Here is a 55,907-nt window from a genome sequence, read left to right as displayed (position 1 = left end):
GGGTTGTCCAGCAACTCCTGGCTAGCCAGACGGAAGTCCTTGTGCAGATTGAAATCAAACTGTCCCACCAGTACCAATTTGCCTACGCTGCCATCCACTTTGACTACCGGTTTCATCATGTGCCCTCTCTTGTTGTTCCCGCGCTTTCAGCCTGCCGGCAAGGCAGGCTCATCTCAAACCATGCGCCGCCATCCGGCTTGTCGCCGCCGGCAACACTGCCGCCTAGCTCATCCATCACCTTCTTGACAATGGACAAGCCCAAACCCGTACCGCCGGCTCGGGTCGTGTAGAACGGCTCAAACAGTTTCTCAACCGGCGCTCCCTGCAAACCGCAACCATCATCTTCCACCCTGAAATGAACCCTGCCGGCGTCGCTGCTCACGGCAAGCCCGACACGGCCTTGCGGCGGAGAAAAATACAAGGCGTTCTCCAGCAAGCTCAACAAAGCGCCCTGAACCGCTTTGCGATCTCCCAATACCGTTATGGCAGATGAAAGTTCGACATGACAATCCCAGCGCATGCCTTTTTCATGACATTGCGGTAAAAACGTTGCTGTCATTTCCTCCACCAACTGCCCCACATCCAACACTTCCAACTCGCCAACCTGCCCGCGCACAAAGCTCAGCATGTTTTGAATCAGCCCTTCCAACGCCTTGAGGCGGGCCAGGCTCTTGTCGACGAACTTGGCTCTTTCCTCGGGTCGCAAACCCTCTTGCCGCAGGTTGGCCGTATAAAGCATGGCTGTCGCAAGCGGCGTCCGTAGCTGGTGCGCCAGCGACGCCGCCATGCCGCCCATGGCCGCCAGTTTTTGTTGGTGTGCCAGTTCGACAGTCAATTGATGCAAGCGACTGACATCATGCAGCAGCACAATACGGCCACCGGATGCGGGCAAGTCCTGATACTGCACGGAAAGCAACAACCGCTCCCCTCCATCAGCCGCCGTCGGGAAATAAGTACCATCCGCCTCAGCCGGCTCCCACCCGGCCATGACATCCCGCCAGAGAGCTGTCGGGGCAACCGGCCCCAGCAAGGTCTCCGCTGCCGGATTCTGCGACGACACGACCCCATGCGCATCCAACTGCAAAACACCGGCTGGCAAGGCTTCCAGCAGCATCCCCAGCCTTTCGGCCAACTCAGCGTTGGCGTCACGTTGCTTTCGCAATTGGTTGTTAGCCTCATCCAGCTGGGCATTGAGCACATTCACCTGCGCTTCCAGCAAGCGATAGGCCTCGATGAGCTGGCTGGAGACGGTATTGAACTGCTCGAAAGCCGCCTCAAGCTGCGCCTGATCTTTCAGGTTTGATGTAGTTCTACTCATGCCTGGCGACTTATTTGTAAAATTCACTTAAACAGTATGATAATGAGGAAGCTTGGGCCAAGCCAACTTGAGACTGATCTGTACCAAAACAGCGCGAAAGAAAGCTGGGCAAAATGAATAATTGGCGTATACAACGGGAGTAATACGCCACAACAACGATGTAGCGGAGGTTTCTTGTGTCAGAACTTCTAAAAAAAATCGACGCCAGAACCAAACTGGCCGGGACAAACAAGCTGGAGATTCTGCTGTTCTCGCTGGGGCATGATCAGCGTACCGGGCGGAAAGAGATCTTTGGCATCAACGTGTTCAAGGTGCGCGAAGTAATGCGCACCCCGGAAATCACGTCGGCTCCGGAAATGCCGTCCTCCGTGGAAGGCATGGTCAGTTTGCGCGGCGCGCTGGTTCCGGTCATCGATCTGGCCAAGTACGCGGGCATCGTCACCAGCAACAAACCTGAAATCATGATTGTGACCGAGTACAACGGTCATACCCAAGGCTTCCTGGTCGAAGCCGTTGACACCATCCTCCGCCTTGACTGGTCCGCCATGCGCGTGCCGCCGGACATGATCACCAACCGCATGGCCGGCTTGGTCACTGCCGTTACCGAGCTGGACAACGGTACCCTGGTGATGATGATGGACGTGGAAAAGGTGTTGGCCGAAACCTCACTCACCGACGACTCCCACGAGTTCCTCAACATCGAGCCGGTCAAGGAAGAGCGCATGATCTACTTCACGGACGACTCCGCCGTCGCCCGCAAGCAGATCGAACGCACTCTTGACGCCATGCAAGTCAAATACAGCTATGCCATCAACGGCATGCGCGCTTGGGAAGACCTGCAAAAAATGGCGGCGCAAGCCGACTTGGCGGGCCGACAGCTCAACCAGACCCTGCATCTGATTCTGACCGACGTGGAAATGCCCGAAATGGATGGCTACATGCTCACCAAGATGGTCAAGAGCGACCCGCGCTTCGCAGGCATTCCCGTGCTGATGCACTCCTCCCTGTCCGGCTCCTCAAACCAGAAGCTCGGTCAGTCCGTGGGCGTTGACGAATACGTATCCAAGTTTGAAGCACAAAAACTCGCCATGAAACTGCGGGAAATGCTGAAGCTTGAAAAGAAATAAGCCCCAAGAATCAGGGAGAGGGACCAAGACATGTCTGCAACCGATGCATCCTTGCTCGCCAGTGTAGATGCGCGCACCAAGCTGGCAGGCTCCAACAAGATGGAAATCCTGCTGTTTTCGCTTGGCACACGCGAAACCTTCGGCATCAATGTTTTCAAGGTAAGGGAAGTCTCCCAGACGCCGGCCATCACCAAAACGCCCAACATGCCTTTCGGTGTGGAAGGCGTGCTGTCCTTGCGCGGCAATATCATCCCGGTGATTTCGCTTGCCCGATTCGTGGGCTCGGAGCAGTCCGGTCGAAAATTCGACACCATGATCGTGACTGAATTCAACAAGAGCACGCAGGCGTTTCTGGTTGACTCCGTTGATCGCATCATCCGTGTTGATTGGGATCGCGTTCGCGCTCCGGAAAACATGATGAGCACCGGCGCCAATCAGAACCTGATCACCGCCATTACCGAACTGGAAGACGGAAAGCTGGTTTCCATTCTTGATGTAGAACAGATCCTGGCCACCGTTGTTGGTGAGCCGCGCATGCCGGATATTCCAGGAGCGCAACTGGAAAGCGACCAGTACATTTTCTTTGTGGACGACTCCGTGGTCGCCCGCAAGGAAATCACCAGTGTACTGGAAAAAATGGGCCTCAAATTCCAGCAGGCCACCAATGGCCGCGAAGCATGGGACCGCCTGCAGGTGCTCGCCAGTCGTAGTTTCGGAGAAGACGAATGCCTGCACGACTACCTTAAGCTGATTCTGGTTGATGCTGAAATGCCCGAGATGGATGGTTATGTCTTGACCAAACTCATCAAATCCGATGTCCGCTTCAGAGGCATCCCGGTTATCATGCATTCCTCGCTCTCTTCCAATGCGAACAAAGCCATGGGTTCCAGCGTTGGGGTTGACGCGTACGTCGCCAAATTCGATCCGGCGATCCTGGCGGAAACTTTGATTCCTTTCCTGCAAAGGTAGCCGTTACAATCAGCCCCTTCAGGACACCGAACACTCAGGACACACCTAGATGGCAGACAAGAATATGCGCTTCTTGGTTGTGGACGACTTCTCCACGATGAGAAGGATTGTCCGCAACCTGTTGAAAGAACTGGGTTTCACCAATGTCGACGAAGCCGAAGACGGACAAGTGGCACTGCACAAGCTGAAAACCCAGCATTTCGACTTTATCGTTTCCGACTGGAACATGCCCAACATGACTGGCATCGAGCTGCTGAGAGCGGTTCGCGCGGATCAGCAAATCAAGCACTTGCCTTTCATGATGATCACCGCCGAAGCCAAACGAGAAAACATCATTGAAGCAGCCATGGCCGGCGCCAGCGGCTACATCGTCAAGCCGTTCACGGCCGCCACTCTGGAAGAAAAACTCAACAAAATCTTCCAGACCCTGAACAAATAGGCGGATCAACACGAGCCATACTGCATAAAGTCAGCATTGAGGAGAAGCTATCGTGCCGGATCACATCTTGGAGAGCGGAGACTCGCCGGAACTCGAAGCCCTGTTTGACAGCATCGCCACCCAGCAGGCCGTGGAGCCCGAAGCGGCTCAGCCTGCGGACAGCAATAGCGCGGCACCGTCTCTGCCTGAAGACGTCAGCCCCGCAGTCATGTATGAACAAATCGGCCAACTTACGCGTCGCCTGCACGACATGCTGCGCGACATGGGTTACGACAAGTCGCTGGAAAAAGTGGCCGAAGCCATCCCCGACGCCAAGGACAGGCTTGGCTATATCGCCACGCTGACTGAAAACGCTGCGGAACGCGTCTTGAACGCCACCGATCTGGCCAAGCCCTTGCAAGATGCCATGGAGGCCTCGGCCAAAGGATTGGGCGACCGCTGGAATCAGCTCTACGCCAATCAGCTTTCGGTTGAAGAATTCAAAAAACTGGCGGACGACACCCGACAGTACCTGGCCAATGTTCCCCAGCAAACGCAAGCTACCAACACCCAGTTGCTGGAAATCGTCATGGCGCAGGACTTCCAGGACCTCACCGGCCAGGTCATCAAGAAAATGATGGGAATGGTCAAGTTGCTGGAAACCGAACTGGTTACCTTCCTGATCGAATTCTCACCCGGCACGAAAAAAGCGGAAATCGATCCGCTGCTCAATGGCCCGGTGGTCAATCCTGAAGGTCGCGGCGATGTCGTCACCAGCCAGCAACAGGTGGACGACCTGCTGGAAAGCTTGGGTTTCTGAACAATAAGCAGTCAATGCAGTACGGGATAGCGGGGTGATGAGATGAGCGAATTTGCCGGCATGGAAGAATTGCTGCAGGACTTTTTGATGGAGTCCACCGACCTGTTGTCCGACGTCGACAACAAACTGGTGGAGCTGGAGAAACGCCCTGAAGACAAAGCCTTGTTGAATGACATTTTCCGGGGCTTCCACACCATCAAGGGCGGCGCGGGCTTCCTGAATGTAGGGCCGATGGTCACGCTATGCCATCGCACCGAAAACCTTTTCGACAAGTTGCGCAATGGCGAACTTCATATCACCTCCGAAGTCATGGACGTGATTCTGGACGCCACCGCCGTTGTCCGCGATATGTTTGGCACGCTCAGCCAGGGCTTGATGGCCGCGGATGCCGACCCGGCACTACTGGCTGCACTAGATGCCGTACTGGCAGGCGAAACGCTGGACAAGCCAACGGCAGCGCCAGCCACGCCGGCAGCTGCCGCACCTCAAGCTGCGGCTGAACCCGCCAAGCAGGACGGCCCCGATTGGCACGCCCTTCATCGAGCTGTTTCATCTGTTTCCCAGCCCTCCGTCCCGACAGCCCCGGCCTCTGCGCCTGCCGCGCCGCAAGTCGTCGCAGCGCCGGTGCCGGCGGCCGCTCCCGTCGTCGAAGCCGCACCGGCTCCACGCCCAGTGGCAAAGCCAGCCGTTACCAACAAGCCAACCAGCCAGAGTTCAGGCAACAGTAGCGGTCCGCAAGAAAACACCATCCGTATCGACACGGTGCGCTTGGACATGGTGCTCAACCTGTCCGGCGAAATCGGCCTGACCAAAAACCGCCTCACCACGCTCCGCACGGAAATCCTGCAAGGCAATCGCGACGGCAACACCTTGCGTTCTCTGGACGAAGCTATCAGCCAGCTGGATTTGCTGGTGGGCGACCTGCAGAACGCGGTCATGAAGACTCGCATGCAGCCGATCGGCCGCCTGTTCCAGAAATATCCTCGTTTGGCGCGCGACCTCGCCCGCCAACTGGGCAAAGAAGTAGAACTGGTGTTGTCCGGCGAAGAAACCGAACTCGACAAAACCATGATCGAGGACCTGAACGATCCGCTCGTTCACTTGGTGCGCAACGCAGTGGATCACGGCGTTGAATCGCCCGAAGATCGCATTGCTTCCGGCAAGAAGCCACAATCGCTCATTCAGCTGACTGCCGAACAGGTAGGCGATCACATCCTCATTGAGATCACCGACGACGGCAAAGGCATGAATCCGGACGCTCTGCGTCGCAAGGCGATCGAGAAGGGCCTGATCGACCAGGAGACGGCCAATGGCCTGGACGAGAAGCAGTGCCTGCAACTGATCTTCATGCCGGGCTTCTCCACCAAGGACCAAATTTCCAGCGTGTCCGGCCGTGGCGTAGGCATGGATGTGGTACGCACCAATATCCAGAAGTTGAATGGCCGCATCGACATCAACTCCATTCCCGGCGAAGGCACCCGCATCAGCATCTCCTTGCCGCTGACGCTGGCCATTCTGCCTGTTCTGGTGGTTCGCGCCTGCAATCAGCCGTTTGCCGTCCCGCTTGCCATGGTGCGTGAAATCATCACCATCGATCCAAATGCCGTGCAAGAAGTATCCGGCAAACCCACCATCGTGGTGCGCGACGAAATCCTGCCGCTCAAAACGCTGGCTGGGCTGCTTGGCTGGGCGCCGACGCAGAAACCCTATTTCGGCGTACTGATGCAATCCGCCGAGAAATCCTTCATCCTGGCCATCGATTCCTTCGTTGGCCGTGATGACGTGGTAATCAAACCCTTGCAGAATATCCGCCCGAAAGGCGTGGCCGGCGCCACGCTATCCGGCGACGGCTCCGTAGTCCTGGTGCTCGACATGGAAGACCTGCTATCCGCAAGCGATGGCACTTCCGGCAACGTCAAGACTTCGGAGCTGATTTCCATATAAGAAACATAATCAGGCGGGTGAATGACTTCTCTGAGTGCCTTCATTGGCAGACAACCGGTTCTGAACCGCAACCAGCAGCTCATTGGATATGAGCTGCTTTTTCGTGCAAGCGACGAAGCCAATGCCGTTGGCCCCCACAGCGAACTGCAAGCCGATACGCAGGTACTCGTCAATACATTGAACAACATGGGGACCAGCTGGCTCATCGGCAACAAGCTGGCCTTCATCAATGTGGGCGAAGCCATGCTGACCAGCGACTTCCTCGAACTGCTCCCTCCGCGGCGAGTAATTCTGGATATCGCGCCGCGCATCAGTCCGAGCAATGAGTTGCTGTCGCGGGCGAGGCATCTGCGCTCGCTCGGCTTTGGCATTGCGCTGGACGACTTCTCCTTTGACGCGCAATCGGCTGCGTTCCTTGAGTTTGCCAACTACGTAAAACTGGACATCCAGAATCATGATGCCAACGCATTCCAGGTTCTGGCTGCCCGGTTGCGCAGCTACCCTGTAATCCGCATAGCGGAGCGGGTGGAAAGCCATGAGCAATACCACCTGTGCAAAGAACTGGGGCTGGACGGTTTCCAGGGCTACTATTTCGCCAAGCCGGAAACCTTATCCGCGCGCGTGATCCATCCCACGTTCAGCAATGCGCTTGAGCTGCTGAACTTGCTGCGCATGGACGCGGATCTCCGTCAGGTTGAGCAAATCCTGAAACGCGACGTTGCCCTGTCTTACAAGCTGCTGCGTTACGTCAACTCCGCCGCCGCCGGCCTGAACACCACCATCAGTTCCTTCAGTCACGCAGTAACGGTATTGGGTTACCAGAAGCTCTACCGCTGGCTCACCTTGCTGCTGGTGACCGGCTCTGATGATGGTCATGTACCGCCCGCGCTGCAGAAAACCGCGGTGACGCGCGGGCGTTTCATGGAGCTACTGGGGCAAGAGTTGCACCTTCCCCACGACACCTGCGACAACCTCTTCGTTACCGGCATGTTCAGCCTGCTCGATGTCCTGTTCGACATGCCCATGGCTAACATCATGGAGCATATCCAGCTGCCGCAAAGCCTGATCGACGCCCTGCTCCACCACAATGGAGAAATGGGTTTGCTGCTCAAGCTGGCCACCACCTGCGAGCACGACGAGCTGGATGGCGTGCAAGCACTGGCGGAAAAAGCCGGGCTTAGCCCAGATCAGCTCAACCAGGCCCATCTGGCCGCCCTCGCCTGGGTGGAGGATCTCGGCTTATAATGCAGGGTTCCATTTCCGCCCCGATGTGCCACCACCATGATGCTTGCTCTCGATACATCCAGTAACTACCTGTCAATTGCCCTGCAAACCGGGGACGACATACTGGACTATCACCAGCTTGCAGGTCAAAAACACGCGGAGCAAACGCTGCCGGCCATTGGTCGATTGTTGGCCGAAGCCGGCATGTCCCTGACCAGCCTTGATGCGATCGTATTCGGCCAGGGCCCCGGCTCTTTCACTGGCCTTCGCATCGGCTGCGGACTGGCACAAGGGCTGGCCTTTTCGGCCGACCTGCCGCTGATTGCCATCCCTACGCTGGATGCCATTGCAGTCCAAGCGCCGGAAGGGGAGATGCTGGTTTGCGTGGATGCCCGCATGCAGCAAGTTTACTGGGCGCACTACCGCCGCCAGGACAAGCAGCTGGAACGCCTGTCAGACATCCACTTGTCCGATCCTCACGAAATCAGCCTTCCACCCGGCGTGGACTGTGCCGTTGGAGACGCGCTAGCCAACTACCCGCAATTACTGCCGCAGCGAGCAGGAATCCAGATCCTGGCAGATGTGCCGCCGCACGCACGCGCCTACCTTGGCCTGGCGCAAAGCGGCCGATATCCTCGCCGCCACCCGCGCGAAGCTGAACTGCTCTACATCCGCAACAAGGTAGCGCTCACCTCCGCCGAGCAACAGGCCCGCAAAGCATGAGCAGCGTCGTTCAACTGACAGAGCGCATCAACCCTGACTGGCTCAGTCAGCAAGAGAGTCTTGCTACGCCGCACTTCTGGAGCTCACAGCAGTATGGCGACTCCCTTGCCGCCGGGCACTGGTTCTATGCGCTGCACGAAGCTGCCGAGACAGGCATCGCCATCATCATGCCGGTGGCAGGCGAAGCGGAATTGCTGAACATTTTCATCGCCAAGGACAAGCAGAGCCAGGGGCTTGGCAAAGCTCTCCTGCAGGGCACAATGCACGCATTGCGTCTGCGCGGCATCAGCCGGCTGCTTCTGGAAGTGCGTGAAAGCAATCAGCCCGCACACAAGCTTTATTCCAGCCTGGGTTTTACCGAATGCGGGCGACGCAAGCGTTACTACCCGGCAGGTCAAGGTGAAAGGGAAGACGCCATTCTGATGGAGGCCAACTTATGAGCCGGACGGACTTCCTGCGCCAGCAAATGGGTCTGGGGCCAATCTGGCAGCCCCGCGGTGAATGGTTTGCCGACCACCCCGCCCTGCGCCAGACGCAGCAGCAGTTTGAAGAACAAGGCGATGTGGCGGACGCCCCCGTAACAACCCCGCTTGTCGCAACAGCAGACCCAAAGCGGGAGACCGCCGCATCCCAGCCTTCGGCCAACCTCGCTCCACCCGTAGAGGCTGCCACGCCCGCCCCTGTCCCGCCGGCAAGCGAACTGGACTGGGAAGCACTGCAACAGGCCGTTGCCGCTTGCGAGAAGTGCGGGCTATGCAAAACCCGCACCCAGACAGTATTTGGTCGCGGCAACCCCAAGGCGCGCTGGCTATTGATTGGTGAAGCGCCAGGCGAACATGAGGACAGACAAGGACAGCCTTTCGTAGGCAAGGCCGGGCAACTATTGGACAACCTGCTCGCCGCCACCGGTTTGGATCGCGATACGGATGTCTACATCGCCAACGTGCTCAAGTGCCGCCCACCCGGCAATCGCAACCCCACACCGGATGAAATACTGGCCTGCGAGGGCTACCTGCATCAGCAGATTGCCCACATTCAGCCCACACTGATTCTGGCGCTGGGCCGTTTCGCCGTGCAAACACTGCTGCAAACAGACCGCCCCATCGGCCAACTACGCGGCAAACTGCACGACTATCGCGGCACGCCGCTGATCGCCACCTATCACCCCGCCTACCTGCTGCGCACCCTGCCGGACAAAGCAAAAGCCTGGCAAGACATGGTGTTCGCCAAGCGGCAGTTCGCCGCCATTTCGCGCTGAACCTCTCAATGAACAAGGCCGGCATTGCCGGCCTTGTTGCTTCACGCGGTTGCCTGCGCCACTTGCCCGACTTGCCGCCACATCACACCTTGCAGCCAGCGCGCGTAAATATCGCGCGCCACGGCATGGCTGGCCGGCATGCCGGCATCAAGCGAGGCATCAATGGCCGCAGCGCTCATCACACTGGGCACATCATGCGCTTCGATATCCTGATAGCCCACTTTCAGCCACTGGCGAATCATCGGCGCTTTCACTTCACTGTGAAACTGCATGCCCAGATGAATGCCGTCATATTCGAAGGCCTGCCGCGCGCACCAGGCGCTGCTCAACAGCAGGCGAGCGCCCTCCGGCATCTCGAAGGTATCGCTGTGCCACTCGAACATGCGGATTGACCTGCGCCCGCCAAACCACTCGGCTGCGATGTTTTGATCACAAGCCTGCAAATCGGTCCAGCCTATTTCCGGCACTTCCGTCTTGCGCACCACCGCGCCAAGCGCCTTGGCCAGCAACTGCCCACCAAGGCAGTGACCTATGACCGGTACGCGCATGCGCACTGCTTCGGCCAACAGCGCAATCTCCGGACTGATCCACCAGTGGACATCAGCATCATTCACGCTCATCGGCCCGCCAAAGCTGGCTATGCCCGAGAAAGCACTGACATCCGGCGGCAACGGATCATCAGCGTAGACATGGAAAACCACCGAAGGGATGCCTTGCTCATTGAGGCAGTCAAGAAAGAATTCGGGACCATCCAGCGAAACATGCTGGATGATGGCAATCGGCTTCATACTGTATTCCTGAAGATGCTCGCCCTCTCAGACACGGAGAGCAATCAGGCTCCACTATACCAAGCACAATCAAAAAATGATCAAATCCATGAAAAAAGCCCCGACAACGGGGCTGGATTGCGGTCGCCACGCAACAGCATCAGGCAAGAAAAAACCCTTCTCCGTGCACCAGAGAAGGGTTCTTTACCGGACCTTGAAGGATCGCAAGCTTACTTGAGCTTGGTTTCCTTGTAGATCACGTGCTTACGAGCGACGGGATCAAATTTTTTGATCTCCATCTTTTCCGGCATAGTGCGCTTGTTCTTCGTAGTGGTATAGAAGTGGCCAGTGCCGGCGGTGGATTCAAGCTTGATTTTATCGCGCATGGTATTACCTATCAGTCGCTATCGGTTGACCGCTCAGATCTCGCCACGAGCGCGCAGATCTGCCAGCACTACGTCGATACCCACCTTGTCGATGGTACGCAGAGCTGCGTTGGATACGCGCAGACGTACCCAGCGGTTTTCGCTTTCTACCCAGAACTTGCGATACTGCAGGTTCGGCAGAAAACGACGTTTCGTTTTGTTGTTGGCGTGGGAAACGTTGTTCCCGGTCATCGGACGCTTGCCGGTGACTTTGCAAACACGCGCCATGTTAACACTCCCAAAACCGGTAAAAGCTGGCTTTATATCATGGATTAAGCCAGAGATTCAAGCATGATGCGCCGAACCCACGGGGAACGGTGCATCTCTTCTGAAACAGTCGGCGCAAATTGTAACGGATTTACCACAACATGGCGAGTAGAACTTGAACTGGATCAAGCCGACTGTTGCATTCCTTGTTGCAACATTGGGCACCGATGGCGATTCAAATCCGCCGCGTTTCAGGTTAAAATCCTGAATTCCCATAGAGCCGTAATCTCATGACCAAGTTTATCTTCGTAACCGGCGGTGTGGTGTCCTCTCTGGGTAAGGGCATTGCCGCTGCGTCCATTGCCGCCATCCTTGAGTCTCGCGGGCTGAAAGTCACCATGCTTAAGCTCGACCCCTACATCAACGTCGATCCGGGCACCATGAGCCCTTTCCAACACGGCGAAGTGTTCGTGACTGAAGACGGCGCGGAGACCGACCTCGACCTGGGCCACTACGAGCGCTTCATCAAAGCCAGGATGAAGAAGAGCAACAACTTCACCACCGGCCAGGTATACGAATCCGTGATCACCAAGGAACGCCGTGGCGACTACCTTGGCGGCACCGTGCAGGTCATCCCGCACATCACCGACGAAATCAAGCTGAAAGTGCGCGAAGGCGCCGGCGAAGCCGATGTGGCCATCGTTGAAATCGGCGGCACCGTGGGCGACATCGAGTCCCTGCCCTTCCTGGAAGCCATCCGCCAGATGCGCTCCAACCTGGGCCGCAAGAACACGCTGTACGTGCATCTGTCCTACGTTCCCTTCATCGCCACAGCCGGCGAAATCAAGACCAAGCCGACCCAGCACTCGGTGAAGGAACTGCGCGAGATCGGCATCCAGCCGGACGTGCTGCTGTGCCGCATGGACCGCGAGCTGCCGGAAGACGAAAAACGCAAGATTGCCCTCTTCTGCAATGTGGAAGAAAACGCAGTGATCGGCTGTTACGATTCCGACTCCATCTACAAGGTGCCGGCGATGCTGCATGAGCAAGGCATCGACGACATCATCGCCGAACAGCTGCAACTGGATCTGCCCAAGGCGGACCTGTCGGCCTGGGATCGCATCATCGACGCTATCGAGCACCCGGAAAGCGAAGTCAACATCGCCATGGTGGGCAAGTACGTCGATCTGACCGAATCCTACAAATCCCTGTCCGAAGCGCTGAAGCACGCCGGCGTGCACACCCGCAGCCGCGTCAACATCATTTACGTCGACTCTGAAGAAATCGATCGCGACGGCGCCGACTCCCTCAAGGACATGGACGCCATCCTGGTTCCTGGCGGCTTCGGCAAACGTGGCGTTGAAGGCAAGATCAAGGCTGTACGTTTCGCGCGCGAAAACAACATTCCCTACCTCGGCATCTGCCTGGGCATGCAGATTGCGCTGATCGAATACGCTCGCGACGTTGCCGGCCTGGCGGGCGCCAACTCCACCGAGTTCGACCTGGAAACCGACTACCCGGTCGTAGCCCTGATCGACGAGTGGGTGAACCACGACGGCAAGGTTGAAAAGCGCGACGAAAACTCCAACCTCGGCGGCACCATGCGCCTGGGCGGCCAGCACTGCGATCTGGTGGACGGCTCGCTCGCCGCGCGCGTGTACGGCTCCACCGACATCGTCGAGCGCCATCGCCACCGCTACGAAGTCAACAACTACTACATTCCGCGCCTGGAAGCTGCCGGCCTGACCATTTCCGGTCGCTCCGCTGGCCACGAAAAGCTGGTGGAAACCATCGAGCTGAAAAACCACCGCTGGTTCTTCGCCTGCCAGTTCCACCCGGAATTCACCTCCACCCCGCGTGATGGCCATCCGCTGTTTACCGCCTACGTCAAGGCGGCGATCGAGCACAAGGCCGACAAGCAAGGTAAACAAGCATGAAACTGTGCGGATTCGACGTTGGCCTGAACCAGCCCCTGTTCCTGATCGCCGGTCCCTGCGTGATTGAAAGCCAGCAAATGGCGCTCGACACCGCCGGCCAGCTCAAGGAAATCACCAGCGCGCTGGGCATCAACTTCATCTACAAATCCAGCTACGACAAGGCCAACCGTTCCTCCGGCTCGTCCTTCCGCGGCTTTGGCATCGATGAAGGCCTGCGCATTCTGGACGAAGTGAAAAAGCAGATCGGCGTGCCGGTGCTGACCGACGTGCACAATGAGCAGGAAATCACCCAGGTGGCCAGCGTAGTGGACGTGCTGCAAACGCCGGCCTTTCTCTGCCGCCAGACCGATTTCATCCGCGCCGTCGCCCAGTGCGGCAAGCCGGTGAACATCAAGAAGGGTCAGTTCCTCGCGCCGGGCGACATGAAAAACGTCATCGACAAGGCCCGCGCCGCCGCGCGCGAAGCCGGCCTGCCGGACGACAACTTCATGTCCTGCGAACGCGGCGTATCGTTCGGCTACAACAATCTGGTATCCGACATGCGTTCCTTGATGATCATGCGCGAAACCGGCTGTCCGGTTGTGTATGACGCCACCCATTCGGTGCAATTGCCCGGCGGCCGGGGCAGCTCGTCCGGCGGGCAGCGCGAGTTCGTGCCCGTACTGGCGCGCGCCGCCGTTGCCGCCGGCATCGCCGGCATCTTCATGGAAACCCACCCGGACCCGGCCAAGGCCATGTCCGACGGCCCCAATGCTTGGCCGCTGGGCCGCATGAAGGAACTGCTGGCCACCCTGAAAGACCTGGATGCGCTGGTCAAGCAACAGGCTTGGCCCGAGCATTCGCTGTAACGGTTTGAAGCTTCTCTTCGGCCAATCTCTTCAGGGTTGGCCGAAGACACACGGTTAACCAAGTTGAGCATGTAAGGGGTTTACAATGAGTTCGATCATCGATGTCGTCGCCCGCGAAATTCTGGATTCCCGCGGCAATCCCACTGTTGAAGCCGACGTTCTGCTGGAATCCGGCGTAATGGGCCGCGCCGCCGTACCGAGCGGTGCCTCCACCGGCGAAAAAGAAGCGCTGGAACTGCGCGACGGCGACAAGAGCCGTTACCTCGGCAAGGGCGTGCTCAAGGCCGTGGAAAACATCAACACCGAAATCTGTGAAGCCATCATCGGCCTTGACGCCGCCGACCAGGCCTTCATCGACAAGACCCTGATCGAACTGGACGGCACCGAGACCAAGTCCCGCCTGGGCGCCAACGCCATGCTGGCCGTCTCCATGGCCGTGGCCCGCGCCGCCGCGGAAGACGCCGGCCTGCCGCTGTACCGCTATCTGGGCGGCGCCGGCCCGATGGCCCTGCCGCTGCCGATGATGAACGTCATCAATGGCGGCGCGCACGCCAACAACACCCTGGACATCCAGGAATTCATGATCATGCCAGTGGGCGCGCAAACCTTCCGCGAAGCGCTGCGCTGCGGCGCCGAAGTGTTCCACACCCTGAAAAAGCTGTGCGACAGCAAGGGTTACGCTACCACCGTGGGCGACGAAGGCGGCTTTGCGCCCAACCTGGCCAGCCACGAAGACGCCATCAAGCTGATTCTGGAAGCCATCGACGCCGCTGGCTACGTAGCCGGCCAGGACGTGATGCTGGCGCTGGACTGCGCCTCCTCCGAGTTCTACAAGGACGGCAAGTACCACCTGACCGCCGAAGGCCTGCAACTGAGCTCCGAGCAGTTTGCCGACTACCTGGAAACCCTGGTCAACAATTACCCGATCATCTCCATCGAAGACGGCATGAGCGAGCACGACTGGGACGGCTGGAAGATCCTGACCGACCGTCTGGGCAAGCGTATCCAGTTGGTGGGCGACGACGTCTTCGTCACCAACCCGAAGATCCTCGCCAAGGGCATCGAAACCGGCATCTGCAACTCGCTGCTGGTGAAGGTGAACCAGATCGGCACACTGTCCGAAACCCTGAAGGCGGTTGATCTGGCCAAGCGCTCCAGCTACACCAGCGTAATGAGCCACCGCTCCGGCGAAACCGAAGACAGCACCATCGCCGACCTCGCCGTGGCCACCAACTGCATGCAGATCAAGACCGGCTCCCTGTCCCGCTCCGACCGCATGGCCAAGTACAACCAGTTGCTGCGCATCGAAGAAGAACTGGGCGACGCCGCCTACTTCCCGGGCCGCGCTGCGTTCTACCACCTGAAGTAAGATTCATGCGCTGGCTGACCGTGACCCTGTTGACTCTGATCCTCGCCTTGCAATGGCCCCTGTGGCTGGGCAAGGGGAGCTGGCTCAGGGTCTGGCAGCTGGACAAGCAACTGCAGGAACAGCGGGCCGTCACCCAAAAGCTGGTGGCCCGCAACGCCGCGCTGGATGCTGAAGTGAAGGATCTGAAACAAGGTACGGACGCCATTGAAGAACGCGCCCGCAATGAACTTGGCATGATCCGTGATGGTGAGGTATTTTTCCAACTGCTGGAACCGGCAAGCAGCAACAGTCATTGATATAGCCGGCCGCCTCTTCGTCCACCTACACTAAAAACAATTATGGCTGGCTACAAAACTTCCAGGGTTTGGTCAATGACAACACAGAATCCTATCGAAGTAGCGCGGGAAACCCTGAAGCAGCTCACGCTTCGCAAGCTGCTTCCAACGCCGGAAAATTTCGAGCGCGTCTATCACGAGCTCACGCAAACCCCGGTCGAGCGGGACAACAAGCTTGGCCAGCAAATGCTGCGCGCCATGGAAACCCTGCCGGCCAGCACCGTTCAGGCCCGTACGTCCCTGCTGCGCCTCAAACAGGCGTCCGATGAATCCCGCTGGGAACAAATCCCGCAGCTTGTCATCGACTTCCTGCGCCACGCCCTCAATGAACAACAGCTGTCCCAGCCCTGGGGCAGCCTGATCCAGAATCTCATCCGTTGCTGGGACCTGCGCCAGCCCGACCTGCCGCAGCACTTCAAGCAAGCCGCGCTGGAACGCGTGCTGATCAACTACGGCAACCAGCCGGAAGAACTCAACATCAAACTGGATGCGCTGGTGCGCAACTGGTCGGCCCCGGCCAATCAGCGCGACGCCGACGCCATCCCGCTGGTGGACGAAGCTGCGCCGACCCCGTTGGCCGAAGCCGCCGCCGCTCCGGCCGCAGAAAGCCCGCGCCAGCAGCAGGACCAGAACGACAGCTGGGATCTGTGGCAACGCACTTTGTCGTTCGCCCTCAAGCACGGCCTTGAGCCGCGCCTCGCCAGCCTGCCGGACATGGTGGACGATCTCGAATCCCTGATTCGCGAGCTGGAAACCATCAGCAGTGAAAGCAGCCTGTCGGTGTTCATGCCCAAGCTGCGCAACTTCATGATCAAGCTGGAGCTGCAAACCCAGCAAGAAGGTCGCCTGGTCACGGGCCTCACCAGCCTGCTGCGCCTGTTGCTGGACAATGTGGCCGAGCTCAACCGCTCCGACGACTACCTTGTGGGCCAGGTGCACAGCCTGCAGGAAGTGCTGTCGCACGAGCCTTTGTCCATGCAGCACGTCTACCAGCTGGAAACCAGTCTCAAGGAAGTCATTCGCAAGCAAGGCATGCTGAAGAGCTCGCTGGACGAAGCCACCAGTTCGCTGCGCACCCTGCTGGACCGCTTCATCTCCCGCCTGGCGTTGATGACAGACACCACGGACGACTTCCACAGCAAAATCCAGCGTCACGGCGAACAACTGAAATCCACGCAAAACGTGGAAGAAATCAGCGGCATCATTGGCCTGCTGATGGAAGACACCTCGATCATGCAGCTGGACCTTACCCGCTCCCGCGACGAGCTCCTGGCCGCGCGGGAACAGGTGGAAGCCGCCGAGCAGCGCATCAGCGAGCTGGAAATGGCGCTGGAAGCCGCCAGCGCGAAAGTGAAAGAAGACCAGCTTACCGGCGCCTACAACCGCCGCGGCCTGGCCGAGAACTTCCAGCGCGAAATCAGTCGCGCCGAACGCACCGGCAACGACCTGAGCGTGGCGCTGATCGACGTGGACAACTTCAAGCAGCTCAACGACCGCTACGGTCACCTGACCGGCGACGACGCACTGAAATATCTGGTGGACGTGATCAAGCACAATCTGCGCCCCGCCGACATCGTCGCCCGCTTTGGCGGCGAAGAATTTGTGCTGCTACTGCCCGACACCCCGCTGCACGAAGCAATGGACACGGTTCAACGCCTGCAGCGCGAGCTGACCAAAACCTTCTTCATGGCCAACAACGACCGGCTGGTGATCACCTTCAGTGCCGGCGTCGCCCGCTGGCATCTGGGCGAGCAGGATATCGATGTGATCGAACGCGCCGACCAAGCCATGTATCAGGCCAAGATCAGCGGCAAGAACCGGGTTGTATCGGCCGAAGCGGACCGCATCGCCTGATTCACCGACGCTCGCCAACAAAAAAACCGGGCCATGACCCGGTTTTTTATTGCTGACAAAATCATTGGGTGAGCGAGATGGTGCGTGGCCGGGGTCAGACGGGCCTGTCGATATCACTGATTGATTCCGCCGCCTTTCCGCTTACCCGCAATCCGCCCATGCTCAGCAAGAAAGCCTCGCTTTCTCACTGGACAGCTTGAAAGCAACAACCAGCCTTGCTGGCCGGCTTTCTCATGCGGCCCCGCCGCCTTTCTTCATCTTCTTGCCCGCCTCGGCCCGCTGGCGGCGCACAGCTTTGGGGTCCGCCAGCAAGGCGCGATAGATTTCCACCCGGTCTCCTGCGCGCAGCGCGTGCTCGGCCTTCACCACCTTGCCGAACACGCCCAACTTGAGCGGCGCGGCCTCAAGATCGGGAAAGCTCGTCAGCAAACCCGACTCCCGAACCGCCTGCATGGCGCTACAGCCGGCATCCACCGTCAGCGCGGCCAAGTGCTGACAGTCGGCCAGCGCGTACACCACTTCCACCTCGATACGCTCAGTCATCGCCATAGACCTCGTCAGCACGCTTGATGAAAGCATCCACCAGCGTGCGGGAAATGTGGCTGAACACCGGACCGATCACCTTCTCCAGAATCGCGCTGGAAAACTCATACTGCAGACGGAACTCCACCTTGCAGCCGATTTCGCCCAAAGGAGTGAAACGCCACAGCCCCTGCAAATGACGGAAGGGGCCGTCCACCAGCTCCATCAGGATGGACTGCCCGTCCACCCGCTGGTTTTTGGTGGTGAAATGCTGGCGAATCTTCAGATAGTCGATATGCAGGCTGGCCACCTGCTCGCCATCATCCGCCGAATGCACTTCCGCCTTGGCGCACCAGGGCAAAAAGCGCGGATAGTGCTCGACCTCGTCCACCAGGGCGTACATCTGCGCCGGAGTGTGGGCCACCAGAACGTTTTTCTCTACAACCTGCATGAATGAGTTGGCCGAAAGGCCCGTAAGCTGTGACGAAAGCGGAATTCTAACAAATGCGGAACAGGCTGTCCGAGCCGCCGCGCAAGCCGCTGAATCAGAGGGAGTTTTGGCCGAGCGGCAAATCTGTTAAAATCGCCGATTACCCGCAAAGCCCCCACCACGGAAACACAGGCGCATGAGCATCATCCAGAACCGCAAAGCCTTCCATGACTACTTCATCGAGGAAGAACTCGAGGCCGGGCTTGTGCTGGAAGGATGGGAAGTGAAGTCGATCCGCGCCGGACGCATCCAGCTCAAGGAAAGCTATGTGGACTGGAAAAACGGCGCCTTCTGGCTGATCGGCTGCCACATCACCGCCTTGCAGTCCGCCTCCACCCACGTCAAGCCGGACCCGGTCCGCCCGCGCAAGCTGCTGATGTCGCAAGCGGAAATCAACCGCTACATCGGCAAGGTGGAACGCGCAGGCTACACCATGATGGCGCTGGACCTGCACTACACCAAGGGCCGCATCAAGGCGACGGTGGGTCTGGCCAAGGGCAAAAAACTGCACGACAAGCGCGACACCGAAAAAGACCGCGAATGGCAGCGCGAAAAACAGCGCTTCATGAAAAACCAGCGGGGGGCCGCATGAAGAAGAGCGCCGCCCTCCCCGTCGCCCTGATCTGCCTTGGCTCCGTCTGGTTTCTCAAAAGCACCGCCCTGCTCCCCAACACCACCACGCTGCTATCCCTGCTGCTTGCTGTCAGCGGCGTCCTCCTGCTGATTGTCGACGGCTTCAACAAATCCACTCTCGTTACCAGCCCGATGCTGGTTTACGCCGGCGCCGCCGTCTATCTTTACGACAACTTCGTCCTGCGACTGAGCCACGTGATGTCGCTGGGCATGGTGCTGATCGGCCTGTTGATGCTGATCGCCCGCAGCGACCAGATTCCCGAACGCAGCGTGCGCTGGCGTTCACTGCCGCAAGACCAGGAAAAACAACCCTGAGCTTCGGCCAACGCATCACAATGGATTCAACATCGGCCGGCATGGCCACTGGACCTTATCAAGGATAGTCATGGACAAGATCCTCATTCTCGACTTCGGCTCGCAAGTCACCCAACTGATCGCCCGCCGCGTACGCGAAGCTCACGTTTACTGTGAGCTTCATTCTTTCGACATGACGCTCGACGAGATCAAGGCTTTCGGCCCCAAGGCCATCATCCTGTCCGGCGGCCCCAACTCGGTGTACGAATCCGACTACCAGGCCGACCCCAAGCTGTTTGAACTGGGCGTACCGGTACTGGGCATCTGTTACGGCATGCAGTTCATGGCGCAAGCCCTGGGCGGCAAAGTGGAAAGCGGCGACAAGCGCGAATTCGGCTATGCCAAAATCCAGGCCCGCCACCACTCCAAGCTGCTGGAAGGCCTGCAGGACCACATCGACGACGCCGGCAACGGCTTCCTCGACGTATGGATGAGCCACGGTGACAAGGTTACCGCCTTGCCGGCCGGCTTCCAGATGATTGCCGAAACCGCCTCCTGCCCGTTTGCCGCCATGGCCGACGAAAGCCGCGGTTTCTATGGTGTGCAGTTCCACCCGGAAGTCACCCACACCAAGCGCGGCACCGAAATGATCCACCGCTTCGTCCTGCACATTGCAGGCTGCAAGCCAAGCTGGACCATGCCCAACTACATCGATGAAGCGGTAAAGAAAATCCGCGAGCAAGTGGGCGATGAAGAAGTCATCCTCGGCCTGTCCGGCGGCGTGGACTCCTCCGTTGCGGCCGCGCTGATCCACCGCGCCATCGGCCCGCAACTCACCTGCGTATTCGTCGACCACGGCCTCTTGCGCCTGAACGAAGGCAAGATGGTGATGGAAATGTTCGCCAAGAACCTGGGCGTCAAAGTCATCCACGTCGACGCCACCGAACAGTTCATGGGCAAGCTGGCCGGCGAAACCGATCCGGAAAAGAAACGCAAGATCATCGGCGGCGAATTTGTGGAAGTGTTCCAGGCTGAATCCGGCAAGCTCACCAACGCCAAATGGCTGGCGCAGGGCACCATCTACCCGGACGTGATCGAATCCGCCGGCGCCAAAACCAAAAAAGCCCACACCATCAAGAGCCACCACAATGTGGGCGGCCTGCCGGAAGACATGAACCTCAAGCTGCTGGAACCGCTGCGTGAGCTGTTCAAGGATGAAGTGCGCCAACTGGGCGTGGCGCTGGGCTTGCCGCACGACATGGTGTACCGCCACCCGTTCCCGGGCCCGGGCTTGGGCGTGCGCATACTCGGCGAAGTGAAAATGGAATACGCCGATCTGCTGCGCCGCGCCGACGCCATCTTCATCGAAGAATTGCGCGCCACCGTGGACGAGAAAACCGGCAAGAACTGGTATGACCTCACCAGCCAGGCCTTTGCGGTATTCCTGCCGGTGAAGTCCGTTGGCGTGATGGGAGACGGCCGCACTTACGACTACGTCGTCGCGCTGCGCGCCGTGGTCACCAGCGACTTCATGACTGCCCACTGGGCCGAACTGCCCTACTCCCTGCTTGGCAAGGTATCCAATCGCATCATCAACGAAGTGCGCGGCATCAACCGCGTGGTTTACGATGTGTCGGGCAAACCGCCGGCAACAATTGAGTGGGAGTGAGATCAAATTATAAGTATTTGATTTTTAAAAGCTAAAACAATGCCATTGATAATTGCGCTTGCATTATCAATGGCATTTTTTATGGTACTTCCCGGGTGCTTCTATTGTCTGAGCCAAATACCATGTGAGTGACTCGACAACGTTCATGGTATCGGCTTGTGGCGGTCACCAGCAACCATGCAGACCGACCTCTTAAAGATCGTGAGATCGTGAGGGCCCTGAAAACTAATTACCAGGGTTGCGTCGTAGGTCCGACGGTGAACTCTGTAACATTGGTGTCGGCAGGTTGCTCAATGGCGAAGGCAACGATGCTGGCGATGCGATCTGGAGAGATGCCGTGTGCTTCATACAGCGCCTGCATGCCCGCCGAGGTGGTCGGGTCGCTGATTGTGTTCAGCAACTCGGTGTTGATCGCCGCAGGGTAGATGGTCGCTGTGCGAATGTTCGTTTTCTCCATCGCTGACTCGATGCGCAGAACTTCCATTAACTCACGGACGAACCACTTCGTGCCGCCATAGACTGCGGCACCAGGGTAGGCTTTGAGCCCCGCCACGGATGAGGTGGCAATTACCTGGCCGGACTTCTGGGTGGTGAATGTCGGCAGAATCGCCGCCACACCGTTGAGCACGCCCTTTACGTTAATGTCGACCATCTCGTGCCAATCGTCGGTCTTCATGGCTGATAACGGCGCGCTGGGCATGATGCCAGCATTAAGGAAGATAACGTCGACTTTGCCATAGGTGTCCTTGGCCAGTTTGACGATGGCATCGTTATCGGCCTGCTGGGTGACATCCAGTGTCTGGTAGATCGCTTCGCCACCTGCCGCCGAAATTTCGTCGGCAAGCTTCTTTAGTTTGTCTTCGCGCCGTGCGCCAAGAACCACCTTGGCCCCCTTGGCCGCCAACAGCTTTGCACTTGCTGCGCCTATTCCTGAAGAGGCGCCGGTAATGATGACAACTTTGCCTTGCATGGTTGTGTACTCCTGTTTGCTTAAGTCAGATGGGCTTTTCGACGGCCCATAGCAGTCTCCCTGTACCGTCGATCAGGCCTTGGCGAACAACAGTTCCCAGTTGGCCATCGGCCCCAAGGGAATGATGTCCCAGCCGATCAGATCGGCCTTGGCCAGCGGAAACGTCATCAGCGCGGCGCGTGCGGCCTCTACTGAATCGGCCTCGGCCATGATGACCACGCCGGGTCGGTCCTGGCGGAAATAGATATCGCGGATGAAGCCGGACTTGTACAGGTCCCAGCCATGGCGCACTTCATCAAGCATGTGGGGGGCGTATTGCTCCAGGGTGGCGTCGGGGCGAGGAACATCGAGACAAAGCAGTTTCATGAGGTTTACTCCGGTCAGTTGGACAAAGAATGTACGATGGCAAGTTGCAGGCTCAAGCGGGCACCGCCTGATCCACGGGCGTAGTCAGGCAGTCCTGCAACGCCTGCTGGAAGCGGGCCAGCTTGTCGCCGCTGGCGCCCATGGCTTCATAGAAGGCCAGTGGCTCGGCATACGACATGCCCACATACAAGGCGCTGGCCTTCATCGGCGTCAGTACCTCTTGCACGCTGCTCTGGATCAGGCCGGCAGCCGAGTAGGTATGCGCCGTGGCTCCAGCCGACACCACCACCTGCATCTGCTTACCCTGCAGCGCCTTGCCTTCCGGGCCAAAGGCCCAGCCATAGCTCCAGACCTGGTTGAGATAGGCCTTGAGCATCGGCGTCAGGTTGAACCAGTGGATGGGAAACAGGTACACGACCCGGTCCACGCCCTCATGGGCACGCTGTTCGGCAGCGACATCGAAGGCCGTGGTGTCGTGCCCGTACAGGGTTTCGAGGTTGCGCACCGCCACATTCGGCAGCGCCGCGGCGGTTTGCTGCAGAACCTGGATGACGTGGGACTGTTCGGGGTAGGGATGAGAGACTATCAGCAGAGTTTTCATGGTTTGTCCGGTTCGGTTGAGGGTTCAGCCTGGCTTTACAACAAGACTGTGGACTTGCGATGGGTGAATTCTGAACAGCTTGATCCTTGAAGAGAATTGGCTATTGGGTTTAGGATTTACCAACTTGAAGTTATCAATCCAAGCAACAGCCCGGAGAAGGGGAATACGGACCATGGATTCGTCACAGCGCGTGCGCGCCATCCTGTCCTTTGTCCAAGCGGCCGATGCGGGCAGTTTTGCTGCGGGCGCACGAGCGCTCGGCATCTCCTCGGCTGCGGTCAGCAAGAACGTTGCGGGGCTGGAAAAAGCACTGGGAGTGCGGCTGATGAATCGCACCACCCGCAGTCTCAAGCTGACAGAGGAAGGCGATGCCTTCCTGCGACAGGCCCGAGTGGCGCTGGAGGCGCTGGACTTGGCGACCGATACGGTCGTTTCCCAACGAGCAGCCCCTTCCGGGCGGGTGCGCATCTCCACCAGCGCCGGTTTTGGCCGCGAGCAACTTGCCCCGATATTGCCGGGCTTGCTTAACACCTACCCCGGCCTAGCGGTCGAGGTCGATTTTGATGACCGGGTGGTCGACCTGATCCATGATGGCTACGACATTGCCTTGCGCGGCGGACGCATCGCCGACTCCTCGCTAGTGTCCCGGACCGTGTGCAAGTTCCGAATGGTATTGGTGGCCTCGCCGGTCTATCTGGAAGCCCACGGCATTCCGAAACAGCCAGAAGACCTGCTCCGACACCGGCTGTTGACACGGCGCTTCCTCGGCGGGCGGGTTTCACCGTGGAACTTCCTCGCCGAGGACGGGAGCATCACCACGCTGAACACCGAATCAGCTTTAATAACAATGTCTTCTCCGGAAACCCTGACCAAGATGGCGGTCGCTGGCGTCGGCGTGGCGGAAATCGGTGTCCACCATGCCTGGAAACATTTGCAAAGCGGGGCGTTGCGGCTGCTGTTGTTGCGCTCGCACCATCCTGGCCAATTCGAGATGACGCTGCAGTACCCCCACCGTGCCCTGGTGGCACCGCGTGTACGGGTGACAGTGGACTACCTGCTCGACGCCTTTGCCAAGCGGCCCGAGCTGCATGTGCCGCTATCCGAACTCAGGGCCTACGAGGCCCGATCGGTGGCAGATTTCTAGTAGTTACGATGCCACTGTGAGCACCTGACAGATTGACTACCCCGATAATGGTATTTTCTATGGCATTGCTTGCCCCACACACCATAAGCCATTGTCGTGAAAAGAATTTTCATGCCTATTGATAACTGAGTGGGAGGAGGTCAGTTGTTGTATTCCCTACGCCAGGCTTCGATGATGATCTGGGCATGGCGCAGGCTGGTGAACCAGTGTTCGTTCAGGTACTCATCCCGGAAACATGTGCAAGAAAGACCCGGACGGCCTGCTGATCAATGCGGTCGACCAGGCAATGCGCAGTATTGCGGCCAAGTAACAGGTCCCCACCTCAGAAGCCAAAGCCCATGCATGAAGGCATGGGCTTTTGTTGTATGGGAGACGACGCAATGACGCCGATTTCATGTGAGGCAAATCGGGCAATGAAGCAGCCTCCTCCCGCCCTGGCGCAACTCATTCAACACCGCTACTCAGCCCTCGCCGTTCAGCTCCGTCAGCCGTTTGCGAGAGGAAGGGCGCAATGGTTTCTTCAGCCCGTGCGCGGCGAGCAGTTCGTCCAGCATCCGGCTGCACGCCACCGAGCAATGGCCGTAGCGCGGCAGTGTCAGCGAAAAGTCGTTCAGATAGTCGAATGCCGGGTTCTCCAGCACGCGCAAGCGGCCTTGCTCAACCCAGACCCGGGCGTAATGCTCTGGCAGGTAGCCGATATATTCGCCGGACAATATCAGAAACACCGTGCCTTCCATGTGGGCGGAGTCGGCGCGCGTTCTCAGCCCGTGCACGCCATCCAGCGGCGTGACGCCATAGGCCTTGCCGCGACCGATGATCTGGAAATCCAGCAAATCTGAAAAATCCGCCGGCGCGCCGGACAGCGCAAACACAGGATGATCCGGCGCCGCGTACAAACGTTGCCGCTCACCAAACAAGCGTCGATAACTGAGGCCGTCCATCTCCAGCTCGGACGAACAGATGCCCACATCCAGCCGGCCCTGCAATAACGCCGCTTCTATCTCGGTGGTTTCCATGATCGCCAGATTGATGGAAACCTTGGGGTAACGCAGGCTGAACTGGCGCAAGCCCTCCTGCAGGCAGCATTCGGGGTTGGTGGCGACCGTGTCGATGATGCCCATGCGGATATGGCCTACCGTGGCGTGGCCAATGCTTGCGGCCTCTTCCTCGAAAACCGCGATATGTCCCAGCAGCTTCAGCGTGGTGTCGTAAACCTGCCGCCCCTCTTCCGTCAGCGAGAAGCCTTTGCGGCCCCGTTCGCACAAGCGCATTCCCAGCCTGTCCTCGAGGTCGCCCATTTTGCCGCTGATCGCCGATTGCCCCATGCCCAAGCGGCTTTGCGCCGCCGAGAAGCCACCGTTTTCCACCACCGCGACAAATACCCGGAGCAGACGGATGTCGAAATTGTCCAGTCTCACATCAATCTCCTGAAAATCAGTATTTCATAATATTTGTCTGCGCGCGGCGGCTAGTGACGCGCATCAAAAAACCCTCCCTTAACGGGAGGGTGGCCAGTGCGCCCAAGTCCACGGTAATCAGAGCGTCAGTGTGCCGAAAGCAAGATCGTAGATAGCGTACAGCCCAGCGGCGACCACCGCGAAGACCAGCCAGCGCTCGCGCACGCTGAACACCTGCTGTTTCTGCTCCAGCCGCGCTTTGACGTAGAACAGCAGGCCCGGCGCGTAAAGAATCATGGAAAGGAACAGGTATTTGGGGCCGGCGGCGTACAGCAGCCACATCCCATACAGCGAAGCAATCACGGCAATCAGCTTGTCCTTGCCCACCGCAGCCTCGCCAGCCTGGTAACCGTCCCGGCGAGAAGCGATCAGCAGGGCATACAAGGCGCACAGCAGGTACGGGATCAGGATCATCGACGTAGCCAGCAGCAGCAAGGTCAGATAACCGGCATTGTTGAAATAGGTGATGACCAGGAAAAGCTGTACCAGGCCGTTGGTCAGCCACAGCGAATTGGCCGGCGCGCCATTGGCGTTGAGCTTGCCGAGGAAGGCCGGCATGGTGCCGTCCTTGCCTGCCAGATAAGGCACCTCGGCCGCCAGCAAGGTCCAGGCCAGCAAGGCCCCGCCCACGGAAATGATCAGGCCGGCATTCATCAGGGTGGCGCCCCATTCGCCGATGGCGGCCTTGAGCACGCCTGCGGTGGACGGGTTCTTCAAGGCAGCCAGTTCCGCTTGGGGCAGGATGCCCAGCGAGAGCAGCGTGACGGCAACAAACATCAGGATGGAAAGCGCGAAGCCGGTCATAGTGGCCTTGCCCACATCGGACATTTTCTCCGCGCGGCTGGAAAACACCGAGGCGCCTTCAATACCGATGAACACCCAAGTGGTTACCAGCATGGTGCTCTTGACCTGGTCTACCAGCGAGCCCAGCTCGGGACGACCCCAGAAATCGGTCCGGAAGGTATCGATGCGGAAAGCCATGGCCGCCAGCACCAGGAACATTGCCAGCGGAATCATCTTGGCCACCGTGGTTACGGTGTTGATGAAGGCCGCGCCTTGCACCCCGCGACAGATCAACGCGTGATAGCCCCACAGCAACAGCGACGCGCAAAGGATCGCCGGCAGCGTATTGCCGTCACCGAAGAATTGCAGGCCCTGGAACGAGCCCAGCGCGGAAAAGATCACCACGTAATACGACACATTGCCTATCCAGGCCGAAATCCAGTAGCCCCAGGCGGAGTTGAAGCCCATATAGGGGCCAAAGCCGGCCCGGGCATAGCCGTAAACCCCGCCCTCCACCTCCGGCTTGCGCAAGGCCAAAGTCTGGAAGACGAAGGCCAGCGTCAGCATGCCGAAGAAAGTGATGATCCAGCCGATGATGATGGCGCCTGCCCCGGCATGGGCGGCCATGTTTTGCGGCAATGAGAAAATGCCCGCGGCGATCAGCGCGCTGATCACCAGTGCGGTGAGTGCGCTCAGCTTCAGCTTTGGCGTGGGCATGGGCGCGTTTTGTGTAGCGTCGGTCATGATGGGGTTCCCCCTCGGAGACGATAAAAAGACGGGAAAGCGAGCGTTCGGGCGCTCAGTGCACGTATTCCTTGCGGACGTAATCCGAAGTCATGCACTGCAGGGTGCCGCCGTAACTCAGGGTGAAGTACACGGCGTCGCCAACCTGGTAGTTCAGGGCCGATTCGCTGACGTCGAGAATGAGGTGGTCGCTGCTGCCGCCGATGATGCGCACGCCGGGGTCCACGGCTTGCAGCTCGGCAAAATCGATGTCCTGCTTGCCGATCGCGCAGATCGCGCGCTGACGTATGCCGAAGTCTTCGAAAACGGGCTTGTTCCCGAATGCGTCCAGCGCGGTGGAGCCCGTCGGCACCGATGGTTTTTCCTTCAGCTCCACGATTTCCACCGCCAGCCGCACCGCATCCTGGCTGGTGCCGGGAATCGGCTCATCATTCAGCCCGATACCCAGAATCAGGGAAGCGCCCAGCCGCAGCTGATTGATGCCGACGGGCACGCCATGGCGCAACAGCAGCGGCAGCGCCGCCGAGCTGGCGCCGGACACCGTATGCAAGCCGATGCCAAGTTCGGCTTCGATGCGATGGGCAATGTCCACCAGCTGTTGCTGGTTTTCCGTTGTGGGTTCAACCCCGCCATAGCACGCCAGATTGGCCCCGACGCCCTCCAGCGCCAGCCCTGGCAGGCTGGCGGCAAGCCGCGCCAGCGCCACGGTATCGTCGGCATTGATGCAGCCTTCGCGCAGATCGCCCAGATCGTGCATCACGATCACCCGGTGCGTTCTGTTCAACGCCACCGCAGCAGCCGACAAGGCGCGCAGCGTGTGTTCTTCGGAATTGAGGGAGATGTCGGCGTATTTCACCGTGTCCAGCGCCCGGCTGATCTGGGGGATGCGCAGCAGCATTTTCTCTACCGGCAGATCGGCAATCTTTTCCAGGTTGTCTATGCGCGAGTCGCCAATGGTTTTGATGCCGCCCTCCAGCATCGCCGACGCGACATCGCGCGATCCGCAGGCCAGCTTGATGATGCCCACCGGATTGATATGAGAAGACTGGCACAGATCCACCATCGCAGAGGCATTGCCGGCAATGGTGGGTAAATCCACGAACAGGCAGGGAAGAGTGTTCGACATGGGCGATCCCTTTCATCCAGCGGCTGCAATGGCCGCGTTGCAATTGACTTGGGGATCAATATAAGAAAAAGCTGATTACGGAATAAATGGCAAAGTCCGGATGCTTACATCCGGAATTGCTGATGTATCCGGCAAGGAGCATGCCGGAAAACGGGACAGACACTCAGCGCCGTCACAGGATGGTTGGCCGAAGGGCCTGCGCTCGCAGCATGAGGGGGATGCAGCGGGCGCAAAAGCCGCCGGGGGCAAGACAAAATCGCCGCTTGAGGGGGGGGCGCGAACAGGGTGGCGGTATTCACCTGCCCTGTTTGAGCCATGGCTTGCAGGCAGGGCTGATGACAGCTTGCAACAAGAGAGCGGCTGGCCCGGGCCAGCCAGACGATACGCAGCGTTGCGCTCCAAAATGGCATGCAGGCCAATGCGCGACAAGGCCAAAAACTCACCGGCCCCAAACCGTTATCGGCAACCCAGCACCGCCAAGCGCTGCTGCGCGAACAGCTGGCACTCCTGCTGCAACCACTGGCAAAACAACTGTACCCGCTTGTCTTCTGGTCGCGGGCTGCGCAGCACGTAACGGGCAGGCGCGGCCACCACGGCAGGAAATACCCGCTGCAAACGGCCGGACTCCAGCAAATCCAGCACCTGAGCGCTACGCGCCATGGCCACACCCTGATGATTCAGCGCCGCAGCCTGCGCCAGACTGGCCAGGTTGCATTCCACCTCCTGCCAGGCAGCAACCTGAAACTGGCAATCCGGCGGCGCAAGCTCCTCCCAGCGCCGCCACTCGGCAAAAGCCGGCGCGCCGTCCCAGGCGGCGGTGTCATGCAGGCGGGTCAGACTGGCATGTGCGTCGCGCGCGGGATGCGCCGCCAGAAAGTCAGGACTGGCCACGGGCAACAAGTATTCTTCCAGCACAGGCACACCAGGCAGTTCGGCATCGTCGTCCGGGTCGTAACGGATGCTGATGTCCACACCTGCCGCCAGCATGTCCTGCCGCCGCATGCGGTGAAACTCGGCCCGGAGCCGGACCGCCAGCGCCGGGTAGCGGCGCTGGAAATCCGCCAGTCTGGGCATCAGCCAGTCCAGCGCAAAGGACGGCGCGCAGCTTATCTGCAATACCTGCTCTTCGGCCGCCAGTTGCCGCAAGGTGCTTTCAATATCCTGCAAGGCTGCGCTCACGCAGCGATACAGTCGCTCGCCTTGCACGGTAAGCTGCAGGCGACGGTGCTGGCGCAGAAACAGCGCATAACCGAGACGCTGCTCCAACTGCCGTATCTGCTGGCTGACCGCGCTCTGGGTGAGGTGCAACTCGGCGGCGGCGGCGGTAAAACTGAGCAAACGGGCCGCTGCATTGAAGCAACGCAGACTGGCCAGGATGGGGGTATCCAACATTTTTGCATAAGCCTGGCTAATGAAAGCAGTAGCAAGTATCGCTTTTTACGCTCAGGAATGCAGCCCTAAAATGCCTGCATATTGTCATCTTCGGAGTTAGCCCCATGTCTTCGCTTCTACCGCCCGCCCTATTAGCCGTACTACAAGCACGCCAGCCTCAGTTGTGGCTGAACCCGGAACTGGGCAGCCCGCTGCCCGCTACCGCCCCCACGCCGCAGGCAGTCGCCGAGGCCGAAATGCGCCTGCAAGGCTGCGCCGGCCTGCTGGCTGACTTGTTTGCCGAGCTGGCGACGCAGCAGGGACAGATAGAATCGCCGCTGCTTGAAGCCGACGCCCTGCACTCGGCTTTGGGACTGGATGCCGCGGCAGGCCGCACCCTGCTCAAGTGCGACCATGCGCTGCCGGTGGCCGGCTCAATCAAGGCGCGCGGCGGATTTCACGAAGTGCTGGCTCATGCCGAAGCGCTGGCTCTGCAGCATGGTTTGCTGCAGCCGCAGGATGATCGCCGCTTGCTGGCCAACCCCGCCGCCCGCGCCCTGTTTGCCAGACATCGGGTGCTGGTGGGCAGCACCGGCAATCTGGGCCTGAGCATCGGCATCATGGCCGCGGCGCTGGGCTTTCAGGCGGTGGTGCACATGTCGGTGGACGCCAAGGCATGGAAGAAGGACAGGCTGCGCCAACGCGGCGTTTGCGTGGTGGAACACGAGGGAGATTACGCAGCTGCCGTAGCCGCGGGCAGGCTGGCGGCGCAAGCGGATGCGGCCAGCTATTTTGTTGACGACGAACACTCGTTGCCGCTGTTTCTGGGCTATGCCGCCGCCGCCCGGCCGCTGGCCGCGCAACTGGCTGCCAGCGCTATCAAAGTGGATGCCGGACATCCGCTGTTTGTCTATCTGCCCAGCGGCGTCGGAGGAGCGCCAGGCGGTATCTGTCACGGCCTGAAGCAGCTGTTTGGCCCTCATGCACATTGCTTCTTTGCCGAGCCGGTGGCCTCCCCTTGCATGCTAGTGCAGCTGGCCAGCGGCAGCGACGAGCCGCTTTCGGTCTACGATATCGGCTTGGACAACCGCACCGAGGCGGATGGTCTGGCTGTCGGCCAGGCCTCGCCCTTGGTGGCCCCGCTGATGCGCGGCCAGCTCAGCGGTATTTTTACCGTGACCGACGATGCGCTGTTCCGTCAGCGCCTGCAGGTAGAGCAACGCTGCGGCATGGCGCTGGAGCCTTCGGCTGCGGCAGCCGTGGCCGGACCTGCCTGGTTGTGCGGCAGCACCGAGGGCCAGGCCTATCTGGCGGCCCACAGTCTGCAACAACATCTGCCCAACAGCCATCACCTGATCTGGACCACCGGCGGCTCGCTGGTGCCCGCACAGGAACACCAGCAGTTCCGTCAGCGCGGCCTTTTACTGCAAGGCTGAGCCGGCGGCAAACTGCAAGGCGGCCAGTCGGGCGTACAGCGGCGAATCGTGCAGCAATTGTTCGTGCCGCCCTTGCGCCACAATGCGCCCGCCTTCCAGCACCACGATGCGATCGGCCTCTTTCACTGTTGCCAGGCGATGCGCAATCACCAGCGTGGTGCGATTGTGCGCGGCGCGCTCCAGCGCCTGCTGCACCAGTTGTTCGGACTCGGCGTCCAGCGCGCTGGTGGCTTCGTCCAGCAGCAGGATAGGCGGGTTTTTCAGAATGGCGCGGGCAATGGCGATGCGCTGGCGCTGGCCGCCGGATAGACGTACGCCGCGCTCGCCCAGATAGGTGGCATAGCCTTGCGGCAAGGCCAGAATGAAATCGTCCGCCGCGGCAGCACGCGCGGCGGCGTAGACTTCCTCGTCAGTCGCGTCCGGCCTGCCGTAGCGGATGTTCTCCAGCGCGCTGCTGCCAAAAATCACCGAGTCCTGCAGCACCACGCCGATATGCTGGCGCAAATCGGCCAGCGCCAGTTGGCGGATATCAATGCCGCCCAATGTGATCTGCCCCTGTTGCGGGTCGTAAAAGCGCAGCAGCAACTGGAACAGCGTCGACTTGCCGGCGCCGGACGGCCCGACCAGCGCCACATGCTCGCCCGGCGCCAGCTCCAGATCGATATGGCTGAGCGAGGGCTGCTCCGCGCGCGACGGATAAGCAAAACTCACCTGCTGCAAACGCAGCCTGCCGGCCTTCGGCAAACCATGCGGCTCGGACGGCTCAATCACCGGCGAGGACAAGGCCAGCAACTCCATCAGCCGTTCAGTGGCGCCGGCGGCGCGTTGCACATCGCCCCACACCTCGGCCACCGCGCCGATGGCGCCGGCGGTCACCACCGCATAAAGAATGAACTGCGCCAGCAGGCCGCCGCTCATTTGCCCGGCCAGGACCTGCTGCGCGCCCAGCCACAGGACAAACACGATGGCGCCGAAGATTAGCATGATCACCGCCACGGTCAGCAGCGAGCGGGCCCGGATACGCGCCAGCGCCGTGGCAAAACTCAATTCCACCGAGTCGACAAAACGACTGGCTTCCTGCGCCTGCTGATTGAAAGCCTGCACGGTGGGAATAGCGTTGAGCACCTCGCCGGCCATGGCGCTGGAATCGGCAATACGGTCCTGGCTGGACTTGGACAGCGCGCGCACCCGCCGGCCAAACAGCACAATGGGCAACACCACCAGCAAGAGCGTCACCAGGATGTAGCCAGTCAGGCTGGGACTGGTCATGGCCAGCATCACCAGCCCGCCCAGCATCAGCAACACATTGCGCAGGCCCATGGACAGACTGGTGCCAATCACCGTTTGCACCAGCGTGGTATCCGTGGTGAGGCGCGACAACACCTCGCCGGTCTGGGTGGTTTCAAAATACTGCGGGCTCATGCTGATGACGTGCCGGTACACCGCACTGCGCACATCGGCCGTCACTCGCTCGCCCAGCCAGGACACCAGATAGAAGCGCCCGGCGGTGGCCAGCGCCAGCACCACAGCCACGCCGAACAGCATGAGGAAATAGCGATTGATATGGCCGGCGTTGCTGCTGGAAAAACCTTGGTCGATCAGCGCCCGGAAGGCCATCGGCAGTACCAGCGTGGCGGCCGCGGCCACGGTAAGCGCCAGCAGGGCCAACCAGGCGCGACGGCGATAAGGGCGCATGAAGGGAAGCAGCCCCAACAAGGGACTGATGCGTTGCAATAGAGGGCGGGCAGGCGTAGCGGAGGACATGAACAGACCGGTAGAAGGCAAGGCTGTCAGGCTACACCATGCCACCACCCGCTGCCATTCGGGCTGGTGCCTCGTCGGCCCGACAAAGAGCAATTCAAGCGGCCGCCATCAGCCAGATGCGGCAATCATGGCCTGTACCATTTGGCAAACAGCCTGATCAAGCAATCTGTGCATTGACCCGCGCAAAGTGGAGAAAGTATGATTCATATCAAACTTTCAGAAATTCCTGAAAATTGAGGAAGTCATGAATACTACTCCCCTGGTGCAGTCCTTTGTTTCCCACTTTGGTGAAATGGGCAGTCGTTGGGGCATCAATCGCACCGTTGGCCAGATTTATGCCCTGCTGTTTGTTTCTGAAAAGCCGCTCAACGCCGATGAGATTGCCGAAAGCCTCAGTTTCTCCCGCTCCAACGTCAGCATGGGATTGAAAGAGCTGGAGTCTTGGCGGTTGGTCAAGATGCAGCATTATCCCGGCGACCGGCGCGAATACTTCTCCACGCCCGACGATGTGTGGGCCATCTTCAAAACGTTGGCCGAAGAGCGCAAGAAACGCGAGGTGGAACCCACCCTCACCATGCTGCGCGCCGCGATGATGGAAAAACCGGGCAGCGATGCCGAGCGTCATGCCCAGGCCCGTATGAGCGAGATGTACCAGTTGATCGAGCTGGTCACGACCTGGTTCTCCGACATCCAGCACATGGATGTGGAAACCCTGCAGCGGCTGATGAGGCTCGGCTCACAGGTGCAGAAAGTACTTCAATTCACCCAGTCGCTGAGCAAGCTGACCGGGCGCGACAGCGAACGGGAGTAAACATCATGGAACTGGATGCCCTGGCGCTGGCGCGCGCCCAGTTTGCCGCCAATATCAGCTTTCACATTCTGTTTCCCAGCATCAACATTGCCTTGGCCTGGGTACTGCTGTTCTTCAAGCTGCGCTACCTGCGCACCGGTCGTCAGGCATGGATGGATGCTTACGGCTTTTGGGTGAAGATATTTGCCCTGTCCTTTGCGCTGGGGGTCGTCAGCGGGGTCACCATGAGTTTCCAGTTCGGCACCAACTGGCCGGGCTACATGCAAACCGTGGGCAATATCGCCGGCCCCTTGCTGGCTTATGAAATCCTCACCGCCTTTTTCCTGGAGGCGGGTTTTCTCGGCATCATGCTGTTTGGCCGCGCGCGGGTATCGGAACGGGTGCACACCCTGGCCACCTTGCTGGTGGCCTTTGGCAATACCCTGTCCGCTTTCTGGATCATTGCCCTTAACTCCTGGATGCAAACCCCCGCCGGCTTCACGATGCGGGACGGACGCGCCCACGTCACAGACTGGCTGCAAGTGATCTTTAATCCGTCCATGCCCTACCGACTGACCCACATGCTGCTGGCCTCGGGCCTGACCGTGGCGTTTCTGATAGCGGGCCTGTCGGCGTACAGGCTGCTGAAAGCGGACCGCAGCGAAGGCAATACGACGGCCCTGAAAACCGGCGTCTGGCTCGCCGCCCTGCTGATTCCGCTGCAAATCCTGGCGGGCGACGCCCATGGCCTCAACACCATGGAACACCAGCCGGCCAAGCTGGCCGCTATTGAAGGAGTCTGGCAGACCGAGCGCGGCGCGCCCTTGCTGCTGTTTGCGTTGCCCAACGCCGATAGCCGGTCCAATGATTACGCGCTGGGCATCCCGCGCCTGGCCAGCCTGATCATCAAGCACGATCCGGATGGAGAAATCCGCGGGCTGAACGAATTTGCCCAGCACCCGCCTGTCGCCAAGGTGTTCTGGAGCTTTCGCGTGATGGTGGGCGTTGGCGTGCTGATGCTGATGGCCTCCTGGCTGGCCGCCTGGCAGCTGCGCCGCAAGCCGGCCGCAGCGCTGGATCGCCGGCTGCTTTACTTGCTGGCGGGCATGACCTTTGCCGGCTGGGTGGCCACGCTGGCCGGCTGGTACGTCACCGAAATCGGCCGTCAGCCCTGGCTGGTGACCGGCGTGCTGACCACCGCCCAAGCGGCCGGAGCCGCCACCACCGGCATGGTGGCGGGTTCGCTGCTGACTTATCTGGCCTTGTACGCCGGCTTGCTGCTGGCCTACATCTCGGTGTTGTTCCATTTGGCCGGCAAGGCCGCCAGCCATACCGATCAAAAGTTAGCTCTACAGGAGGTGCAAGCATGAATGCCGCATGGTGGTTGCCCGTTGTCTTTGCCGGCCTGATGGGGCTGGCCATGCTGGTGTACGTGGTGCTGGACGGCTTTGATCTGGGAGTGGGCCTGCTGCTGCCTCTGGCCGACGATGCGGGCAAGGACCGCATGGTGGCCAGCATCGGCCCGTTCTGGGATGCCAATGAAACCTGGCTGGTGCTGGGGGCGGGCCTGATGCTGGTGGCCTTCCCGATGGCGCATGGCGTGGTGTTTGGCGCCTTGTATGTCCCGGTGCTGCTGATGCTGGTGGGTTTGATCCTGCGCGGCGTGGCCTTCGATTTCCGCGTCAAGGCCCGCGACCCGCACCGGCCATGGTGGAATGCCGTTTTCGCCCTGGGTTCGCTGCTCGCCTCCCTGGCTCAGGGGGTGATGCTTGGCCGCTATCTGACAGGGTTTGCCGAAGGCGCCCTGCCCTGGCTGTTCGCCTTGCTGGTGGGGGTTGGATTGTCCGCCGCCTACGCCCTGCTTGGCGCATGCTGGCTGATCATGAAAACCGAGGGCTCCTTGCAGGCGCAGGCCATCGGCTGGGCGCGGCGCAGCGTGCCGGGCGCCGGCCTTGCCGTCTTGCTGGTTTCCGTGGTGACGCCGCTGGCCAACCCGGCGATCGCCGACAAATGGTTTGCCCTGCCCCAGCTGTTTTTGCTGCTGCCATTGCCCTTGTGCACGCTGGCGCTGTTTGTCTTGCAGTTGCTGTTGCTGCCCCGGCTGGCGCGCCGTCAGGCAGCAGGCAGGGACAACTACTGCTGGCTGCCCTTCGCCGCCACGGTTGGCATGGTGCTACTGGCGTTCTGGGGCTTGGCCTACAGTGTATTTCCGCAAGTCATCCCGGGCCGCATGGATATCTGGCAGGCGGCCAGCGACCCGGAAGCGCTATGGATCATGCTGTGGGGTGCGTTGCTGGTACTGCCTTGCATCATCGGCTACACCGCATTTTCCTACCGCGTGTTCTGGGGAAAAACTCGCGACCTGAGCTACCAGTAGTCAATGTGAAGGGGCCGGGAAACGGGAAGGCGGCGGGATCAATCAATAAGTCGAAGGGCCCGGCTTTGCCGGGCTCCGCGCCATGCCCCGATAACTTCGTCAGTAGCCTGGCCGCTCCATTGAGCGGCTTTTTCATGCGCAACAATCCCGCCACGGATTACACTCCCCGCGCCACCTCGCCCCGGTCATCACCGTTTTTGCCCAGCCCGCCGCCGCCGCACCGGCTCAAGCCGGCTGCTGCCGCCCCTGAGCGCGTGCTACCCTGTCGCGTCACTGTCAGAAAGCCTGCGCATGCACACCCCGCCCAACCTCGCCGATTACGATCACGTCCGCCAGCTGGCCATGCGCAGCCTGTTCCAGCACATGGACGACACCTATCAGGGTACGGTGATCGTGGATGGTCAAGCGCGCATTGTCTGGATCAACGCCCGCTACGCCGAGCGTTTCGGCTATGCGGACCCGGCGCTGGCGCTGGGTCAGCCGGTGGAAAAGGTGATACCCAACAGCCTGCTGCGCGACGTGCTCAACAGCGGCAAGCCCACCTTGCTGGACATCATGCAAACCGGCTCGGACCAGTTGGTGGTAACGCGCCTGCCCTTGAAGGACGACAGCGGACGCACCGTGGGCGCCATAGGTTTTGCGCTGTTTGACCACATCCAGTCGCTGGCGCCGCTGGTAGCCAAGTTCACCCGGCTGGCGGAAGAACTAGCCGCCACGCGCGAATCGCTGGCTCAGGCGCGACGGGCCAAATACAGCTTTGACGATTTTGTCGGTCATAGCGCCGCCATCAGCGAGGTAAAGCGTCAGGCCCAGCGCGCGGCGCCGCTGGAAGGCGCCGTGCTGCTGCTGGGTGAAACCGGCACCGGCAAGGAGGTGCTGGCCCACGCCATCCACATGGCCTCGGCGCGCGCCGACAAGCCTCTGGTCAGCCTGAACATGGCCGCCATTCCGGACACCCTACTGGAAGCGGAATTGTTTGGAGCCAGCGCCGGCGCCTATACCGGCATGGACAAGAAAGGTCGCGTGGGCAAACTGCAGCTGGCCGACGGCGGTACGCTGTTTCTGGATGAAATCGGCGACCTGCCGCTAGCGCTGCAGGCCAAGCTGTTGCGCGTCTTGCAGGACAAGGAGTTTGAAGCGCTGGGCTCCAACAAGATGCAGCGCGCCGATATCCGCATCATCGCCGCCACCTCCGCCCGACTGGAGGAAAAAGTCGCCAATGGCAGCTTTCGCGCCGACCTCTACTACCGGCTGAACGTACTCACCATCCATCTGCCGCCGCTGCGCGAACACAAGCAGGACTTGCCGGCGCTGAGCGCCGCCTTGCTGGAGCAGTTGCAGCGCCACGGCTATATCCAGCGCACCCGGCTGGACGACAGCGCCTTGAGCCGGCTGGCCGCCTATGACTGGCCGGGCAATGTGCGCGAGCTGCGCAACATCCTGGAACGCGCCAGCATGCTGGGTCACGGCGGCGTTTTGAGCGCGGCCGATATCGACGCCCTGCTCGGCCCGCAAGCGCTGGCGACAGACGCGCCTTCGGCCAACCTGGATTACCAGACGCAATTGCAGGACTTTGAGCGCCAGCTGTTCCAGCGGGCGCTGCGCGAGGCGGACGGCCATGTGCCCACAGCGGCGCAGCGCCTCGGCATGGGCCGGGCTACCTTGTACAAACGGCTGGCCGCGCTGGGCATCAGCGCGCGCTAAGCCTTGGCAAGCCCGCCAGCCACCCTTCCAGGCACCGCAGTCTCCAATCAGAGACTTCGTCTCCGAATTGAGACTTCCACCGCAAACCCGAGCCAGACAAGGCTTTGATGCCATCACGGCCAGCAATCCGTCTCCATTCAGAGACAAGCCACTCTCCTGGCCGCCAGCAAAACCCGCCAAACCATTGAATTAAAACAATTACTCTAACTGGCACGCTTTCTGCTGAATGCTCTCCCACGGTGCCGTCTGGCCCGATACAAGGCCAAGCGCCGCATAACGATAGAGGAGATACGCCATGAGTTTCATCGTGGTTTTGTTGGCATTGTTTTTCCTGATGCTGGCCGCCTACCGCGGCTACAGCGTCATCCTGATGGCCCCGCTGGCCGCGCTGGGCGCGGTGCTGCTGACCGAGCCCTCGGCCGTGGCCCCGGTGTTCAGCGGGGTGTTCATGGAAAAGATGGTGGGCTTCGTCAAACTGTATTTCCCGGTGTTTTTGCTGGGCTCGCTGTTTGGCAAGCTGGTGGAATTGTCCGGCTATTCCAAATCCATCGTAGCGGCGGTGATTCGCTTCATCGGTGAGAAGCGCGCCATGGCGGTGATCGTGGCGGTGTGCGCGCTGCTGACCTACGGCGGCGTATCGCTGTTTGTGGTGGTGTTTGCGGTTTATCCCTTCGCCGCCGAGCTGTTCCGCCAGAGCAACATCCCCAAGCGCCTGATTCCAGGCACGGTGGCGCTGGGCGCGTTCTCCTTCACCATGGATGCGCTGCCGGGCACGCCGCAGATCCAGAACATCATCCCCACCACCTTCTTCAAAACCACCGCCTGGGCCGCGCCCGCGCTGGGTATTGTTGGCGCGGTGTTCATCATCATCGTCGGCTTGAGCTATCTGGAATGGCGTCGGCGCACGCTGATGGCGCGCGGCGAAGGCTACGGCACCGACCTGCGCAACGAGCCGGAGCACGTGGACACCAGTCACCTGCCCTCGCCCTGGCTTGCCATCGCGCCGCTGCTGCTCATCGGCGTGGCCAACTTTGCCTTCACCAAGCTGATTCCAGAGTGGTACGGCGTGAGCCATGAACTCAAGCTGGCCGGCATGACCAAGCCGGTCACCACGCAGATTTCCACCGTCACCGCCATCTGGTCGGTGGAAGCCGCGCTGCTGCTGGGCATCCTGTTTGTGGGGCTGACCGCCTGGCCGCGCATCAAGGAAAGGTTTGCCGAAGGCAGCAAGGGCGCGATCGCCGGCGCCATGCTGGCGGCCATGAACACCGCGTCCGAATACGGTTTCGGCGCTGTCATCGCCGCGCTGCCGGGCTTCATGATCATCGGCCACGCGCTGCAGAGCATTCCCAACCCGCTGGTCAACGCCGCCGTCACCGTCAGTACGCTGGCCGGCGTCACCGGCTCTGCCTCTGGCGGCATGAGCATTGCGCTGGCGGCCATGGGCGAGCAATTCATCGCCGCCTGCCAGCATGCCGGCATCCCGCTGGAAGTGCTGCACCGTATTGTGGCCATGGCCAGCGGCGGCATGGACACCTTGCCGCACAACGGCGCGGTGATCACCTTGCTGGCGGTCACCGGCTTGAGCCATCGCGAGGCCTACCGCGACATTTTTGCCGTCACCGTCATCAAGACGCTGGCCGTGTTTGCGGTAATCGCCGTCTTCTATCTCACCGGGCTGGTATAAGCCGCGCCTCGGTATTGACTCACCCAGCGCCCCTCGCCGGGGCGCCAGACAGGACTGACCCCATGACCACACTTGCAGGAAAAACCGCGCTGGTGACCGGCTCCACCAGCGGCATCGGCCTGGGCATCGCCACCGAGCTGGCGCGCGCCGGCGCCGACATCGTGCTCAACGGCTTTGGCGACGCCGAACACGCGCTGGCGCAAATTCGCGCCCTGGGCGTGCAGGCCTGGCACCACGGGGCCGATCTGTCGCGCCCCGACGACACGGCGGAAATGTGCCGGTTTGCCGAAGGACTCAAGGACGGCGTGGACATTCTGGTCAACAACGCCGGCATCCAGCATGTGTCTCCGGTGGAGAGCTTCCCGCCCGAGCAATGGGACAAAGTGCTGGCCATCAACCTCAGCGCCGTATTCCACACCACCCGCCTGCTGCTGCCGGGCATGCGGACCCGCAGCTGGGGCCGCATCGTCAACATTGCCTCCACTCACGGACTGGTGGCCTCGGCCGGCAAGTCAGCCTATGTGGCGGCCAAGCACGGCGTAGTGGGCTTGACCAAGAGCGTGGCGCTGGAAACCGCGGCCAGCGGCGTTACCTGCAACGCCATTTGTCCGGGCTGGGTGCTGACGCCGCTGGTAGCGCAGCAAATCGTCAAACGCGCCGAAGAACAAGGCATCAGCCATCAAGCGGCGCAAGCGGCGCTGCTGGCGGAAAAACAACCGTCCGGCCAGTTTGTCACCCCGCAGCAACTGGGCGCGCTGGCGGTCTTCCTCTGCAGCCCGGCCGGCGACGAAGTGCGCGGCGCGGCCTGGGCGATGGACGGGGGCTGGACCGCGCAGTAAGGCCCGCGCGCCCTGATCCGGCCTTGCGCCTTCCCGCCGCGCTTCACAACTGCCAGCGTCGGCGCCTTGGCTCAGGGTATGCATAAGGTTTTGCCGGCCGCCCTTGGCGTCGCCAAGCACTAGCCGCCCGGACCGGCGGCAGACAGATTCCGAAGGAGAAACCCGATGAACAAGCTTTACCCGGACGCACACAGCGCGCTGCTGGATATCGTGGCCAACGGCCAGACCGTCGCTGTGGGCGGCTTTGGCCTGTGCGGCATTCCCGAAGCGCTGATCGGCGCGCTGCGCGACAGCGGCGTGAACAATCTGACCGCTATTTCCAACAATGCCGGCGTGGACGGCTTCGGCCTGGGCCAACTGCTGGAAACCCGCCAGATCCGCAAGATGGTGTCGTCCTATGTGGGCGAGAACAAAGAATTTGAGCGCCAGTACCTGAGCGGCGAGCTGGAGCTGGAATTTACCCCGCAAGGCACGCTGGCGGAAAAACTGCGCGCTGGCGGCAGCGGCATTCCGGCCTTCTTCACCCGCACCGGCTACGGCACGGTGATTGCCGAAGGCAAGGAAGTGCGCGAATTCAACGGTCATCCGCACATCCTCGAGCAAGCGCTGACAGCGGACATCTCGCTGGTAAAAGCCTGGAAGGCGGACCGTGCCGGCAATCTGGTGTACCGCCGCACCGCGCGCAACTTCAACCCCAATGTGGCCATGGCCGGCCGCATCACGGTGGCGGAAGTGGAGGAAATCGTGGAAAACGGCGAGCTGGACCCGGACGCCATCCATACCCCCGGCATCTTCGTGCATCGCCTGGTAGTGAACAGCCAACCCGAAAAACGCATCGAACAGCGCACCGTGCGCGCCGCCAAGGAGGCATGACATGGCCTGGACCCGTGACGAAATGGCGGCCCGCGCCGCGCAGGAACTGCAGGACGGTTTCTATGTGAATCTGGGCATCGGCCTGCCCACGCTGGTGGCCAACCACGTGCCGGCCGGCATGGAAGTCTGGCTGCAATCTGAAAACGGCCTGCTGGGCATCGGCCCCTTTCCGGAGGACCAGACCGTGGACGCCGACCTCATCAATGCCGGCAAGCAGACCATCACCACCCTGCCCGGCTCGGCCATTTTCAGTTCGGCCGACTCCTTCGGCATGATTCGCGGCGGCAAGATCAATCTGGCCATTCTGGGCGCCATGCAAGTAAGCGAGCACGGCGATCTGGCCAACTGGATGATTCCCGGCAAAATGGTGAAAGGCATGGGCGGCGCGATGGATCTGGTGGCCGGCGTAGGCAAGGTGGTGGTGCTGATGGAGCACAGTGCGCGTCGCAAGGACGGCGGCCGCGAAGCCAAGCTGCTGCCCCACTGCACCCTGCCGCTGACCGGTGTGGGCGTGGTGAGCCTGGTGATTACCGATCTTGGCGTGTTGCGCGTGGGCGAGCAGGGCTTCGAGCTGCTGGAACTGGCGCCGGGCGTCAGCCTGACCAACATCCAGGAGCAAACCGCCGCGCCCTTGCGCGTACCCGCCCATCTGCGGGAAACAGAAGCAGTTTGAGCGCAAGCAACACGCCTGAGCACCATTTAGTTTTAATTCAAACCAGTATGGACGCGTCATGACGGCTGGCATACACTCGGGCCATCCCCAGTTGGCCAGCCGTTTTCATGATCAAAGACCTGAAGCGCCGCCTGTTGCCCGAAGGCAAATGGCGGGTAGACATACCCCGCGAGCAGTGGCCTGCTTTCGAGACCTATGTGCGGCGTTATCACGGACGCTTCCTGCTGGCGGTGAACCTCATTGGCGCGCTGGCGTTTTTCTCCTACGTCATCGCCGACGCCCTGCTGATCCCCGACATGGCCTGGGCCTCGCTGTGCGTGCGGGCCGTATTGCTGGGCGTCGCCTGCATCGACATCTGGCTGGTATTTCGCCGCCACAGCCCGGCCAGCATCCTGCTGAAAGACCAGCTGATGCCCATCCACGACATCATTGCCAGCGTGGCCTGGTTCGAGCTGCTCAAGCGCAGCCATTCACCGGCGGTGCCCACCTTTCTCTACGCGTCCATCATCTTCGTGGTGTTCGTCAACATGGGCATGCGTGTAAGCTTCCGCGGTGCGGTGTTCCACTCTCTGGCCATCAGCGCGGTGATCATGGTCAACCTGGCCCTGATGAACCCGCACGATTCGCAGCCGCTGCTGGTGTTCGCGCTGGTGTATCTGCCGGTGCTGCTGTTTTGCTTCTTCATCAGCTGGACCAATATTTCCAATGTGCGGCGCGGTTTTCTCGCCTCGCAAGCAGACAACCGGCGCAAGAAGGAACTGTCCGCGCTCAACCACAAACTGGAATTGCTGGCCACCACCGACGCCCTCACCCGCATCGGCAACCGCCGTTCATTCGATAGCCAGTTGCAGGAATACTGGGCGCTGATGCGCAGCCACGGCCGCCCTTTCGCCCTGCTGCTGGCCGACATCGACTACTTCAAACCGTATAACGATCACTACGGCCATCAGGCTGGCGACCACTGCCTGGCCGCCGTGGCCGCCAGCCTGTCCGGCAGCCTGCGCAGCGGGCAGGCCATGTGCTTCCGCTACGGCGGCGAGGAATTCGCCATCCTGCTGCAAGTGACGGACCAGCAAGACCTGAACCACGTGGCGGCACGGCTGGTGGAACAGGTGGGCCACTTGCCGCTGGCGCACGATCACCGCCCGGACCAACTGGGCCGCGTCACCATCAGCATCGGCGCCGCGCTATCCTCCCTGCCTGGCCTTGCCGATGCAGATGCTCTGCTCAACTGCTGCGACCGCATGCTCTACCAGGCCAAAGTGGAAGGCCGGCATCGCGCGCGGGTGGCGGCTAATCCCAACGCGGCCTTCTGCCACTAGCGCCCATCCTGCAACAACGTTGGCCGAAGCGTTCCACACCCCCAGCCCGCGCGTATAGTGCTCCAAGCCGCCCAGCCGGCGCCGATGCGCGCGCCAGCGCCACTGCCGGCCATGTGGCCCACCACGGACTCAGCGCGGCGGAAGCCAGCTGTCTTGCAGAAACAGCCCCACAAAGAAGGGCGTGAGGAATTTTTCAGGGCAACAGGACAGGTCGTACACGTCCGGGTTGAACAGCCAGTTACAGATCAGGCCGAAAATCATGGCGTGCAGCGAAGCCGCCGCGCTGACCGGGTCCACTTCCGGGCGCAACAGGCCGGCCGAGTCGGCCTCCGCCAGCACTTGCCGCATATTGCCGAGCTTTTCCTGCAGCCAGCAGCGATCCATCACGTGCGACTGCTCCATCTCGCCCACGTACTCGCAACGCAGGTTGATGATGCCGATGACGCGCGCGATGCGTGGTTCGTCCATCACCAGCCTCAGCACGCCATTGCTGTGCCGCCACAGGCGCTGCGCCGGGTTGAGGCCGGGCGTGCAGGCGGGGTTCATCAGCTCCGCCATCATGTGTTCGAACGGGGGAAACGCCCGGTCGCACATGCCGTTGAACAGGTCGACCTTGTTGTCGAAGTGCCAGTAGAGCGCGCCGCGCGTCAAGCCGGCGTGCCGGGCGATGTCTTCCAGCGAGGTGCGGATCACGCCGCGCTCCCAGAACAACTGCTCGGCGGCGTCCAGCAATTGGCAGCGGGTTTTTTCCGCTTCTTCTTTGGTCTTGCGAGCCATACTCTCCACCATGGAAATACGGTCCGGGCCACTGGCCCGGACCGTGTCCGTTGTCATCACTTGCCTTGGGCGAACGCCGGGCTCTGCCGGCCCGGTTGCGCCCGGTATCAATCAGCGACGCCGATCAACCCGCCGTCTTCGCAGCGTCTTGTTGCAACGGCTGCCAACCACCGCCCAGCACCTTGTACAGCGTTACCCGGTTGGCCGCCTGGCTCAGCCGCGCGGCAATCAGGCTCTGCCGGGCGGAATACAGGCTGCGCTGCGCGGTGAGCAGCGACAGGTAGCTGTCCACCCCCACGCGGTAGCGCGCTTCAGACAGTTTGACGCTGGTTTCGCTGGACGCCACCAGGGCCTGTTGCGCTTGCAACTGGGTGTCGATGGTGCCGCGCACGGCCAGCGCGTCCGCCACTTCGCGGAAGGCGGTCTGTACCGATTTTTCGTACTGCGCCACCGAGATGTCCTTTGCCACCTTGGCCGCGTCCAGATTGGCGCTGAGGCTGCCGGCGTTGAAGATGGGCAGGTTCACCGACGGGCTGAAGCTCCAACTGCCGGAGCCGGCCTTGAACAACTCGGTCAGGTCCTTGCTGGCGGAGCCCGCGCTGGCAGTCAGGCTGATGCTGGGAAAGAACCTGGCCCGGGCCGCGCCGATATTGGCATTGGCGGCTTTCAGGCTGTGTTCGGCCGCCAGGATGTCCGGGCGGCGCTCCAGCAAATCGGACGGCAAGCCGCTGGGCACATCAGCCAGACGGGCCTGCCCTTCCAGCGTGGCGCCTTTCTGCAAATCGGCCGGCAGCGGCCCACCCAAGAGCAAGGCCAGTGCGTTTTCATCCTGCGCCACTTGCGCGGTGTAACTGGCTGCCTCGGCGCGGGCGGATTGTACCAGCGTCTCCGCTTCGCTCACGTCCAGCGCGGTGGCCGCGCCGATGTCCAGCTTGCGCTGGGTCAGCGCCAATGTTTCCTGCTGCGAGCTCAGCGTGGCCCGGGACACTTGCAGGCGTTCGCTATCCGCCAGCAGGGTCAGCCAGGCGTTGGCCACTTCCGCCACCAGCGTGATCTGCGTGCCGCGGCGGGTTTCTTCCAGGCTGAAATAATTCTCCAGCGCCTGCGACTTCAAGCTGGAGAGGCGACCGAACAGATCCAGTTCGTATGCGCTGAAACCCAGGCCGGCGCTATAGCTGTGGCTTATGCTGGCCTGGCCGGTGCCGTTGGCGGCGCCGGATACCCGCTGGCTGCTGCCGGACACGCTGGCGTTGACCGAAGGGAACAGGCTGGCGCGCTGGATCTGATACTGCGCGCGGGCAGACTCGATATTGAGCGCCGCCACGCGCAGGTCGCGGTTGTTTTCCAACGCCAGCCGGATCAGCCGACGCATTTTGTCATCGACGAAAAATGCTTCCCAGCCGATATCGGCCGCGGCTTTGCCTTCGGCCTTCGGCAAACCCTGATAGGCCTCGCCGCTTGGCCACTGCGCCGCCACCGGCGCGGCGGGACGCTGGTAGGCGGGGATCAGCGAGCAGGCGGACAACGCCGCCGACACGGCCCCGGCCAGACACAGTTTGGTGAATACGGACATTACAGCTCCTCCGAAACGGCGGCTTGCGGCTGCGCGCTCTTGCCCGGCTTGGCCGGGAAGCGGCTGCGGATCACCACAAAGAACACGGGCACCAGGAAAATGGCCAGCACGGTGGCGGAAATCATGCCGCCCATCACGCCGGTACCAATGGCGTTCTGGCTGCCGGAGCCCGCCCCATGGGCGATCACCAGCGGCAGAATGCCGAGGATGAAAGCCATCGAGGTCATCAGGATGGGACGCAAGCGCATGCGCACGGCTTCCATGGTGGCTTCGATCAGGCCCATGCCGTGCTCCTGCTGCTCCTTGGCGAACTCCACGATCAAAATGGCGTTTTTCGCCGACAGGCCGATGGTGGTCAACAGACCCACCTGGAAGTACACGTCGTTGGACAGACCGCGCACGCCTGCCGCCATCAGTGCGCCGATGACGCCCAGCGGCACCACCATCATCACCGAGAACGGGATGGACCAGCTCTCGTACAGTGCAGCCAGGCAAAGGAAGACGATCAGCAGCGAAATGGCGTACAGCGCCGGCGCTTGCGAGCCGGACAGACGTTCTTCATAGGACAAGCCGGTCCATTCGTAGCCGATGCCCGCCGGCAATTGCTGAATCAGCTTTTCCACCTCGGCCATGGCCACGCCGGTACTGACGCCCGGCGCCGGCGAACCGACGATTTCCACCGAAGACTGGCCGTTATAGCGTTCCAAGCGCGGCGAACCGTAACTCCAGCGCGAACTGGACAACGAGGACAGCGGCACCATGTTGCCGGTGGCGTTGCGCACATACCAGTTGCCCATGTCTTCGGGCGACATGCGGTAGTCCGCATCCCCCTGCACGTACACCTTCTTCACCCGGCCGCGGTCGAGGAAGTCGTTGACGTAAGAGGAACCGATGGCGGTGGACAGGGTGTTGTTCACATCGGAGATGGCCACGCCCAGCGCATTGGCTTTTTCATGGTCCACGTCGTAATTGAACTGCGGGTTGTCGCTCAGGCCATTGGGGCGCACCGCCACCAGTTTGGGGTTCTTGGCCGCCATGCCCAGCAGCTGGTTGCGCGCCGCCATCAGCTTGTCGTGCCCCAGGCCCGCACGGTCTTGCAACTGCAGGTCGAAACCGGACACATTGCCCAGCTCCATCACCGCTGGCGGCGCAAAGGCAAAGGCCATCGCGTCGCGAAACTGGCTGAACGCGCCCATGGCGCGGCCGGCCACGGCTTTCACGCTGAGATCGGGCCGGTTGCGTTCGTCCCAGGGCTTGAGCTGCACAAAACCCAGACCCATGTTCTGGCCGCTGCCGGCAAAGCTAAAGCCGGACACGGTGAACAGCGAGGATACCGCCGGGTCGTTGAGGAAATGCTTCTGCACCTGCTGCAAGACGGCATCGGTACGCTCGCGCGAGGCGCCCGGCGGCAATTGCACCTGGGTAAACAGAATGCCCTGGTCCTCATCCGGCAGGAAGGACGTGGGCAAGCGCATGAACATCACCGCCATCGCAGCGATGATCACCAGATAGATCACCATGTAGCGGCCGGTCTTTTTCAGCATGCGGCCCACTACGCCTTGATAGCGTTCGCTGCTGCTGTCGAAAAGGCGGTTGAAGCGGCCGAAGAAACCGCTGTGCTCATGGCCATGCGCATGGCCCTTTTCCACCGGTTTGAGCAACGTGGCGCACAAGGCCGGGGTGAGGATAAGCGCCACCAGTACCGACAGCACCATGGAAGACACTACGGTGATGGAAAACTGGCGATAAATCACACCGGTAGAGCCGCCGAAGAAAGCCATCGGCACAAATACCGCCGACAGCACCAGCGCGATGCCGATCAGCGCGCCGGTGATCTGGCCCATGGATTTGCGCGTGGCCTCGCGCGGCGACAAGCCCTCCTCGCCCATCACCCGCTCCACGTTTTCCACCACCACAATGGCGTCATCCACCAAGAGGCCGATGGCCAGCACCAGGCCGAACATGGTGAGGGTGTTGATGGAAAAACCAGTGGCCGCCATCACGCCGAAAGTACCCAGTAGCACCACCGGCACTGCAATGGTGGGAATTAGTGTGGCTCGGAAGTTCTGCAAAAACAGATACATCACCAGGAACACCAGCCCCACCGCCTCCACCAGGGTTTTCACCACTTCTTCAATGGAGATTTTCACAAACGGCGTGGTGTCGTACGGGTAGACCGCCTTCACGCCCTTGGGGAAGTAGGCCGACAGTTCTTTCACTTTGTCGCGCACCGCTTGCGCGGTATCCAGCGCATTGGCGCCGCTGGCCAGTTTGATGGCCACGCCGGTAGCCGGCTTGCCATTGAACAGCGCGTTGGTGCGGTAGGTTTCCGCGCCCAGCTCGATGCGGGCCACGTCGCGCAGCAGCACGCGAGAGCCGTCCGTGTTCACCTTCAACAGGATCTTGCCGAACTGCTCCGGGCTGGACAGACGGGTTTGCGCCACGATGGTGGCGTTGAGCTGCTGACCCGGCTTGGCTGGCAAGCCGCCCAACTGCCCGGCCGACACTTGCGCGTTTTGCGAGGAAATGGCGCTGGTCACGTCAGAGGTGGTCAGGCTGTAGCTGTGCAGCTTGTTCGGGTCCAGCCACACGCGCATGGCGTATTGCGAACCGAACAGCGTCACCTCGCCCACGCCGCTGACGCGGCTCAGGGTGTCCTGCAGATTGCTGGCCACATAGTCGCCGAGGTCGGTGCCGTTCATGCTGCCGTCTTCGGAAACAAAGCCCACCACCATCAGGAAGTTGCGCGCCGACTTGGTAACGGTAATGCCCTGCTGCTGCACGGTGGTCGGCAGCACGGACATGGCCGATTGCAGCTTGTTCTGCACCTGCACCTGCGCGATGTCCGGGTTGGTGCCCGCATCAAAAGTCAGGGTTACGGTAACCGCGCCGTTGTCGTCGCTGGTGGAAGACATATAGCGCAGATGGTCGATGCCCTGCATCTTCTGCTCGATGACCTGTGTCACGCTGTCTTCCACCGTCTTGGCGGAAGCGCCCGGATAGGTGGCATTGATGGCCACTTGCGGCGGCGCGATGGCCGGGTATTGCGAAACGGGCAGCGTCCGGATGGACAGCAGGCCCGCCAGCATGATCACGATGGCGATCACCCAGGCGAAAATCGGCCGGTCAATAAAGAATCTAGACATTCACATATCCCCGTATCACTTGGCGGCGGAAGCGGCTTGCAACGGCTCCGGCTTCACCGGCATGCCGTCCTGCACCTTCTGCAGACCCTCGACAATCACCTTGTCGCCAGCGGCCAGGCCGCCATCCACCAGCCAGCGGCTGCCCACGGTCTGGGTGGTCTTGATCACGCGCAGCGCGGCCTTGTTGTCCGGCCCCACCACCATCACAGTGGGCTCGCCCTTCTGATTGCGCGACACGGCCTGCTGCGGCACCAGGATGGCGTGATTGCGCACGCCCTGCTCCAGCCGGGCGCGCACGAACATGCCCGGCAACAGCTCGGCGCGCGGATTGGGGAACACGGCGCGCAAGGTCACCATGCCGGTACCGGCGTCCACCGTCACATCGGAAAACTCCAGTTCGCCGGCCGTGGTGTATTCGCTGCCATCTTCCAGAATCAGCTTCACGCGGGCCTTGCCGTTTTGCCCATGCAGCGCGCCGGACGCAAAATCTCGGCGCAGGCGCAGCATGTCCACGCTGGACTGGGTCAGATCCACATACACCGGGCTCAGTTGCTGGATAGTGGCCAGCGCCGCCGCCTGATTGGCGGTAACCAGCGCACCGGCTGTAACGCTGGATTTGCCGATGCGGCCGCTCACCGGGGCGGTGATGCTGGTGTAGGACAGATTGATACGCGCGGTTTCCAGCGCGGCCTTAGCGGAGGCCACGTCGGCCTTGGCCTGCAGCCAGGCGGCCTGGGCGTCGTCATTGTCCTGCTTGCTGATGGCCTTTATCTGGATGAGTTCGGCGTAACGCTTGGCTTTCAGTTCGGCCGATACCTGCGTGGCCTGCGCTTTCTGCAGTGCGGCCTCGGCGGTCTGGTAGGCTGCGCGATAGGTTTCCGGATTGATCTGATACAGCGTCTGGCCGGCCTTCACTTCCGAGCCTTCGGCAAACAGGCGCTTCTGAATGATGCCGCCCACCTGCGGCCGCACGTCGGCCACGGTGAAGGCCGACACCCGGCCCGGCAATTCTTTGCTGACCACGGTGTCCTGCGCGGACAGCGTCAGCACGCCGACCTTGGCCGGCCCTTGTTGCTGCTGGCCACCGGCCTGTTGCTGGCCGCAACTGCTGAGCGTCAGGGTCAGCAATACGGCCGCCGCTGCCTGCAGGGTGGGGGAGGCTTGCTTGATGTGCATGGCTGCACTCCACTTCATATAGGTTTTTGGGGGAGGTGTGTGTCAGGCTTGGCGCCGGGCCGGGACCGGCAACGCTCATGCGTGGCGAACTCGGCCAAACGTCTAAGTAATTTCTGTTCGAACTATCGGAGTATACGTACGAGTTTGTATGTTTACCGCTCTGTTTGCATGAAATTACATGTAAACCGCATGACTGATGCCGCAATGCAACACTCGCGACTCTCCCCCTGCCTCTCTTGCGCAAAGTCAAGCGGGGCAAGGCCCTATGGCCATTGTGGGCGCAGCGCCCTTCCCCCGTTCCAGTCCACATGCCATGCGGCAGCGCTCCAACTCCATGCCGACCACATGGCGCGCCATGCGTGAATCCTGGCGCGGCGTCTCCGGCAATCCTGCCCCTGGATCAAGCCGCCGACCTTCATCATTTGACGCCCCTACGGGCCGCTGATACGGTGAAAGGACCGTTTTGCGGAACCGGCCCTTGCTTGGGCCGGTCCCACTTCATTTTTGAGCAACCCGAACCAAGGAGACCCACATGTCGAACGCTGCATTGACCCAAGAAAAGGAACAACTGCTGGAAGACGTCCGTGAAGTGCTGGCCAGCACCGAAGATCTGCTTGGCGCCGCCAGCGACGAAGGCGGTGAAAAGGCGCGCGAGCTGCGCAAGCGCGTGGCGGAAAACCTGAAAGTGGCCAAGGCCCGCCTGGTGGAAGCCGAGCAAGTCATCGTCGGCAAGGCCAAGGTTGCCGCCAAGGCCACCGACAACTACGTGCATGAAAACCCGTGGAAATCCATCGGCATCGCCGCTGGCGTCGGCTTCCTGCTGGGCATGCTGGTATCCCGTCGCTGATTCTGACTGATGACCTCCTCCCGTCATGACGCACCCCGCCCCGGGAGCCTTCGCTCCTTTATCGGCGGGGTGTTTTCCTTGCTGCTCACCCGCGCCGAACTGCTGGCGCTGGAGGCGGAGGAGCAGAAAGACCGGCTGCTGGCGGCGCTGTTTCTGGGCGGTTTGGCGCTGGTGCTGCTGCTGATCGGCCTCCTGGCCGCGCTGCTGCTGGTGGCGGTGCTGACGCCGGAAGCCGTGCGTCCCTGGTTGCTGGGCGGCTTCATGCTGATCGGCCTTGGCGGCGGCCTGGCCCTGCTGGCCCGGCTGCGCCGTCAGGCGCACGACAGCCAGCCCCCCTTTGCCGCCACGTTTGCCGAAGTCCGCAAGGACTGGGACAGCCTGAGCGGCCGGAGCTGACATGTCGCCACAGGAAAGAGCCACCCGCAAGCAACTGCTCCTGATGAAAGGGGAAGCGCTGCGGGTCAAACTGAAGCTGGAATTGCAAACCCTCCGCCGTTCGCCCCTGGGGCTGGCCGGCGAGGGCCTGCAAGCCGCCGCCTCGCACAGCCGCTTCGGCAAACTGACGGCGCTGCTGGGCGAAGCCCTGCCGTCGGAGACGCTGCGCGGCTGGCTGCGCAAAGCCGGGCGTTTCTATCTGCTGTGGCAGTTGGCGCGCAAGTTCTGGCCGCGCTGACAACCCCGCAAACAAAAATGGCGACCTTCTGGTCGCCATTTTTTTGTCCGACTGCGCCGCCGCTACGCGGTCACGTTCACCTGCGTGCCAACGCCGGCATCCGCCGCGCTCGCGTCCGCCGCTGCAGTGACGCTGGCATCACTGCCCGCACTGCTTGAGTCTCCGCCCTGCAATGCTTCGTCGATCGCCTTGAAATCCTTGTCGATCCCGGCCAATGCGTCTTTCAGACCATCATCCTTCATCTGCCGGGCCTTCTGTTTCAACCATTCCTGAATCGACTTGAGATCGCTGATCAGCGTTTGTAACTGCAATTGCGCCATGCCGCCGGACGCGCTGCCCAGATTGGCGTGCGCCTGAACTGTAGCGTTATCACCGCCGGCCGCCGTCGCACTGCCGCTATTGCCGCTTTGGCTCTGGGCCTGGTTCGCATCTGCGCTCTGCACCGGATTCTGGCTATCGCCGGCCACCGTCTGCGCCGCTTGAGCGCCGGACTGATCCGCCGCCGCATCGCTGCCGGCATCCGCCCCTGCGCCGGCGTCTTGCCCGCCTTGTCCCGATTGGGCATCACTGCCCTTTACCGATACCGCCATGGCGGCATCCTGACCGGATGCTCCATCACTGCTGCCCGCGCCCACCAGTTGGCGCAACTCGCCGACAATCTGCTTCAGCTGTAAGGCGATGGCGCGCAAGCTGCCTTTGTCCTTGCCCGCCATCAGCATCATCTGGCGCAACATTTTCGCTCGTTGTCTGAGATCCTCCAACCGACTGGAGTCGATCTGTTTGGCGGAGGAAGATGCCGCGCCGTTGCTAGCGAGGCTGGTCGATTGCTGGCGGCGCCAGCTGTCCAGCAGGTTTTGCGTCAAGGCGTTCTTGCTGTCCTGCAAGGCGCTGGCGACACTGGAACCGACGCTGGCAACCACGTTTGCCGAAGCCCCGGCCGGCGTCGTCTGAGAGCGGGCGGCCGGGCTGGCAGTGCGCCAGACGGCAGTGGAAATCCGGAACTGGATGGGGTTCATGGCGGGAGAATCACTGTCTGCAAGATGCTTACAGATAAAGTTATCGGCTATTTTCAGCAAATATTGAGAGCTGAAATAAAAACCGCTCACCTCTCTCCATGGTTCATGCAAGGTGCTCCTGCGCATAGAGACACACCAGCGCGGCAGCAGCGGCATTTACCAGTAAAATGACAGCATGACGCCCGACACCCCGCACAACAGCGCCTCCGCGCCCTTGAGCTCTCCGCCACTGCCGCCCGCCGCCGTTCTCTGGCTGCGCGAGCTGGGTATTGCCGATCGCGCCGCACTGGACGCCGCCGGCGCGGTACGCGCCTTTTTGTTGCTGAAAGCAGCGGGCCATACCGTCACTCGCAAGCTGCTGATGGCTCTGGAAGCCGCCCGGCAAGGCTGTCACTGGTCCGAACTGAGTGACACCAACAAGCAAAATCTGCTGGCCGCGCTGGCCGCCCACCCGCCGGTGGCGCTGCCGCCAGCGCGCGAAGAGGCGGAACGCTTCATGCGCGAAGCACTGGCCGAAGCCGACAAAGCCGCCGCGCTGGGCGAGGTGCCCGTAGGCGCGGTAGTGGTCAAGGATGGCCGCATCATCGGACGCGGCTTCAACCAGCCAGTCAGCGCACACGACCCCTCCGCTCACGCCGAGATGATGGCGTTGCGCGACGCCGCCCGTAGCGAGGGTAATTACCGACTGGACGGCTGCACGCTGTATGTCACACTGGAGCCATGCTGCATGTGCGGCGGCGCGCTGCTTCACGCGCGCGTCGCTCGGGTGGTGTACGGCGCCGCGGAAAACAAGACCGGCGCGGCCGGCAGCGTGGTGAATCTGTTCGCCGATCATCGCCTCAACCATCATGCGGCGGTCTTTGGCGGCGTATTGGCCGAAGACTGCGCCGAGCGGCTGAGCCGTTTCTTCGCCGCCCGCCGCGCTAGCCATCAGGAGAGTGAAGCATGATGCGCCGAGTCATCGTGTCGCTGGCCTTGCTGGTCCTTGCCCGACAGGGGTTTGCCGAAGATGTCCTGCCTCTGCCGGACAGCGCCGAAGCGGCGGCGGAACTCATCCTGAACGCCCAGCGTGACGGCCCCTTGCTGCCCGCCGAAGCCAACGCCCGCCACTATGGCGCACCGTGGATACGCGTGGGTGTGCGCAGCCAAACCCTGACATTGTTTGATGGCTGGGGGCAGATCCAGCAACGTTACACCGTCTCCACCGCCCGGCGCGGCGTGGGCGAGAAAACCGGCAGCTACCAGACGCCGCGCGGCTGGCATCATGTGTGCGACAAACTGGGCGACGGCGCGGAAGAAAACACCATCATCTTCCGCCGCAAGGTGACACCGTGGAAATACACGGCCGAGTTGCACCAGCAGTACCCCAACAAGGACTGGATCCTCACCCGCATCCTGTGGCTATGCGGCGACGAACCCGGCCGCAACCAGGGTGGCGAGGTGGACAGCTACGACCGCGCCATTTATATCCACGGCGCAGGCGACCATGTGGAATGGGGCACGCCCACCTCGCTGGGCTGCGTGCGCATGAAAAACCCCGATGTAATCCGACTGTTCGACAGCGCGCCGAACGGCATTGACGTACTGATAGACGAGAACGCCTGACCACCATGCACAATCTTCTGAGCCTGAATACCCCGGCCCTGCTCTTTCCCGCCATTTCGCTGCTGTTGCTGGCATATACCAACCGCTTTCTCGGCCTTGCCGGCATCATCCGCAATCTCTACACCGACTACCAGCAAGACCACAACCCCAAGATCCTGCAGCAGATAGGCAATTTGCGCACCCGCATCATGCTCATCAAATGGATGCAGTTTCTTGGCGTGGCCAGCCTGTTTCTCTGCACCTTGGCCATGTTCCAGATCTACACCGGCTGGCCGCAAACAGCGGAAATCAGTTTCGGCGCCAGCCTGCTGCTGATGATCGCCTCGCTGGCGGTGTCCTTGTGGGAACTGGTCCGCTCGTCCGACGCGCTGAACATCTTGCTGTCCGACCTGGAAGCGGAATCTGAACAAGCAAAATCCTGAAGGCGCAGCCAGACAAAAACGGCGGGAAATCCCGCCGTTTTTGCTTTTCGTCTCAACTCTCAATCCGGCTTTCGGCCAACCACCAGATGCAATGGCAGCGTAATGCGATGCAGGATGGTAGGTTCGCCCCATGCCTTGGCCAGACGCTTGCGCGCGTCGTCGAGCACATGCTGCCCCAAGCTTTGCACGCACATTTTGTGCGCCGACCAAGTCTGGATGAAACCCAATAGCTGTTCCAGATTCCAGTCCATGACAATTTCAAATGACGGCGCGGCAATGGGCGCGAAAGGCATGCCGCAGTCGCGGTAGCCATCCCACAGCAACTGGGTGCTGCTGGACCAGAACGGCTCGATCACCGCGCTGTAAAAACGCATGGCGTCGTTGATTTCCGCCGTGGCGTAGAACCAGTCGTAACCCCAGGCGGCGAATACCCCGCCCGGGCGCAGCACGCGCGCAGCTTGCGGCCAGAATTCTTCACGATCGAACCAATGCAACGCCTGCGCCACCGTGATCAGATCAAAGCTGTTGTCCAGATAGGGCGGGTGCTCCGCCGGGCAGGTCAGATAATGCAGATTGGCGCGCAGCTCGGCCATCATCAGCTGGCTGGCATTGATGTCGGAAGCCTCCACCCGATCGAAATGGCGCGCCAGCTGCACGGCGGCCTGGCCGGTGCCGGTAGCGCAATCCCACGCCTTTTGCGCGCCCCTTGTTTGTGTCAGCAGCCATTGATACAGGCCGTCCGGGTACACGGGCCGAAAACGGGCGTAACGATCGGAGTACAGCTCGAATGTGGCTATCGCCTTGCTATCCATAATTGTGCTCACGGCAGTCTCGCTTCCAGATCTTGATGAAGAGCTGCTCGATTTACTCCCAAGCCGTTTTAATCATTCATCATTTTCACATGATGAATTATGAAAACATAGTCATGTTATCAGACTGGGTGTTTATGCAGGACAGACATTTCTGACAGTCATCATCATATCGGCAAACTGGCAAAACTCTTGACCCGACAATACGCAAAGTTGCGCAATTAGGACTTTCTACCGAATAAAACCCGGAACAAAACCGCCGCTCGCGATGGCAGGCTCCAACCCGGCGCGCTATAGTTAGCGCAGCCATCGCGCAAGCGCGAGACGGCCCGCATGCCCGCACCGCATCCGCTACAGCCCGCCCGACAAGGCCTATCGCATGACCCGACAGCTAAAAATCCTGGTTGCAGAAGACAGCAAGATCAGTCGATTGCTGATGGGAGAATTCATCAAACGGCTGGGGCATGAAGCAGTGATGGCGGAGAACGGCGCGCAAGCGCTGGAGCTGTGCCGGATTGATCCCCCCGACGCCATCTTCATGGATGTGGCCATGCCGGTGATGGACGGTTTCGCCGCCACCCGCGCCATCCGCCAACTGATGGGCGAGCACTGGATTCCCATCATCTACCTCACGTCAGTGTCTGACCGCGAACAGTTGCTGCGCGGGCTGGAAACCGGCGGCGAC

At 61.0% G+C, this 55,907-nt stretch carries 56 protein-coding genes and 1 pseudogene (2 of these 57 running past the window's edge); 35 read left to right on the top strand and 22 right to left on the bottom strand.

All coding sequences use genetic code 11. From position 1 onward, the window contains the following. Together Q0P52_RS04725 and Q0P52_RS04720 are read right to left on the bottom strand one after the other, a co-directional pair. Positions 1–119, bottom strand: partial view of an STAS domain-containing protein gene (locus tag Q0P52_RS04725; protein WP_293764926.1) — the start only. 190 nt of this gene lie to the left of the window's left edge; only the first 119 of its 309 coding nucleotides appear in the window; the start codon lies at positions 117–119; its stop codon lies off the left edge, out of view. After that, positions 116–1,219, bottom strand: coding sequence for a PAS domain-containing sensor histidine kinase (locus Q0P52_RS04720; protein WP_293764927.1), 1,104 nt, complete (start codon positions 1,217–1,219; stop codon positions 116–118). Before Q0P52_RS04720 ends, Q0P52_RS04725 begins: the two co-directional genes overlap by 4 nt. Positions 1,220–1,494: 275 nt before the next feature. Here Q0P52_RS04720 and Q0P52_RS04715 point away from each other — a divergent pair, with 275 nt between their 5' ends. Genes Q0P52_RS04715 through Q0P52_RS04675 form a run of 9 tightly spaced genes read left to right on the top strand, consistent with a single transcriptional unit; the run spans position 1,495 to position 9,801 of the window. Continuing rightward, positions 1,495–2,445, top strand: a complete 951-nt coding sequence (locus tag Q0P52_RS04715) for a chemotaxis protein (RefSeq protein WP_293764928.1) — start codon at positions 1,495–1,497, stop codon at positions 2,443–2,445. Positions 2,446–2,475: 30 nt separating this feature from the next. After that, the gene (locus Q0P52_RS04710) at positions 2,476–3,414 is read left to right on the top strand and encodes a chemotaxis protein (protein ID WP_293764929.1); all 939 of its coding nucleotides are present in this window, start codon (positions 2,476–2,478) and stop codon (positions 3,412–3,414) included. 49 nt (positions 3,415–3,463) lie between these two features. Then, positions 3,464–3,853: a chemotaxis response regulator CheY gene (gene cheY, locus Q0P52_RS04705; protein WP_293764930.1), complete on the top strand. Its 390-nt coding sequence runs from the start codon at positions 3,464–3,466 to the stop codon at positions 3,851–3,853. A 52-nt stretch (positions 3,854–3,905) separates the two neighbouring features. Continuing rightward, entirely contained in the window at positions 3,906–4,652 is a 747-nt protein-coding gene (gene cheZ, locus Q0P52_RS04700; protein WP_293764931.1) for a protein phosphatase CheZ, read from the top strand. A gap of 42 nt (positions 4,653–4,694) precedes the next feature. Then, positions 4,695–6,596 carry a chemotaxis protein CheA gene (locus Q0P52_RS04695; RefSeq protein WP_293764932.1) on the top strand — a complete coding sequence of 634 codons (1,902 nt, stop codon included), beginning with the start codon at positions 4,695–4,697 and terminating at the stop codon, positions 6,594–6,596. A gap of 21 nt (positions 6,597–6,617) precedes the next feature. Next, positions 6,618–7,841 carry an EAL domain-containing protein gene (locus Q0P52_RS04690; protein WP_293764933.1) on the top strand — a complete coding sequence of 408 codons (1,224 nt, stop codon included), beginning with the start codon at positions 6,618–6,620 and terminating at the stop codon, positions 7,839–7,841. 36 nt (positions 7,842–7,877) lie between these two features. Next, positions 7,878–8,543, top strand: a complete 666-nt coding sequence (gene tsaB, locus Q0P52_RS04685) for a tRNA (adenosine(37)-N6)-threonylcarbamoyltransferase complex dimerization subunit type 1 TsaB (RefSeq protein WP_293764934.1) — start codon at positions 7,878–7,880, stop codon at positions 8,541–8,543. Next, entirely contained in the window at positions 8,540–8,983 is a 444-nt protein-coding gene (gene rimI / locus Q0P52_RS04680) for a ribosomal protein S18-alanine N-acetyltransferase (RefSeq protein ID WP_293764935.1), read from the top strand. The genes tsaB and rimI overlap by 4 nt, the downstream gene beginning before the upstream one ends. Beyond that, positions 8,980–9,801: a uracil-DNA glycosylase gene (locus Q0P52_RS04675; protein ID WP_293764936.1), complete on the top strand. Its 822-nt coding sequence runs from the start codon at positions 8,980–8,982 to the stop codon at positions 9,799–9,801. The genes rimI and Q0P52_RS04675 overlap by 4 nt, the downstream gene beginning before the upstream one ends. 41 nt (positions 9,802–9,842) lie before the next feature. Here the strand turns inward: Q0P52_RS04675 and Q0P52_RS04670 are convergent, their stop codons facing one another. From Q0P52_RS04670 to rpmB, 3 genes are all read right to left on the bottom strand, one after another. Next, complete coding sequence (locus tag Q0P52_RS04670; protein WP_293764937.1) at positions 9,843–10,589, bottom strand: type 1 glutamine amidotransferase; 747 nt, start codon at positions 10,587–10,589, stop codon at positions 9,843–9,845. A 209-nt stretch (positions 10,590–10,798) separates the two neighbouring features. Further along, complete coding sequence (gene rpmG, locus Q0P52_RS04665; RefSeq protein WP_028453358.1) at positions 10,799–10,954, bottom strand: 50S ribosomal protein L33; 156 nt, start codon at positions 10,952–10,954, stop codon at positions 10,799–10,801. A gap of 33 nt (positions 10,955–10,987) precedes the next feature. Beyond that, positions 10,988–11,221 carry a 50S ribosomal protein L28 gene (rpmB, locus tag Q0P52_RS04660; RefSeq protein ID WP_011137003.1) on the bottom strand — a complete coding sequence of 78 codons (234 nt, stop codon included), beginning with the start codon at positions 11,219–11,221 and terminating at the stop codon, positions 10,988–10,990. A gap of 269 nt (positions 11,222–11,490) precedes the next feature. Here rpmB and Q0P52_RS04655 point away from each other — a divergent pair, with 269 nt between their 5' ends. The 5 genes from Q0P52_RS04655 (at position 11,491) to Q0P52_RS04635 (ending at position 17,543) form a co-directional block, all read left to right on the top strand. Beyond that, the gene (locus tag Q0P52_RS04655) at positions 11,491–13,137 is read left to right on the top strand and encodes a CTP synthase (protein ID WP_293764953.1); all 1,647 of its coding nucleotides are present in this window, start codon (positions 11,491–11,493) and stop codon (positions 13,135–13,137) included. After that, positions 13,134–13,985, top strand: coding sequence for a 3-deoxy-8-phosphooctulonate synthase (kdsA, locus tag Q0P52_RS04650; RefSeq protein ID WP_293764955.1), 852 nt, complete (start codon positions 13,134–13,136; stop codon positions 13,983–13,985). The genes Q0P52_RS04655 and kdsA overlap by 4 nt, the downstream gene beginning before the upstream one ends. 85 nt (positions 13,986–14,070) lie before the next feature. Continuing rightward, positions 14,071–15,354, top strand: a complete 1,284-nt coding sequence (gene eno / locus Q0P52_RS04645) for a phosphopyruvate hydratase (RefSeq protein ID WP_293764957.1) — start codon at positions 14,071–14,073, stop codon at positions 15,352–15,354. A 5-nt stretch (positions 15,355–15,359) separates the two neighbouring features. Further along, positions 15,360–15,650 (top strand): cell division protein FtsB, encoded by a 291-nt coding sequence (gene ftsB, locus Q0P52_RS04640; RefSeq protein WP_293764959.1) that lies wholly within the window; start codon positions 15,360–15,362, stop codon positions 15,648–15,650. A gap of 75 nt (positions 15,651–15,725) precedes the next feature. Next, positions 15,726–17,543 carry a GGDEF domain-containing protein gene (locus Q0P52_RS04635; protein ID WP_293764961.1) on the top strand — a complete coding sequence of 606 codons (1,818 nt, stop codon included), beginning with the start codon at positions 15,726–15,728 and terminating at the stop codon, positions 17,541–17,543. A gap of 231 nt (positions 17,544–17,774) precedes the next feature. Here Q0P52_RS04635 and Q0P52_RS04630 read toward each other — a convergent pair whose 3' ends face one another. Further along, positions 17,775–18,086: an RnfH family protein gene (locus Q0P52_RS04630; protein ID WP_293764963.1), complete on the bottom strand. Its 312-nt coding sequence runs from the start codon at positions 18,084–18,086 to the stop codon at positions 17,775–17,777. After that, positions 18,079–18,516, bottom strand: coding sequence for a type II toxin-antitoxin system RatA family toxin (locus tag Q0P52_RS04625; RefSeq protein ID WP_293764964.1), 438 nt, complete (start codon positions 18,514–18,516; stop codon positions 18,079–18,081). Before Q0P52_RS04625 ends, Q0P52_RS04630 begins: the two co-directional genes overlap by 8 nt. A 175-nt stretch (positions 18,517–18,691) precedes the next feature. On the opposite strand from Q0P52_RS04625, the gene smpB reads away from it, so the two are divergent. The 3 genes from smpB to guaA all read left to right on the top strand — a co-directional run bounded on the left by smpB (position 18,692) and on the right by guaA (position 21,151). Further along, complete coding sequence (smpB, locus tag Q0P52_RS04620) at positions 18,692–19,147, top strand: SsrA-binding protein SmpB (RefSeq protein WP_293764966.1); 456 nt, start codon at positions 18,692–18,694, stop codon at positions 19,145–19,147. Then, the gene (locus Q0P52_RS04615; RefSeq protein WP_293764968.1) at positions 19,144–19,503 is read left to right on the top strand and encodes a hypothetical protein; all 360 of its coding nucleotides are present in this window, start codon (positions 19,144–19,146) and stop codon (positions 19,501–19,503) included. Before smpB ends, Q0P52_RS04615 begins: the two co-directional genes overlap by 4 nt. A 64-nt stretch (positions 19,504–19,567) precedes the next feature. Further along, entirely contained in the window at positions 19,568–21,151 is a 1,584-nt protein-coding gene (gene guaA / locus Q0P52_RS04610) for a glutamine-hydrolyzing GMP synthase (RefSeq protein ID WP_293765036.1), read from the top strand. Between the two features lie 229 nt (positions 21,152–21,380). Here the strand turns inward: guaA and Q0P52_RS04605 are convergent, their stop codons facing one another. From Q0P52_RS04605 to Q0P52_RS04595, 3 genes are all read right to left on the bottom strand, one after another. Continuing rightward, on the bottom strand, positions 21,381–22,121 hold the full coding sequence (locus tag Q0P52_RS04605; RefSeq protein ID WP_293764970.1) for an SDR family oxidoreductase: 741 nt from the start codon (positions 22,119–22,121) through the stop codon (positions 21,381–21,383). 72 nt (positions 22,122–22,193) lie between these two features. Next, positions 22,194–22,487 (bottom strand): hypothetical protein, encoded by a 294-nt coding sequence (locus Q0P52_RS04600; protein ID WP_293764972.1) that lies wholly within the window; start codon positions 22,485–22,487, stop codon positions 22,194–22,196. A gap of 52 nt (positions 22,488–22,539) precedes the next feature. Then, positions 22,540–23,088, bottom strand: a complete 549-nt coding sequence (locus Q0P52_RS04595) for an NAD(P)H-dependent oxidoreductase (RefSeq protein WP_293764974.1) — start codon at positions 23,086–23,088, stop codon at positions 22,540–22,542. A gap of 172 nt (positions 23,089–23,260) precedes the next feature. On the opposite strand from Q0P52_RS04595, the gene Q0P52_RS04590 reads away from it, so the two are divergent. Further along, positions 23,261–24,232: a LysR family transcriptional regulator gene (locus tag Q0P52_RS04590; protein WP_293764976.1), complete on the top strand. Its 972-nt coding sequence runs from the start codon at positions 23,261–23,263 to the stop codon at positions 24,230–24,232. Between the two features lie 146 nt (positions 24,233–24,378). Here Q0P52_RS04590 and Q0P52_RS04585 read toward each other — a convergent pair. The 5 genes and pseudogenes from Q0P52_RS04585 to Q0P52_RS04565 all read right to left on the bottom strand — a co-directional run. Then, a pseudogene (locus tag Q0P52_RS04585) lies at positions 24,379–24,465 on the bottom strand (integrase core domain-containing protein); the annotation flags it as partial. Positions 24,466–24,693: 228 nt separating this feature from the next. Then, positions 24,694–25,650 carry a LysR family transcriptional regulator gene (locus Q0P52_RS04580; protein WP_293764977.1) on the bottom strand — a complete coding sequence of 319 codons (957 nt, stop codon included), beginning with the start codon at positions 25,648–25,650 and terminating at the stop codon, positions 24,694–24,696. 117 nt (positions 25,651–25,767) lie between these two features. Continuing rightward, positions 25,768–27,216 carry an arginine-ornithine antiporter gene (arcD, locus tag Q0P52_RS04575; protein WP_293764979.1) on the bottom strand — a complete coding sequence of 483 codons (1,449 nt, stop codon included), beginning with the start codon at positions 27,214–27,216 and terminating at the stop codon, positions 25,768–25,770. A 55-nt stretch (positions 27,217–27,271) separates the two neighbouring features. After that, on the bottom strand, positions 27,272–28,342 hold the full coding sequence (locus Q0P52_RS04570) for an alanine/ornithine racemase family PLP-dependent enzyme (protein ID WP_293764981.1): 1,071 nt from the start codon (positions 28,340–28,342) through the stop codon (positions 27,272–27,274). Between the two features lie 456 nt (positions 28,343–28,798). Next, positions 28,799–29,734 (bottom strand): LysR substrate-binding domain-containing protein, encoded by a 936-nt coding sequence (locus tag Q0P52_RS04565; protein ID WP_293764983.1) that lies wholly within the window; start codon positions 29,732–29,734, stop codon positions 28,799–28,801. A 104-nt stretch (positions 29,735–29,838) separates the two neighbouring features. Here Q0P52_RS04565 and Q0P52_RS04560 point away from each other — a divergent pair, with 104 nt between their 5' ends. Continuing rightward, the gene (locus Q0P52_RS04560) at positions 29,839–31,149 is read left to right on the top strand and encodes a D-serine ammonia-lyase (RefSeq protein WP_293764984.1); all 1,311 of its coding nucleotides are present in this window, start codon (positions 29,839–29,841) and stop codon (positions 31,147–31,149) included. Here Q0P52_RS04560 and Q0P52_RS04555 read toward each other — a convergent pair. Next, positions 31,135–32,913: an ABC transporter transmembrane domain-containing protein gene (locus tag Q0P52_RS04555; protein ID WP_293764986.1), complete on the bottom strand. Its 1,779-nt coding sequence runs from the start codon at positions 32,911–32,913 to the stop codon at positions 31,135–31,137. The two genes, Q0P52_RS04560 and Q0P52_RS04555, sit on opposite strands and share 15 nt — an antisense overlap. A gap of 244 nt (positions 32,914–33,157) precedes the next feature. Here Q0P52_RS04555 and Q0P52_RS04550 point away from each other — a divergent pair, with 244 nt between their 5' ends. From Q0P52_RS04550 to Q0P52_RS04510, 9 genes are all read left to right on the top strand, one after another. After that, entirely contained in the window at positions 33,158–33,724 is a 567-nt protein-coding gene (locus tag Q0P52_RS04550; protein ID WP_293764988.1) for a GbsR/MarR family transcriptional regulator, read from the top strand. Positions 33,725–33,729: 5 nt separating this feature from the next. Further along, positions 33,730–35,073 carry a cytochrome ubiquinol oxidase subunit I gene (locus Q0P52_RS04545; RefSeq protein WP_293764990.1) on the top strand — a complete coding sequence of 448 codons (1,344 nt, stop codon included), beginning with the start codon at positions 33,730–33,732 and terminating at the stop codon, positions 35,071–35,073. Then, positions 35,070–36,080 carry a cytochrome d ubiquinol oxidase subunit II gene (locus tag Q0P52_RS04540; RefSeq protein ID WP_293764992.1) on the top strand — a complete coding sequence of 337 codons (1,011 nt, stop codon included), beginning with the start codon at positions 35,070–35,072 and terminating at the stop codon, positions 36,078–36,080. The genes Q0P52_RS04545 and Q0P52_RS04540 overlap by 4 nt, the downstream gene beginning before the upstream one ends. Positions 36,081–36,371: 291 nt before the next feature. Next, the gene (locus tag Q0P52_RS04535) at positions 36,372–37,784 is read left to right on the top strand and encodes a sigma 54-interacting transcriptional regulator (RefSeq protein ID WP_293764994.1); all 1,413 of its coding nucleotides are present in this window, start codon (positions 36,372–36,374) and stop codon (positions 37,782–37,784) included. 295 nt (positions 37,785–38,079) lie between these two features. Further along, positions 38,080–39,471 carry a GntP family permease gene (locus Q0P52_RS04530; RefSeq protein WP_293764995.1) on the top strand — a complete coding sequence of 464 codons (1,392 nt, stop codon included), beginning with the start codon at positions 38,080–38,082 and terminating at the stop codon, positions 39,469–39,471. 62 nt (positions 39,472–39,533) lie between these two features. Then, positions 39,534–40,310: a 3-hydroxybutyrate dehydrogenase gene (locus Q0P52_RS04525; RefSeq protein ID WP_293764997.1), complete on the top strand. Its 777-nt coding sequence runs from the start codon at positions 39,534–39,536 to the stop codon at positions 40,308–40,310. Positions 40,311–40,475: 165 nt separating this feature from the next. After that, a complete protein-coding gene (locus Q0P52_RS04520) occupies positions 40,476–41,183 on the top strand; it encodes a CoA transferase subunit A (RefSeq protein ID WP_293764999.1) in 708 nt (235 codons plus the stop codon). A gap of 1 nt (position 41,184) precedes the next feature. Then, a complete protein-coding gene (locus Q0P52_RS04515) occupies positions 41,185–41,856 on the top strand; it encodes a 3-oxoacid CoA-transferase subunit B (RefSeq protein WP_293765000.1) in 672 nt (223 codons plus the stop codon). 107 nt (positions 41,857–41,963) lie between these two features. After that, positions 41,964–43,178: a GGDEF domain-containing protein gene (locus tag Q0P52_RS04510; RefSeq protein WP_293765001.1), complete on the top strand. Its 1,215-nt coding sequence runs from the start codon at positions 41,964–41,966 to the stop codon at positions 43,176–43,178. Positions 43,179–43,307: 129 nt separating this feature from the next. Here the strand turns inward: Q0P52_RS04510 and Q0P52_RS04505 are convergent, their stop codons facing one another. The 4 genes from Q0P52_RS04505 to Q0P52_RS04490 form a co-directional block, all read right to left on the bottom strand. Next, positions 43,308–44,012, bottom strand: coding sequence for a TetR family transcriptional regulator (locus Q0P52_RS04505; RefSeq protein ID WP_293765003.1), 705 nt, complete (start codon positions 44,010–44,012; stop codon positions 43,308–43,310). Positions 44,013–44,079: 67 nt separating this feature from the next. Further along, positions 44,080–45,528 carry an AdeC/AdeK/OprM family multidrug efflux complex outer membrane factor gene (gene adeC, locus Q0P52_RS04500; protein WP_293765005.1) on the bottom strand — a complete coding sequence of 483 codons (1,449 nt, stop codon included), beginning with the start codon at positions 45,526–45,528 and terminating at the stop codon, positions 44,080–44,082. Further along, positions 45,528–48,674 carry an efflux RND transporter permease subunit gene (locus tag Q0P52_RS04495; RefSeq protein ID WP_293765007.1) on the bottom strand — a complete coding sequence of 1,049 codons (3,147 nt, stop codon included), beginning with the start codon at positions 48,672–48,674 and terminating at the stop codon, positions 45,528–45,530. The genes adeC and Q0P52_RS04495 overlap by 1 nt, the downstream gene beginning before the upstream one ends. A gap of 15 nt (positions 48,675–48,689) precedes the next feature. Beyond that, the gene (locus Q0P52_RS04490; protein ID WP_293765008.1) at positions 48,690–49,850 is read right to left on the bottom strand and encodes an efflux RND transporter periplasmic adaptor subunit; all 1,161 of its coding nucleotides are present in this window, start codon (positions 49,848–49,850) and stop codon (positions 48,690–48,692) included. A gap of 532 nt (positions 49,851–50,382) precedes the next feature. Here Q0P52_RS04490 and Q0P52_RS04485 point away from each other — a divergent pair. Genes Q0P52_RS04485 through Q0P52_RS04475 form a run of 3 tightly spaced genes read left to right on the top strand, consistent with a single transcriptional unit; the run spans position 50,383 to position 51,370 of the window. Next, on the top strand, positions 50,383–50,697 hold the full coding sequence (locus tag Q0P52_RS04485; RefSeq protein WP_293765010.1) for a DUF883 family protein: 315 nt from the start codon (positions 50,383–50,385) through the stop codon (positions 50,695–50,697). Positions 50,698–50,706: 9 nt separating this feature from the next. After that, positions 50,707–51,093 (top strand): phage holin family protein, encoded by a 387-nt coding sequence (locus tag Q0P52_RS04480; protein WP_293765012.1) that lies wholly within the window; start codon positions 50,707–50,709, stop codon positions 51,091–51,093. Between the two features lies 1 nt (position 51,094). Next, on the top strand, positions 51,095–51,370 hold the full coding sequence (locus Q0P52_RS04475; protein WP_293765014.1) for a hypothetical protein: 276 nt from the start codon (positions 51,095–51,097) through the stop codon (positions 51,368–51,370). 62 nt (positions 51,371–51,432) lie between these two features. Here the strand turns inward: Q0P52_RS04475 and Q0P52_RS04470 are convergent, their stop codons facing one another. Next, on the bottom strand, positions 51,433–52,542 hold the full coding sequence (locus tag Q0P52_RS04470) for a hypothetical protein (protein ID WP_293765016.1): 1,110 nt from the start codon (positions 52,540–52,542) through the stop codon (positions 51,433–51,435). 19 nt (positions 52,543–52,561) lie between these two features. Between Q0P52_RS04470 and tadA the strand changes: the two genes are divergently transcribed. Genes tadA through Q0P52_RS04455 form a run of 3 tightly spaced genes read left to right on the top strand, consistent with a single transcriptional unit; the run spans position 52,562 to position 54,413 of the window. Then, positions 52,562–53,335 carry a tRNA adenosine(34) deaminase TadA gene (tadA, locus tag Q0P52_RS04465; protein WP_293765018.1) on the top strand — a complete coding sequence of 258 codons (774 nt, stop codon included), beginning with the start codon at positions 52,562–52,564 and terminating at the stop codon, positions 53,333–53,335. Next, positions 53,332–53,991, top strand: coding sequence for a L,D-transpeptidase (locus Q0P52_RS04460; RefSeq protein WP_293765020.1), 660 nt, complete (start codon positions 53,332–53,334; stop codon positions 53,989–53,991). Before tadA ends, Q0P52_RS04460 begins: the two co-directional genes overlap by 4 nt. Positions 53,992–53,996: 5 nt before the next feature. Then, complete coding sequence (locus Q0P52_RS04455) at positions 53,997–54,413, top strand: DUF2721 domain-containing protein (RefSeq protein WP_293765022.1); 417 nt, start codon at positions 53,997–53,999, stop codon at positions 54,411–54,413. Positions 54,414–54,472: 59 nt separating this feature from the next. Here Q0P52_RS04455 and Q0P52_RS04450 read toward each other — a convergent pair whose 3' ends face one another. Then, a complete protein-coding gene (locus Q0P52_RS04450) occupies positions 54,473–55,237 on the bottom strand; it encodes a class I SAM-dependent methyltransferase (RefSeq protein WP_293765024.1) in 765 nt (254 codons plus the stop codon). Positions 55,238–55,601: 364 nt separating this feature from the next. Between Q0P52_RS04450 and Q0P52_RS04445 the strand changes: the two genes are divergently transcribed. Beyond that, positions 55,602–55,907: the start of a SpoIIE family protein phosphatase gene (locus Q0P52_RS04445; RefSeq protein ID WP_293765026.1), read on the top strand. The gene runs 843 nt beyond the window's last position; 306 of the gene's 1,149 nt are visible here — the first part of the coding sequence; the start codon lies at positions 55,602–55,604; the stop codon falls past the right edge of the window.

Source organism: uncultured Aquitalea sp. (genome assembly GCF_945957525.1).
GTDB lineage: Bacteria > Pseudomonadota > Gammaproteobacteria > Burkholderiales > Chromobacteriaceae > Aquitalea.
The sequence above is the reverse complement of the archived record's forward strand: the minus strand, read 5'-3'. Positions and strand labels throughout refer to the sequence as shown.

Excerpts from the sequence above, each read along its gene's own strand:
- Q0P52_RS04710 (WP_293764929.1), top strand. The coding sequence starts at position 2,476 with ATGTCTGCAACCGATGCATCCTTGCTCGCCAGTGTAGATGCGCGCACC.
- cheY (WP_293764930.1), top strand. The coding sequence starts at position 3,464 with ATGGCAGACAAGAATATGCGCTTCTTGGTTGTGGACGACTTCTCCACG.
- Q0P52_RS04695 (WP_293764932.1), top strand. The coding sequence starts at position 4,695 with ATGAGCGAATTTGCCGGCATGGAAGAATTGCTGCAGGACTTTTTGATG.
- Q0P52_RS04690 (WP_293764933.1), top strand. The coding sequence starts at position 6,618 with ATGACTTCTCTGAGTGCCTTCATTGGCAGACAACCGGTTCTGAACCGC.
- tsaB (WP_293764934.1), top strand. The coding sequence starts at position 7,878 with ATGATGCTTGCTCTCGATACATCCAGTAACTACCTGTCAATTGCCCTG.
- rimI (WP_293764935.1), top strand. The coding sequence starts at position 8,540 with ATGAGCAGCGTCGTTCAACTGACAGAGCGCATCAACCCTGACTGGCTC.
- Q0P52_RS04675 (WP_293764936.1), top strand. The coding sequence starts at position 8,980 with ATGAGCCGGACGGACTTCCTGCGCCAGCAAATGGGTCTGGGGCCAATC.
- Q0P52_RS04670 (WP_293764937.1), bottom strand. The coding sequence starts at position 10,589 with ATGAAGCCGATTGCCATCATCCAGCATGTTTCGCTGGATGGTCCCGAA.
- rpmG (WP_028453358.1), bottom strand. The coding sequence starts at position 10,954 with ATGCGCGATAAAATCAAGCTTGAATCCACCGCCGGCACTGGCCACTTC.
- rpmB (WP_011137003.1), bottom strand. The coding sequence starts at position 11,221 with ATGGCGCGTGTTTGCAAAGTCACCGGCAAGCGTCCGATGACCGGGAAC.
- Q0P52_RS04655 (WP_293764953.1), top strand. The coding sequence starts at position 11,491 with ATGACCAAGTTTATCTTCGTAACCGGCGGTGTGGTGTCCTCTCTGGGT.
- kdsA (WP_293764955.1), top strand. The coding sequence starts at position 13,134 with ATGAAACTGTGCGGATTCGACGTTGGCCTGAACCAGCCCCTGTTCCTG.
- eno (WP_293764957.1), top strand. The coding sequence starts at position 14,071 with ATGAGTTCGATCATCGATGTCGTCGCCCGCGAAATTCTGGATTCCCGC.
- ftsB (WP_293764959.1), top strand. The coding sequence starts at position 15,360 with ATGCGCTGGCTGACCGTGACCCTGTTGACTCTGATCCTCGCCTTGCAA.
- Q0P52_RS04635 (WP_293764961.1), top strand. The coding sequence starts at position 15,726 with ATGACAACACAGAATCCTATCGAAGTAGCGCGGGAAACCCTGAAGCAG.
- Q0P52_RS04630 (WP_293764963.1), bottom strand. The coding sequence starts at position 18,086 with ATGACTGAGCGTATCGAGGTGGAAGTGGTGTACGCGCTGGCCGACTGT.
- Q0P52_RS04625 (WP_293764964.1), bottom strand. The coding sequence starts at position 18,516 with ATGCAGGTTGTAGAGAAAAACGTTCTGGTGGCCCACACTCCGGCGCAG.
- smpB (WP_293764966.1), top strand. The coding sequence starts at position 18,692 with ATGAGCATCATCCAGAACCGCAAAGCCTTCCATGACTACTTCATCGAG.
- Q0P52_RS04615 (WP_293764968.1), top strand. The coding sequence starts at position 19,144 with ATGAAGAAGAGCGCCGCCCTCCCCGTCGCCCTGATCTGCCTTGGCTCC.
- Q0P52_RS04605 (WP_293764970.1), bottom strand. The coding sequence starts at position 22,121 with ATGCAAGGCAAAGTTGTCATCATTACCGGCGCCTCTTCAGGAATAGGC.
- Q0P52_RS04600 (WP_293764972.1), bottom strand. The coding sequence starts at position 22,487 with ATGAAACTGCTTTGTCTCGATGTTCCTCGCCCCGACGCCACCCTGGAG.
- Q0P52_RS04595 (WP_293764974.1), bottom strand. The coding sequence starts at position 23,088 with ATGAAAACTCTGCTGATAGTCTCTCATCCCTACCCCGAACAGTCCCAC.
- Q0P52_RS04590 (WP_293764976.1), top strand. The coding sequence starts at position 23,261 with ATGGATTCGTCACAGCGCGTGCGCGCCATCCTGTCCTTTGTCCAAGCG.
- arcD (WP_293764979.1), bottom strand. The coding sequence starts at position 27,216 with ATGACCGACGCTACACAAAACGCGCCCATGCCCACGCCAAAGCTGAAG.
- Q0P52_RS04570 (WP_293764981.1), bottom strand. The coding sequence starts at position 28,342 with ATGTCGAACACTCTTCCCTGCCTGTTCGTGGATTTACCCACCATTGCC.
- Q0P52_RS04565 (WP_293764983.1), bottom strand. The coding sequence starts at position 29,734 with ATGTTGGATACCCCCATCCTGGCCAGTCTGCGTTGCTTCAATGCAGCG.
- Q0P52_RS04560 (WP_293764984.1), top strand. The coding sequence starts at position 29,839 with ATGTCTTCGCTTCTACCGCCCGCCCTATTAGCCGTACTACAAGCACGC.
- Q0P52_RS04555 (WP_293764986.1), bottom strand. The coding sequence starts at position 32,913 with ATGTCCTCCGCTACGCCTGCCCGCCCTCTATTGCAACGCATCAGTCCC.
- Q0P52_RS04550 (WP_293764988.1), top strand. The coding sequence starts at position 33,158 with ATGAATACTACTCCCCTGGTGCAGTCCTTTGTTTCCCACTTTGGTGAA.
- Q0P52_RS04545 (WP_293764990.1), top strand. The coding sequence starts at position 33,730 with ATGGAACTGGATGCCCTGGCGCTGGCGCGCGCCCAGTTTGCCGCCAAT.
- Q0P52_RS04540 (WP_293764992.1), top strand. The coding sequence starts at position 35,070 with ATGAATGCCGCATGGTGGTTGCCCGTTGTCTTTGCCGGCCTGATGGGG.
- Q0P52_RS04535 (WP_293764994.1), top strand. The coding sequence starts at position 36,372 with ATGCACACCCCGCCCAACCTCGCCGATTACGATCACGTCCGCCAGCTG.
- Q0P52_RS04530 (WP_293764995.1), top strand. The coding sequence starts at position 38,080 with ATGAGTTTCATCGTGGTTTTGTTGGCATTGTTTTTCCTGATGCTGGCC.
- Q0P52_RS04525 (WP_293764997.1), top strand. The coding sequence starts at position 39,534 with ATGACCACACTTGCAGGAAAAACCGCGCTGGTGACCGGCTCCACCAGC.
- Q0P52_RS04520 (WP_293764999.1), top strand. The coding sequence starts at position 40,476 with ATGAACAAGCTTTACCCGGACGCACACAGCGCGCTGCTGGATATCGTG.
- Q0P52_RS04515 (WP_293765000.1), top strand. The coding sequence starts at position 41,185 with ATGGCCTGGACCCGTGACGAAATGGCGGCCCGCGCCGCGCAGGAACTG.
- Q0P52_RS04510 (WP_293765001.1), top strand. The coding sequence starts at position 41,964 with ATGATCAAAGACCTGAAGCGCCGCCTGTTGCCCGAAGGCAAATGGCGG.
- Q0P52_RS04505 (WP_293765003.1), bottom strand. The coding sequence starts at position 44,012 with ATGACAACGGACACGGTCCGGGCCAGTGGCCCGGACCGTATTTCCATG.
- adeC (WP_293765005.1), bottom strand. The coding sequence starts at position 45,528 with ATGTCCGTATTCACCAAACTGTGTCTGGCCGGGGCCGTGTCGGCGGCG.
- Q0P52_RS04495 (WP_293765007.1), bottom strand. The coding sequence starts at position 48,674 with ATGTCTAGATTCTTTATTGACCGGCCGATTTTCGCCTGGGTGATCGCC.
- Q0P52_RS04490 (WP_293765008.1), bottom strand. The coding sequence starts at position 49,850 with ATGCACATCAAGCAAGCCTCCCCCACCCTGCAGGCAGCGGCGGCCGTA.
- Q0P52_RS04485 (WP_293765010.1), top strand. The coding sequence starts at position 50,383 with ATGTCGAACGCTGCATTGACCCAAGAAAAGGAACAACTGCTGGAAGAC.
- Q0P52_RS04480 (WP_293765012.1), top strand. The coding sequence starts at position 50,707 with ATGACCTCCTCCCGTCATGACGCACCCCGCCCCGGGAGCCTTCGCTCC.
- Q0P52_RS04475 (WP_293765014.1), top strand. The coding sequence starts at position 51,095 with ATGTCGCCACAGGAAAGAGCCACCCGCAAGCAACTGCTCCTGATGAAA.
- Q0P52_RS04470 (WP_293765016.1), bottom strand. The coding sequence starts at position 52,542 with ATGCCGCTGCTGCCGCGCTGGTGTGTCTCTATGCGCAGGAGCACCTTG.
- tadA (WP_293765018.1), top strand. The coding sequence starts at position 52,562 with ATGACGCCCGACACCCCGCACAACAGCGCCTCCGCGCCCTTGAGCTCT.
- Q0P52_RS04460 (WP_293765020.1), top strand. The coding sequence starts at position 53,332 with ATGATGCGCCGAGTCATCGTGTCGCTGGCCTTGCTGGTCCTTGCCCGA.
- Q0P52_RS04455 (WP_293765022.1), top strand. The coding sequence starts at position 53,997 with ATGCACAATCTTCTGAGCCTGAATACCCCGGCCCTGCTCTTTCCCGCC.